Genomic DNA, 50,177 nt, shown 5'->3' with positions numbered 1-50,177 from the left:
TATAGTTATGAGCTACAAGCTACGAGCTACAAGTGTCGTAGTGTTGTTGCTCAGGTTTATTTATAGTTACGAGCTACAAGCTACGAGCTACGAGTATGTAGCGTGCGGCTTTGCAGCTCTTGGTTATTGTTGGAGTTTTACACATGATGACGGAACTCGTAGCTTGTAGCTCGTAGCTCGTCACTCGTAGCTCGTTACTCGTAGCCCGTAGCTCATCACTCGTAGCTGCCTTACAGCTCGCTTTCCTTCAACCGTTCCGCATTTTCGGCCACGATGAGGTGGTCGATGCAGTCCTGGATGTCGCCGTCCATAAAGGCGGCCAGGTTGTAAATGGTATAATTGATGCGGTGATCGGTGATGCGTCCCTGCGGGTAGTTGTAGGTACGTATCTTGGCCGAGCGGTCGCCTGTGGAGACCATTGTCTTACGCTTGGAGGCGATGTCGTCGATGTACTTCTGGTGCTCCTTGTCGTAGATGAAGGTACGCAGACGCGAGAGGGCACGTTCCTTGTTCTTGGGCTGGTCGCGCGTTTCGGTACACTCGATAAGGATTTCCTCTACTACGCCCGTGTTGGGGTTCTTCCAGTTGTAGCGCAGGCGTACGCCCGATTCTACCTTGTTCACGTTCTGACCGCCGGCACCGCCGCTTCGGAAGGTGTCCCACTTGATTTCGCCTTCGTTGATGACTACGTCGAACTCTTCGGCTTCGGGCAGTACGGCTACCGAGGCGGCCGAGGTATGCACACGTCCCTGTGTCTCCGTGGCAGGCACGCGCTGTACGCGGTGCACGCCCGATTCGTACTTCAGTGTGCCATATACATTATCGCCCGTGACGGAACAGATGATTTCCTTGAATCCTCCCGCGGCTCCTTCGTTGGCGCTGGACACTTCGAGTTTCCAGCCTTTGATGTCGCAATACTTGGAGTACATGCGGAAGAGGTCGCCGGCAAAGATAGCTGCTTCGTCTCCGCCCGTACCGCCACGTATTTCGAGGATGGCGTTGCGGCTGTCCTGCGGGTCGGCCGGGACGAGCAACAGCTTGATATGTTCCTCCAGTTCGGGCAGGCGCGTCTGGCAAGCATCGAGTTCCTCGCGTGCCATTTCGCGCATCTCGGCATCGCTTTCGTTGGCGATGATGTCCTTGGCCTCGTCGATGCCGTTCAATACCTGCATGTATTCCTTGCGGGCATCCATCAGGTCGCCCAGTTCCTTGTATTCTTTCGTCAGCTTGACGTACCGCTTCTGGTCGGCAATGACTGCCGGGTCGGTAATCAGTGTCGACACTTCCTCGAAGCGGGCCACGAGGCCGTCGAGCTTTTCCAGTATGGTGTTGTTTTCTGCCATTTATTTTTTAATATAAATCTTTATAATATGTCCATTCTCTAAAAAGTTCAGAGACCTCCTCTCCACTTCCTGCAAATCCAAACGCTCTACATTCAAATTCTATAGGTTTTGATGCATAATCATTGTCATATAAGATTTTTCCTTTAACGACTATAAGATCTTCATAATCAATTTTATCACCGGACCATAGATCTGGTTTGTAATAGAAAAAGCCATAAGGGATTCCATCTTCTTTTATAATTGTATTATGAATAATGCCACAGCATGGATTGAAAAAAACAGTATTAAAGATGTTAGCAGTTTCTGAGAACTTCCAAAATCCTTCCCATATTCTCCAATCATCTTTTTTCTTAAGAAACCATTCTTCAACATCAGTTCGTTCATGCGTTAAATCATATTTTCTCAGCGCAAAGAAATCACCTCCTACGTGAAATATTTCTTTACAATTATCGATTAGGGGACTTCCAAAACAATGATACTTTAAATCTATTATACTTATCCCATAACCATTGTTGGGTCTATAATAAATTATATATTGATTGTCTGTTATTTCTTTAATTTCTCCCCAACCTGAAGGTATATCCCATTCGTCGTTTTTTACATCAATGATATTAATATTGTAACTAATTTCATCAGGATCTATATCGTATTCATCTTGTATATTATATTCTTCCATGTATTGTTGTATAGACATGAAAGTTGCAATCAAGCCAAGTTTTTCGTTGTAAACGCATTTTAGATTATCATATACAGTTGCACTAAATACATTCGAATAATCAGAAGTATCGCAAATTTTTAATAAATGAAGTTCTTCATTTGAAGATTCGGTTTCTTTTACAATACCATATATAATTGAATTATCTTTTGTTTGAAAAAGTAATTTAATATCTTTATATTTACATGGCAATATTAAATTTCCAGCTTTGTCAATTATTCCACAGTTACTATTAGAGTCTTGAACGATAGCAAATCCATATTTGAAATCTTCTTTAAAATAATAAGGTAGATTAATTTTGAATCCATAGTCATGGTATATGATATAGGAAAGTATCTCTTCTTCACCTAGATCTATATCTTCATCTAAAATTTCATTTGGGAAATCAGAGATTACAGTTTTTTCTATAAAGGAACAATTTAGTTTTAAAATGTCTTTGTAATTCATTCTTAAAACTTTTTCCTTAATATTAGTCTTGTAATCTTCTATAAACATTATTGTTTTTATTATAGATGTCTCTAAAGATTCTAATTCTTTTTCTTTCTCTTTATCGTTAGCTTTAGGGATATTTTTTGATAGTGTACTTACAATTTTTTTTATATTAGATAAGAGTCCTAATTTTTCAGCTATAGATTGGGTTGATTGGTAAATTGAAGTGGCTTTTATTTTTACAAAATCTAAATGAGAGGCTACAAGTTCAAATAAAAAATCATATACTAATAAATACTCATAAGTACTATTAGATATTTCTATTATGTTAGTTTTATGATAAATAGGAATGTTTAATCCTGAATCTTGATACAAGGATATAATAGATTTATTTAAAATCAGTTGGGAATCAACGTGGTATCTTCCTAAGTTAGGGATGTTTATTTTGGTGATTTTATCTTTGGTTGCTTGTGCCGTAAATTCATCATCAATATAGATATTACAATCAAAGTTGGTACGGATTTTTAATGTAGCCATAACTTTTTATTCTGTTTAGTAAGATAGCTTTATTATTTGTTTTACCACAACCTCCCCTCAACCAGCCCCGCCAGCAGTGCCGCAGCTACGACCACGCCTGCGATGTTCAGTACCCATTTTCTGGGAGTCATCCGATACTTCGCCTTATCGGCTTCGGGAGCAAGACGGGGACCGGAGTAAATTCCAGTAGCTGCACAGATGATGGTGTAGTTCAGGAATCGGAGAACAGGCGCATCCCACCGGTCGCTGAGGACGTAAAGGCCGAAGCAGAAGGCAAGGATGACAACGGCCACGAGAATGACTTTGAGTAAATGTTTCATATCTTTGTCTGTTTATTGTTTTACCACAATCTTCCCTCAAACAGCCACGCCAGTAATGCAGCCAGCAGGAAAAAGCCGACAACAAGCCAACTCCATGTCCGGCGCGAGAAGCGGTTCTTCACCCGCTGCTCCTCGTTGCTGAAATACTGACTGCCTATGTAGGATCCGATGAGAGCCGGCAACAGGTAGCAGACGCACTTCAGGAATGGAATATTCCACTTGTAAGCCACAAAAAGGATAACTCCACAGACGGCTACCATGCCAATACCTATCAGGCAACCTTGGTGTTCTCGTTCCATAATTCTTATCTTAAAGAGTTGTTCTTGTTACTATATATCTGTCTGTTTATTGTTTTACCACAATCTTCCATCCAGCAGCCAGGCCAATAGGGCTGCTAATGCCAGGCATCCGATAATGAGCAATATCCATGTCCGGCGCGAGAAGCTGTTCTTTTCCCTTTGCTCTGCAGTGCTGAGATACCGGCTGCCTATGTAGGGACCTATCAGAGCCGGTAGCAGGAAACTGGTGCACCTCAGGTATGGAATGTCCAACTTATAAGCCACAAAGAGGATAACTCCACAGACAGCCAGCATGCCGATACCTACCAGGCAACCTTGATGTTCTCTTTCCATAAATGACTTCTGGTTGCTTTCTTTATCCCTTCTTCTTGCGGGTGGTATTGCTCCGGTAATATTGCCCCCAAGCCAATGCACACACCACAATCAGAATGATGACTACATAGCCCATAACGTGCAATATCTTAATACCTGAACTCTCCGAACTCCGAGCGGATAATCAGCTCCTTCTTGTCGCTTTCCTCGATGCGGCCGATGACCTGTGCATCAATGTTGAACGACTTGGAGATGGCGATGACTTCCTCGGCATGTTCGGGCGAGAGGTAGACTTCCAGGCGGTGTCCCATGTTGAATACCTTGTACATTTCGGCCCAGTCCGTATCGCTCTGCTCCTTGATGGTGCGGAACAGGGGAGGTACGGGGAAGAGGTTGTCCTTGATGACGCGGCAGTTGTCGCCTACGAAGTGCAGCACTTTGGTCTGCGCACCGCCCGAGCAGTGTACCATACCGTGGATTTCGGGGCGTAGGGCATCGAGCAATTTCTTTACTACCGGCGCATAAGTACGGGTGGGCGAGAGGACGAGCTTGCCTGCATCCAGCGGACTGCCTTCTACGGCATCGGTCAGCTTCAGCTTGCCGCTGTACACCAGTTCGTCGGGCACAGCCTTGTCGTAGCTCTCGGGATATTTCTCGGCCAGATATTTGGCAAACACATCGTGACGGGCCGAAGTCAGGCCGTTGCTGCCCATGCCGCCGTTGTATTCCTTCTCGTAAGTAGCCTGTCCGTAGCTGGCAAGGCCCACGATGACGTCGCCCGGACGGATGTTGGCATTGTTGATGACATCGCTACGCTTCATGCGGCAGGTTACGGTAGAATCTACGATGATGGTACGTACCAGGTCGCCTACGTCGGCCGTTTCGCCGCCTGTGGCATAGACGCCTACGCCCATTTCACGCAGTTCGGCCAGCAGTTCGTCCGTACCGTTGATGATGGCCGAGATGACTTCGCCCGGCACCAGCAGTTTGTTTCGTCCGATGGTCGAAGAGACCAGTATGTTGTCCACTGCTCCTACGCAGAGCAGGTCGTCGATGTTCATGATGAGTGCGTCCTGTGCAATGCCTTTCCACACGGACAGATCGCCCGTTTCCTTCCAGTACATGTAGGCCAGCGACGACTTGGTACCTGCGCCGTCGGCGTGCATAATGTTGCAATACTCCGGGTCGCCGCCCAGTATGTCGGGGATAATCTTGCAGAAGGCCTGCGGGAAGATGCCCTTGTCGATGTTCTTGATGGCGTTGTGAACGTCTTCTTTCGATGCGCTTACGCCGCGCATCATGTATCGTTGGTTACTCATGAGATAATTAATAAGTTTTTTTGTTCAATTGAATATGCAAAAGTAGCAATTATTTAGCAGATAGCCTACTGTGTGGCTGGCATTTTCCGATTTCTTCTTTGGAACAGCAAGAATCAGAGGGCTGCGGGCAGGTTGGTCAGGATATGCAGCAGGATGCACAGTAGAAAACCATGCCTTATACGCGCATAGCCCAGTATCAGTCCGCCTGATATCTGATAGATGGAGTAGAGGAGGAAGAATGCAGTTGTGCCTGCCGTAGTACCGTTACCGGTAAATGAATTGCTCAGGTGGGCAAAGCCGAAAGCGATGGCAAGTAGGTAGAAGTACCAGCTGAATTTAATGCTTCTCAGCCACTTCCAACCCTGAAACCAAATGCCGACCGTGACGGCAGCACAACCAATCAGCCTTTCTGGCAGATAAGATGTTTCGTATACTTTGGTGTTTAAAGCCATGCTTAGCAGGATGTAGGACACAATTCCTGCCCAGACAGTCAGTATCCAGCGTTTGCGGCGCAGGGGGAAACGGAAAGCCAATTCTTCTGCTATCGGCAGAAAAAGAACTATTCCCCATACGGGGATGTGGCGGTCGGAATCGGTAGACGGTGATAAATCCAATGTAATCAGTATGGCCATTCCTACTACAAGGATAAGGCTGGTGCTGAAATACCAAAGGACGGTACGCAGCAGACTTAAAGGAGAGTTGTCGCGTGTCACGTCTTCCGAGGGATGGCGAAGAAAGGCGAACAGTCCTTTGTTGCTGCTTATAGCGGAGGAATGATTGTCGGATGCTTTCATAAGAAATGGGATGGTATGAAGTGAAATGCAGGGGCGGTTTTCCCGTCTCCCTTGTGAGTTATTTACTGCAACGAGGTTACAGCGTCACTGCATCCTTGTTTGCAGCAGTACTGCAAGCCCGTTTGCAGTAACGCTGCAACCTGCGTGCAGCAGCTCTGCAGCCTGTTTGCAGTGACAGTGCAACCAGTGTGCAGTAGCTCTGCAGCCTGCATACAATAAAACCGGCCCTTGCAGCTGTGTGCAAGGAGGCCGGTAATTTGTGTGGCAGAGGGCAGTAAAACTTAGAACTGCACCTGCGGAGCCTGTTCGGCACCCTCGGCTGCCTCGAAGTAGGCACGCTTGTCAAAACCGAACATGCCGGCGAGGATGTTCTTGGGGAAACGGCGGATGGCGGTGTTGTAGGCCTTGGCCGAGTCGTTGAAGTTCTTGCGGGCCACGTTGATGCGGTTTTCTGTCCCTTCGAGCTGGGCTTGCAGTTCCAGGAAATTCTGGTTGGCTTTCAGATCGGGATAGTTTTCGGTGATGGCCAGCAGTTTGCCCAGTGCGGTGGCCAGCTGTCCCTGTGCTTTTTGGTATTCGGCCAGTTTCTCGGGTGTCAGGTCCGTCGGGTCTACCTTGATTTGGGTAGCCTGGCTGCGGGCGGCGATGACGCCTTCCAGTGTCTCCTTTTCGTGGGCGGCATATCCCTTGACGGTGTTCACCAGATTGGGGATGAGGTCGGCCCGGCGCTGATATTGCGTCTCTACGTTGGCCCACTGGTTGCTGACGTTTTCGTCCATGCTGACGAGGCTGTTGTAACCGCTGATAGCCCAGAAGGCGATGATGGCCACAATGGCCACGATAATGATGGTAATTGTTCCTTTTTTCATTTTCGTTTCTCTTTTTTCTGTTTTTGGTTAGTAAATATGTCTATTTGCTTTTCTTGTATGTTTACCTCTTCCTCCGCCACCGCTCAGCGTATTGAAGCGGTAGGTGAAGTTGACGATGCAGTAGCTTGTCAGCATGTTGCTCCTCGTGTCGGTAATGCCGTTGGCGCTGATGCTGCGACTTTGGTTGCTCTGCTGTTGCAGGATGTCGAACACGCGCAGGCGGATCATGGCCTGTTTCCGTTTCAGGAAGCGCTTGGATATCTGTGCGTTCCACAACAGTTCGTCGCGATTGGCATTGCCGCTGTAGCCTTCGCGTATGTGCCACCTCAGGTCGGTCGATAGTTCGATGTCCCACGGCAGGCGTATGTGCGTGTTTCCACCCAGCGTGTAGTCGAAGGTTTCGCGGTTGCTGTTCTGCTGCTTGGCATTTTCGGCTTTGTTGTAACGGAAGTTGCCATCCAGGGCGATGTCCAGCTTGTCGCTGCGGTACGAGGCTCTGAAGCGTTCGGTGCTGGTAAAGTTGCGTGTGGTGCTCAGTTCGGCATCGGCTCCTTTGTTATTAACAGAAATGTAGCCCACTTGGTTGTTGTAGGATGTATTGATTCCTGCGCTGAGGTTGAATTTCTTGTTTTTCAGCGGGGTGTCGAACGAGCTGTTCAGGCTGGTTCGCCAGTTGCCGTTGATGTTGACTTTGTGGTAGGTACGTGCACCGTTCGTCTTGTCATACGTCATGCGGTCGGCAATGGAGTTCAGCGTGTTGTTGAAAGTCATGCGGATGCGGAAACTGCGCATGGTAGTGGTAGAATAGCGCTCGTAACTGGCGTTCAGGTTGTTGGTGAACGAGGGTTTCAGGTTCGGATTTCCGTAACGCAGACTCAGGGGATTGGTGACGTCGATTACTTCCTGCAGGTCTTCAATGTCGGGTGCATTGCTCCGGCCGTTGTAGCGCAGATTGATGCGTTCGCGGCGCGAGAAGTAGTAGTCGGCCGACAGCGTAGGCGACCAGTTCAGTACGTTCTGCCGTGGCAGGTCCTTGCCGGTGTTCGGTCCTATGCTTGTCCGGCTCGTGCTCGATTGCGGATTCAGTGAGATGCCGACGTTGTAGATCAGACCTTTCTGCAGGGTATCGTTTTGTGTGTGGTCGCCCTGAATGGAAAGGTTGATGTTGTGGTTGGCATATTTGTTGTTTACTTTCGAGCTGAGTTCTTCGTTGTAGTCGTAGTTGAATCGGTCGGCATAGTTGATGCTGTCGTAGACAAGCGACTGGGAAAGACTGCGCGAATTGGAGAACGAATAGTTCATGCTGAGCCGGTAGTGCTTGGACAGTGGTTCGATGTAGCCGACGGAGATGTTCCAGTTGGTGGAATTGCTTTTCCCCCGGGTGTTCCGGTCGATATCGGAGATACTGTCCTGCACGAAGAACTGCGAGAAACTCCGGTTGTAGTTGTCACGGTCGTTGTTGTTGTGGCTGAAGCTGAACGACATGTGCAGGTTTCGTCCGGCTTTTCGGAAACGGTGGTAGAAGGCGCCTCCTCCGTTCAGGTTGTAGCTTTGGTTGTTGCCAGTGCTCGACGAGGTTGTCTCGCTGACGTCGTCGTGGTTGTTGTCCGAAGTCTTGTTCCAGTTTTCTCTCCACGAATCCGATTGGCTGTAATTCATGTTGAGGTAAGCATTGATGGTATTCAGACTGTCGGCTCTCCATTCCATCCAGGTGTTTCCGTTCAGGCTGTGGTTGCCGTTCTCGCTGTCCGACCGTCGGTTGGCATAAGTCGATTCATCGCCCAGGAAAGTTTCCGAGGATGTTTCGGTACTGGTCTCGTTGACGTTGTGGCGGTAGTTCACGTTACCGCGGATGTCGAGCTCTTTGCTTTTCTTCGCATAGGTGACGCCGGCGTTCTGCTGTGTACGCTGTCCGTTGCCTTGTCGGCGGGTGTTGTTGGCCGCTCCTACGAAAGACAGGTTCATGTCGTCGGTGAAGTGGTTGATGTTGGCATTGCCTTCGTATCGGTCTTTGGTTCCGTACCCTCCGATCAGATTGCCCATCCATCCGCTGTTCTTTTTCAGAGTCAGGTCCAGGACGGGTGTTTCGTTTCCGTCCTTGATGCCGGTCATTCTCTCTTTATCACTCTTTTCCTTGTAAGCCTTCAGTTTTTTGATGGCATCGGCCGGCAGGTTCTTCATCGACATTTCCGTATCGTTGCCGAAGAACTCTTTTCCGTTGACCATGATTTTCTTGATTTCCTCACCGTTGAGGGTGATTTTCCCGTCCTCGTCTACCTCTACGCCAGGCAGCTGTTTGACCAGTTCTTCGAGCATATCGCCTGCTGCCACCCGGTAGGCCGAGGCGTTGTATTCCGTAGTGTCGGCATTGACGACAACGGGCGGCGCTTCGGCCGTAATGACTGTTTCGGACAGCAGGACAGCATCTGTCTGCAATGTCAGGTTGCCCAAATCCTTGTGAGTTCCCGATTTGTCAGTCAGCGAGACAGGTTTGTACAGTGTCGTGTAGCCGATGAAAGATACTTTTAGCAGATAATTGCCCGCCTTGACTCGCGGCAGGCTGAAGTGTCCGTCCTTGTTGGTGGTGTTTCCGGCCGCTTGCGAACTGTCGGGCAGGGCCAGAAGCTGCACGGTTGCAGCCTCTACCGGTATTTCTCCGTTCTGCTCGGTCACCCTTCCGGTGACGGTGATGGTTCGTTTCTGTGCCATGACATTTCCAAACATTAGCATTAGTAGCAAAGATGTAATAATAGCGCTTTTCATGTGTGTTTATTGTTGAAGTGTTTTTATAGGACAGTCGTAGAGTCAGAAGGTTTAATGCTGTCCTGAGGATAGCGTCAGAATCTTGATCCGGCACCTCCTCCGCCTCCCATGCCTCCTCCGAAGCTGCCTCCACTAAAACCTCCGCCACCACTGAAGCCTCCTCCGCCTCCGAAGATGACCGGACCGCTGCCTCCACGTCCGCGATAGTTTTCGTCGTACGATTGCTGTTGGCGCACAACTTTATGTCCGCAGTTCTGGCAGATGTAAGTGACGTTTTCCGTCCGTACACCGTTGCGGCGCGAGATGAGCTGGCTGGAGCTGCGCTGTAGCTTGTGCTGCCCGCATTTGGGGCATTTGCTGGCATGACGTACGGCAATGTAAGCCACCAGAAAACTTACAGCGATAATGCCGAAAAGAAGTAATACATAAGTCATTCCATTGTTACCTCTTTCATCTGCCGACGGATCGTTTTCCATCGAGCCGTCCAGCCGGCCGCAAGTGGCACGTACACCGGCTACCATTCCTTCGCTCCATCGGTTATCCTTCAGATAAGGAATCATTTCGCGTGTCTGGATGCGTTTGCAGATGGCATCGGGCAGAGGCCCTTCCAGACCATAGCCGGTATAGAACTGGATACAACGCTGGTCGGTGACAAGCAGGATGACCAGTCCGTTGTCTTTGCCTTTCTGTCCCACGCCCCACGAGTTGAGCAGACGGTGGCAGAAGTCGAAACAGTCTTCATCGCCAATGCTGGGAACAACGGCTACGACGCTTTGTATGCCTGTCTGTTGCTCCAGCCGGTAAAGCATACGGTCGATGCTGTCGCGGGCAGATATGTCGAGGATGTTCTCGGGGTCGGTGACGTAACGGGTCTTGTCCTGTAAGTGTACTTTGGGTAAGTTGTCGGGAGTATACACTGTTTGTGCCCAAGCCATCAGTCCTAACAGATGGCAGAGCAGAATAGACGTGAATATTCGCTTCATGAGTGGATATACTTGTTTTTAGTGAATGTATTTTCTTACAAAATCGCAGACCTTGCGGGTATAGGCTTCGGGGTTCTCCTTATAGGCTACGGCATGTTCGGCACCGGGCACTATCCAGAGTTCCTTGGGTTGAGGCTTGGCCTCGTAAAGGGGATGTACCATCCAGGTGGGCACAAACGTGTCGGCATCGCCATGGATAAAGAGCATGGGGAGGGTACACTTCTTGACCTGTTCCAGCGGAGAGGCTTCCTGGAAACTCCAGCCGTACTCCATCTTGCATAAGGCACTGGCCACATTCAGCAGTGGAAAGGCTGGCAGACTGAACTGATTCTTCAGCTCTCCTTTGAACTCGTCCCAGGCGCTGGTGTAGCCGCAATCTTCGACAAAGCATTTCACGAAAGGCTGCTGGTGCATGCCGTGCTGCACTTCGCCCGATACGCACATGGTCGTAGCAGCTCCCATCGAAATGCCATGTACGACCATCTGTGTGTTTCCTCCAAACAGATGGTTGGCTTCGTCGGTCCACAGCAATACGTCGAGCCGGTCTTTCCAGCCCATCTGTACTTCGGTACCTTCGCTCAGCCCATGTCCGTAGAGGTCGGGCAACAGGATGTTGTAGCCCAGCTGGCGGTTGTAAAGGTAACCTATCATCATCATGCGAATGGAGTTGTCTGTATAACCATGGACGATGACGGCCGTGTGGCGGGTGCTGTCGGCGGCAGGAACGTAGAGGGCATGGAGTCGCCGGCCTTCGTCGTTTTCGATGTAGAGATCGTGCAGGGCACCGACGTTCTGCAGACTGTCTATCCAGCGGCTTACGTCGGGATAGTTTTCGGCCATGTACTTCAGCGAACCTTCTATGTCGCGGCTGCGGGTGACAAGTTCAGCGGGCTTTAGCGCATAGCCCAGCATGTAATAGCCTGCGCATAGCAGCAGTGCGGCCAATGCGATGATGGCCGTCAAACTGTATTTGATGGTTTTCTTCATTTTCCTTGTTTTTGTCTGTTGGTGGACAAATGTACGATTTTGTTTTGATATACAATCAATAACGACGGGGAGAATTGTAGCCTATCCTCCAGATACGGTCGAAGTAGGGTTGCCATTCGTTTTCGGCAATGCCTGTTTGCAGTCCGTAGAAGCGTGTACCGTTCTGCCGAGCTTCCTGCAACTGATGCAAAAGGGCAGGAGACGAAAACGGTATGCGGAAATCGCTGATCCAGAGTACATCAGCGTTCTGGTAGCTCTTGCCGGACTGTAGTAATTCGAAGGTTTTCTTCATCATGCGGCTGGCATCTGTATCGCCGCATGCCGTACGGCTGAAAAAACTGAGCAGATTGGCCCTTTCTTTGCGGACGTCAATAGGCTGGATGGACACAGAGAAGGCAATGAGGAAACAATCGCGTTTCTGGCGGTCGGCAATTTCCAGCAGTCTGATTAAAGTAGAGTGTGCTACTCTTTCGGGTACCCCCGTCATGCTGCCCGAAGTGTCCAGGCAGACAATCATCGGTCCCTTTCGCTGGGCAGGGCGTGTTTGCAGGCGGCGTGCGGGTTGGGTGATTTCCGATTGGTAGCGGAATGTCTGCAATTTTTGTGTCAGAAATCTGTTGAGGAAGATTTTCTCCAGTTCCTTGTCGGAACAATAGGCTATCTCGATGGGGAGAAGGCTGTTCAGGTCGTTGCTGATGGTGATGCCTGCTATGTCGCACTGTGAGGCATGTTCCAGTTTGCTCTCATTGCCTTCGGTTATATGGATACGCTCCTTACCGTCGTCGTGGGCGGTTCGTCCCATGGCATCGGCCACTTCGGCAATCTGCGGGAAATCTTTCTGGATGCGTACGATTTTACGTATCCGTTCGAAGTCGCTGGTGTTCCACAGTCCGTTCATCATGCCCCATGCCTGCATGAATTCGTCCTTCTCTATCCGGTTCCTTTGCAGATAAGAAGGGGTGTTCTGCAGATTGGAGGAGATGCGTCGTTCGAGGCTATCCCGATAGTTCTCTATTTCAGCTTCTTTCTTTTCGTTCAGTTGACGTTGTATGGCTTCCTTCCAGTCTTCGGCCAGCTTTTCCCATAGAATGTCGTCGTCCGTCTGCCCTTCTTTACCGAATGCCTGCCGGTAGAAAGGGGCGTTGAAGCCGTATCGTCCGTACTGGCAGTCCAGTTCTTCTACCAGGGCTTGCCAACCGTCACGTTTGCGGTCGTGTGTCCATTGGGTAATGAGCTGCCTGCTTTTTTCTTCCGACTGTTTACGTTGGTAATTGTATTTCTCGCGTTCCAGATTTTGCAGAATGAACTGGCTCAGTGTGTCGTACAGCACGCGTGCGCAAACCTCGTCGGACAGGACTTGTACCTTGATGATAGGATTTTCCAGAATCGAACGCAGGTATGTGTAGAGCGGTTCGCTGCTGCCGGTCTCCAGAAATTCGCCTGTGGCAAAATAGTGGTCCAGCACTTCGGTATAGAACGACTGTTCATGCCTCATCGCCGTATAGCAGTTTGCGGGCATCTACTCGGGCGAATGCAATCAGTTTGCGCAGATTGGCCACGTGTTGTTCTATCTCCTTCTTGTCTTCCTCGCAAAGGAAAATGTTGGTATACAGCTTGTAGGCCAGGCTGTTGATGGCATTGTTTGACTGTTCCAGCTCCGTTTCGTAGTCGCGGTTGACTGTCGGTCTGGTCGACTGACTGACAGCCAGTTTCTCTCCCGGACGCAAACGGCGCATGCTGTATCGCACTCCGTCGATGTATAGGTAATGATTGTCGCGGTAGAGGCGGACCTGTCTGGCATTTTTTGCCTTCATCTGACTGCTGTCTGCAAAGGTACGGATTAGGGTTCGTTCCGGATGAAGCGGGTCGGTGTACATCACGCCGGTTTGTGGAGCATCCTGTGGCTGGTGATTCTTCATTCCCATAAAGTCTGCCAGAAAGATGAATGTGTTGCCTGTGCCGTGGTTTTCCAGCTGGAAATAGAAGTGGTCGACTATCAGCAAATCGTCGTCCCGATGGTTTTGGCTATGTCTGGCTTTTTCCAATGCCTGATGGGCGGAGTATGCTTTCAGGTCAGCTTTCAGGGTCTGTGCAACGGACTTAATCTGTTTCTCCTGTAAGGCAAAAAGCGAGTGAATGACGAGTTGGCGTACGGCTGGCAATTCGTCGGGTTCATTCCAAAGGCTGTGGTAAGTCACAATAAGGTCGTCGGGACAGACTTCAGTACGTCCGTGCATGAAAGCAGATGCCTTCAGCAATCTGGCGATGTGCTTCCAGCGGCGGTCGCTGACGTAAATGCTTCTTCTCAAGTCACTTTCCGGAATCTCTACACTGGACAAGCGTTGCCGTATCTCAGTGATGCGGTCTAATATATCAGTTGGTATGCTGATGGCTTTGATTTGCTGTTGCCATTCAGCGTATTCGTTTTCTGTGATTTGCAAGTGAGGAAACACTGGTACTGTGTCCATATCCGTCTCGTCGAGCAACATGCGGTGGAACGTGGCTTCTTTCTGGATATTGCGGCAGATGACACGTATCAGGAAACGGTCCCATAAGGCTTCCAATCCTTCGCCGTGAGCCGGAAGCTCGTTGCTTGCCGCAACCAGCAGTTTCAGGGGGAGTTTCAGTTCGTTCTCTCCGTTGCGGAATATCTTTTCATTGATAGCCGTCAGCAGTGTATTCTGTATGGCAGGACCGGCTTTCCATATTTCGTCCAGAAAAACGATGTCGGCCGAAGGCAAATACCCTTGTGTGATACGTTCGTATTTGTCTTCTTCCTTCAGACGGCTGATGCTGACCGGACCGAATATTTCGTCGGGGGTGGAGAAACGCGACATAAGGTATTCGAACGCCCGTGCGCCGGCAAATACCAGCTTCAAGCGTCTTGCCACCATCGACTTGGCTACTCCCGGAGGGCCGAGCAACAAGATGCTTTCGCCTGCCAGCGAAGCCAACAGGGAAAGCGCTATTTCGTTCTCTTTTTCATAAACCCCTTTGCTGATTTCAGCCAGTAACTGGCGTATACGTTCTACCATATCCGGATGCAGCTTTATCTGTTCCAGATCTCCCATGCGGCAAAGGCTTGCAACAGCAGCATTTCCAGACCGTTTTTGACAGAAGCTCCGTGTTCTGCTCCCTTTTTCATGAACAGGGTTTCGTTGGGGTTGTATAATAGGTCGTAGAGCAGGTGGTCAGGTGTCAGCAAATCATAGGGAATATCCGGACAGAAATCCACTTTCGGATACATTCCTAATGGGGTAGTGTTGACAATGACGGTGTGTTCTGCCATCACTTCCGGTGTAAGTTCGGAGTATGTCAGTATATCGTTATTTTTTTTGGTGCGCGATACATAGGTGCTCTGCACACCCAGATTGGCCAGGCCATGATATACGGCTTTCGATGCACCGCCCGTTCCCAGTATAAGGGCTTTGGTGTGATGGGGTTGCAATAAGGGTTCAATGGAACGTGTAAATCCGATGATGTCCGAATTGTATCCGACAAGTTTTACTTTCCCTTTGGGTTGGCGAAGGATTTTGATCACATTGACCGCTCCAATTTTGGCAGTATCCTTATCCAGTTCGTCCAGATAGGGGATCACTTTTTCTTTATAGGGGATGGTGACGTTCAGTCCGCACAGGTCGGGGTTTTCTTCGATAACTTCCATAAAGTCTTCGATACGTGGAATTTCGAAATTCACGTATTCGGCATCAATATTCTCGGATTGGAATTTTTCGTTGAAATATCCTATAGAAAAAGAATGTTTCAACGGATAGCCTATTAAACCATACTTTTGCATAATTGTCAGTTTTTTATTTGGTTGCAACATAAAGGGTACAGATGCCAAACGTCAGTCGTTTGAAATAAACATGGCTGAAGCCGGCATTTTGGATAGCCTGCTGCATCACTTCGCCCTGAGGGAAGGCACGGATACTTTCGGGCAGATAGGTGTAGGCACTGTTGTCCTTTGATATGAGTTTGCCGATGAGGGGCATTACGATCTTGGAATAGATAGCAAACAGCTGCTTCATAGGGAAGCGGTCGGGAGTGGAAAGTTCAAGAATAACCAGATGTCCGCCAGGGCGGAGCACACGGCACATTTCGCCGAGGGCTTTATCCAGATGTTCGAAATTGCGGATGCCAAAGGCGACGGTCAGTGCATCGAAAGTTGAATCGGCAAAAGTGAGAGCTGTACAGTCCTCACGGGCGAAAGAAATACGGTCTGCAAGTCCTGCCTGGCGTACTTTTTCACGTCCGACGTTCATCATACCTTCCGAAATGTCAGCACCTATCAACGATTGAGGTTGCAGTTCGCGGCAAGCCAGAATGGCAAAGTCGCCGGTACCGGTAGCTATATCCAGCATCTGTTGCGGGTGGTAAGGACGGAGTGTGTGGATGGCTTTCTTGCGCCAGCTGCGGTCGATACCCAGTGAAAGGGTGTGATTCAACTGGTCGTAGGTAGGAGCGATGTGGTCGAACATCTGTTCTACCTGTTCGCTTTTCTTTCCTTCCTTGCCGTAGGGCATGACTTTTTCTTGTGGGTACTCCATAATAATTGCTATGTTCTTTTGCGCAAAGTTAAAAAAATAACTATTTCAGTGTGCTAATTGGTGTATAAATTCCTTTTGTGGCATACGCTTCTTTTCAGTTAGTTTCAAGAAATTGTGAAATTCTTGTTTTTTTGCTATACCCGTTTGGGTATAAATTTAATTAAATACAGATAAAATATACCCTATAAGGTATAATAGATGGAAACTAATGTTATATTTGTACCCGAAAGGGTATAAAATATGGAACATACAGTAATTGCAGACTTTGTGAAAGAGATGCGCCGACAGTTCGGACTGACTCAGGTAGACTTGGCTGACAAGTCGGGTGTGGGTTTGCGCTTTGTGCGCGACCTGGAGCAGGGCAAGCAGACCTTGCGGATGGATAAGGTAAATCAGGTGCTCAGTTTGTTCGGACGTCAGGTGGGACCAGTAGAAATAGACGTAAAAACAAGGGAGGATAAATCATGAAGAAGGCAAAGGTGTATCTGCACGACCGGTTGGCGGGCAGGTTGGTAGAAGATGAGAACGGTTTTACTTTTACGTACGATGCCGCTTATCTGGCTTTGCCTGATGCGACAGCTATTAGTCTGACACTACCACTGACTGAGAAACCTTATCATGATACGGTACTCTTTCCCTTCTTTGACGGACTGATACCCGAAGGTTGGCTGCTGGACATTGCCGAACGAAGCTGGAAAATCAACCAGCGCGACCGCATGTCACTTTTGTTGGCCTGTTGTAAGGACTGTATTGGAGCTGTCAGTGTAGTACCCGATGACGAAACAGAGGAGGATAAATTATGAGCCGGTGTCTGTATTGCTATAAAGAATTGGGTGAGGGGATGAAGGATTTTCATCCGGCCTGTGCCCGCAAGTTTTTCGGTACCCGTACAGTGCCTGAGTTGCCATACGTGCGTGGGCAGTTGGGCGACCTGGCCCGGGAAGTAGTGCGTAGCCAGACTACCCTTACCGGTGTGCAGGCCAAACTCTCGCTCGACATTAATCGGGGCGGACGCAACGAGCCTGACCGTTTTACCATTGTGGGCCTGTGGGGACGCTTTATTCTGAAGCCACAGACACAATCCTATCGTGCCTTGCCCGAACTGGAGGACGTCACCATGCACCTGGCCGAAGCCGCTAAAATCAGTGTGGTACCCCACAGTCTGATACGTTTCAGTGACGGTGAACTGTGCTATATTACCCGTCGTATCGACCGCTTGCCCGATGGACATAAAGTGGCAATGGAAGACATGTGCCAACTGTCCGAGCGGTTGACAGAGTACAAATACAAAGGTTCTTATGAACAGATAGCCAAACTTATCCGTCGCTATTCTTCTACGCCCCAGCTGGATGTAATCAACTTCTGGGAGGTAGTAGTATTTTGTTGGATAACAGGCAATGCAGACATGCATCTCAAGAACTTTTCACTTTATAATCTGATGGGCGGATATACGCTTACTCCGGCTTATGACATGTTGTCTACTGCGCTGGTGATGCCCGAAGATACCGAAGAACTGGCTCTTACCCTTAACGGGAAGAAGAATCGGTTGCGCAAGACGGATTTCTACAAGGCCATTACAGCTTCGGGAGTAGAAGAGAAGGTGATTGAGAATCTGGCTCGCCGTTTCAGTCGAGCCTTGCCTAAGTGGTTTGAACTGATAGACCACTCTTTCCTACCTGACGACATGAAGAGGCAATACAAACAACTTATCTTGCGCCGCGTGGTGATGCTGCGCTGACAGTCCTGCAGGCTGAACAAAAACAGACGCGGATTACATGGAACAGGGATGGTGATATCCGCAGAATTCCGCGTAATCCGCGTCAGATGTATTTCAAAAGCAAGTGTGCTCTCTGTATTTCTGCATTACTTGCTCAGGTATTCTGTTACATTCTTTTCGATACGGGCAGCAATGTCTTCGGTTGCCTCACGGACGAACTTCTCGCCGGTGATGTGTTCGTACAGTTCGATGTAGCGTTCGCTGATTGAAGTGACAATTTCGTCGGTCATTTCTGGTACCTGCTGGCCTTCCTTACCCTGGAAACCATTGTCCATCAGCCATTCGCGTACAAACTCTTTAGAGAGCTGCTTTTGAGGTTCGCCTTTCTCGAAGCGTTCTTCGTAGCCTTCACTGTAGAAGTAACGGCTGGAGTCGGGTGTATGGATTTCGTCCATCAGGTAGATCTTACCGTCGTGCTTACCGAATTCGTATTTTGTATCTACCAGGATGAGGCCGCGTTCGGCAGCAATCTCTGTACCGCGTTTGAAGAGGGCCAGTGTATATTTCTCCAACAGGGCATATTCTTCAGGAGTGGCCAGACCACGTGCCAGAATTTCTTCCTTGGAGATATCTGCATCGTGTTCACCGATTTCGGCTTTGGTAGTCGGGGTGATGATGGGTTCGGGGAACTTCTGATTTTCCTTCATGCCTTCGGGCAGACGTACACCGCAGATTTCGCGTACACCGCTCTTGTAGGCACGCCAAGCTGATCCGCAGAGGTAGCCGCGTACAATCATTTCTACCGGGAAACCTTCGCACATAACACCAACGGTCACCATAGGATCGGGTGTAGCCAGTTTCCAGTTAGGGCAAATGTCGGTAGTAGCATCAAGGAACTTAGCTGCAATCTGGTTCAGCATCTGTCCTTTGAAGGGGATACCTTTGGGCAGGATAACGTCGAAGGCCGAGATACGGTCGGTTGCTACCATGACGAGTTTTTCACCGTTGATGTTATACACGTCGCGTACTTTTCCGTGATAGACGCTCTTCTGTCCCGGAAAGTTGTAATCAGTTTTAGTTAACGCTTTCATATCTTTTAGTATTTAGTTGTTAGTTTATTCGTTTTTAGTGAGTTACGAGCTACAAGCTACGAGTTACGAGCTACGAGTGGGGTTTAGGGAATTTAAGGAGTTTATGAGTCCGCAAATCATTTTTATGATTTCGTTCAGGGCATTCATTATTTCATCGTACGAGTTGCTGGATAGGAATCCAAGTCTCTGTGAAATAATTAAATGAGTTTCAAGTTCGCTTGCCGAGCCGAGTGCGATGTGCAGAAACTGTATAAATTCAGCCTTATTCTTTCGCCCAGACCCTTCTGCAATATTGGCAGGGATAGAAACAGCACAGCGTCTCATCTGATTGGTGATGCCATAAAGTTCTTCTTTGGGAAATTGTTTGGTAAACTTATAGATTTGTTCTACCAAGTCTATACTTTTTTTCCAAACGAGCAAGTCTTTATGTGTCTTTATCTCTGCCATGACTTTTATTTAGTTATGAACGGGGGACGGTTGTGGTTGCCTCTCCACTTGTTCCTTCTTTTTCATTCATTATATCTTTTTTGTTTGTAGCTCGTAGCTTGTTGTAGCTTGTAGCTGCTTCAAACTTTTCGTACGCTTCTACAATTTGAGTAACTAATTTGTGTCGCACAATGTCTTTTTTGTTCAGTTCGATGAAGCTGATGCCTTTCACTCCTTTCAGAATCTTCAGGGCTTGTACGAGGCCGGAGGTTTGTGAAGAGGGGAGGTCAATCTGTGTCATGTCGCCTGTTACAATCATCTTGGTGTTCATGCCCATACGGGTAAGGAACATCTTGATTTGGGCGGTGGTGGTGTTCTGTGCTTCGTCGAGGATGACGACTGCATCGTTCAGCGTACGTCCACGCATGAAGGCCAATGGGGCTATCTGTATGATGTTCAGCTCCATGTATTCCTTCAGTTTGGCAGCGGGTATCATGTCCTGCAGGGCATCGTAGAGCGGTTGCAGGTACGGATCTATCTTGTCTTTCATGTCGCCGGGCAGGAAGCCGAGTTTTTCGCCAGCTTCAACGGCGGGGCGACTGAGGATGATTTTCTTGATTTCCTTGTTCTTCAGGGCACGCACAGCCAGGGCGATGGCGGTATAAGTCTTACCCGATCCGGCAGGACCGATGGCAAACACCATATCGTTCTTATGGAAGGCATCTACCAGTTTCTGCTGGTTTTCGCTTCGGGGAATGATAGGCTTGCCCGTGACGCTGAACACGATGACGTTGCCGCTCTTTTCGGCTTGTGGGGCATTGCCTTTGATGATGTCGATGATGACTTCTTCTTTCAGCGAATTATATTCGGAGCAGTATTTTTCCAGTTTGGTAATGTTTTCCTCAAAGGCGCACATTTCTTCTTCGTCGCCCAGCACTTTGATGACGTTGCCGCGCGCTACGATGCGCAGTTTGGGATAAAGGGCTTTTATCAGTTGCATGTTGGCGTTGTTCACGCCGTAAAAGATGACCGGGTCGATATCTTCAAGGACAATCAGTTTTTCTATCATTGATATGTTTTAATGTTCATGAAATGCAATGCAAAGTTAGTGAAACGTTTGGAAAACCCTATCACTTTGCAGTGTTATTTTTTAATACAGGCTTGACGACGATGCCGTTCGCATTCTTGGTGCAACGGATGCATTCGTGCCGTAAGGCTTCGGTCTTCATATTGAAGAGGATATTGGGATTGAAATGCTGTCCGTTGATGCGTGTCTCGAAGTGCAGGTGTTCGGTCGTTGCACGTCCCGTACGTCCGGTCAGGGCAATGGGCTGGCCAGCCTTTACCGTGTCGCCACTTTGTACCAGATTCTTGGAGTTGTGGCTGTAGACGGTTTCCAGTCCCGAGGGGTGGCGCACCACGATGACGTTGCCATAGGCACTGTAGGGTTTCGACATACGCACAATGCCATTGAAAGCGCAACGGATGGTGTCGTTGGCACGGGTCTTGATATCGACACCCGTGTGTCGCCCGCCGCCCCGTCCGTAGGGCGAAATGACTTTGCCGCCGGGCAGAGGAAAGCTGTAGTCGGTTGCTGCCAGACTGTCCAGATGAATATGGATGCTTTTACTTTTGTCGAACAGCCCCGGAGTGGCCACCCGGATGTGGTTCTTCTCCATGTTCGAGAACGCCGGACGTTTTTCCTGTGCGTGGACGTTCAGCGTCAGCAGGCCAATAAGGATAATGAATAGTGATGTTTTCATTCGAAGTAGTAGATGCTTCCCCCGTCGGAAGAGGCGTATTTCTTTAAGAGTTCTTGTGTCATTTCGGCAGCTTGTTGCAGACGGGTCGTGTCGCCGTCGTAGCCGTTGATAATGGCCAGTATGTGGCGGGTGCCGACATCCATCTTGGTGCGTTCGTTGTCGCTGGTTGGGGTGCCGATGCCTCCTACGGCGTCGCGGAAGACGGGCAGGCCTTCGATGTTGAGCACACCGCGTCCGATGCCTTCGAACGGTTCACCGGCACGTCCGATGCCCAGACAAAGGTCCGTTCCTTGTATCTTGTCGGCGTCGAAGCCGCCGATGCTGTAACCCGTACGCAGCGAGACGAGGTTGATGAGGTCGACCAACGTATCGATACGGTACAGTTCGAGTCCGCGGAGCAGACGGCGGCGCAGGGCCTCGGCCGAGGGACGGTAGCGGCTGGGATCTTTGCCGCATCGGCGGTAGGCCTCGCGGGTGGCGGCAATGGCAGGTTGCTGTTTGATGCCGTCGGTTGTTTCGTTAGCCCTCAGTTCTTGGGTGAATATATCGATTTCCTGCCAAAGTCCTTCGCTAAAGGGTGTATTGATGACTTCGGCATAGACGGCTGCTCCACGGTATTCGGGGCAGTGTGATTTCAGTTCTTCAGATAATGTAAGTTGATACATGATGTATGCTGATGTTTATGCACTATTTGTTTTTCCTGTTGCAAAAGTACGTTTTTATCGGCTAAGTTCTTTCGACGGTACTTGCTTTTCTTGTCATTTACCTGAATCGCCATCCTAAGCCCAGCATCAGGTTGTTGGGGTCTTTGAACTTACTGAGCTGATAGCCCGTATGAAGGAAGAGGTTGCGGGTAAGGAATGTCTTCAGTGCCAATATCTGATAGAAGCCTTTGGTGTCCTTTCCTTTGTAGAGCATGTTGTGCCCGATACCGATGTTGACCGAGAAAATGGGCATGACCAGTTCGGCACGTGCCGACAGGCCTACGGCAAACTGTTCGCGGAAGGGTGGCCGGTAGAATTTCGGATCGTCGTCAGTCCCTCCGGCATAATGCCCCTGCAGGTTGGCGCTTTCGTCAAACTGGGCATCGAGCGAGATGCCTGCCCGGAAATACTTGTTGAAGTCGTACATCGGGTTGAAGTTGAGGCCGACAATGCCGAACGAGCCGGGTATCAGATGTCCCATGTTGTAGTCGTCGATGTATCCTCGTTTGCGTGTAGCACCGTATACGACAAGGTCGTAACTGAAGTGGGGGCGGAAGTCGTTCGGATTAAGTTGTCCGGCATTGGCCGACGGGCTGCTGTTTTCTGCCCCGAAGGTCCGTACCAGTCCGATTCGACCGCCTACGGGGTTCACACCGCTGTTCGGGTAATGGGTGTTTCCGTTGGAGTAGTGGGTCAGGTCGATTCCTGCTGTCAGGTTCCATTGGGGATTGATTTGCCAGTTCAGGAAGAAGCCTAGATTGATGTAGGCATTGATCTTCGAGCCTACCACGTCGTTGTAGCCCAGCACTTGTGATCCGTCCTCGGGTACGTGATACTTCTCCCACCCGAAGGAAGCGCCGAAGTTCCATTCGTAATCCAGCGAGAGGGTGGGCGACAGTCGGGCGATGCGTGAGCCTTGAAAGGCGTAGACAGCGACGGGATGTCCGATGGGCGGACGGTTGTCGAAGTGGTTGTACGATACGCCGATGCCTTGATAGGCGTGCGGATAAAGCCGTCCCAGTCTTGAGTCCTTGTTAAAGCGGAAAGCGTACTTCAGGTGCATCGACCACACGTTGCGTATGGGTTGCCCCGTGGAGTTGTCTCCGTCGAAAAAGTCGTTGGTTGGTACTACGTAGGCAGGGCGGAAGTCGATGCCGAGCTGATGGGTGAGCTTTCTGGATACGCTCGGTTGGCTACAGGCGGACGTATCCGTCGGGAGGGTATGGTTACCGGTATGTTGCGCGGCGAGCGGCATTCCTGTCACGAGGCATGCGATAAGGCCTATGCAAGTGCAGAGTACTCTCGTCCGGTTTGTTTGTCTTTTCATCTTTTCTGGTTCAATGATGTTCCGATTCTATTGTTTGCAGCTCTGTAGCAGTGCGATAGGACCTTGAGGAACTGATGCCCGCCGGTTGCCAAAGGCATACTGCTTCAGCCTTGTTCGATAAAGGAATTCAAAAGTACGTAAAAAACTCCAAACCGGACTACTATTAGTATTTATTATGATTGTGGCTTGCCGCACGGGCGGTTGGGCAAAGCTGTTCTTACGCTTTCAGCATGATGCCCGACAGCATACGCCCCGACTTGATTCCCAGCCGGCGGGCGGAGAAGAAATCTTCGTGACGGGTGTAGGTGCAAATGCCGGCAGTCTCTATCTGGGTGGCGGGCAGACCGAAGTCCAGCAGTTGCAGCTGGTTGGCAGCCCACAGGTCGATGTGATGCTTGTGGGTGTCGTTCCTCCATTCGGCGATGTAAGGCATGGGGAAGCCGGCGGCGCGGAAGGCTTCGTACACCTCTTCACCCACCTCGAAGGCGACGAGCGAGATACCGGGGCCGATGATGGCATGCACGTCTTTGCCCTCGGTGCCGTAGAGGGTCTGCATCCGCTCCAATGTGCGCAAGGCGATGCGGTTCACTGTGCCCCGCCAGCCGGCGTGGATGGCAGCGACGACGCGGTGCCTGTGGTCGTATAATAAGATAGGTATGCAGTCGGCTGTGGAGATGCAAAGGCAGATGCCCGGCTCGCGGGTGATGAGGGCGTCGATGCCTTGCAGGCGGTCGTGCCGTGTCTGCGGGTCGGCCTGCAGATAGTCAGTGTCGATGACGAGGGAGGCCGTGCCGTGTGTCTGCCAGGGGATGATGAGTTCCTGCGGGCGTTGCGGCAAGGTTTGCAGAAGCAGTTCCTGGTTGTGGCAGACGTTTTCGGCAGTGTCGCCTGTGTAGGGCGTGCAGTTCAGCGAGGCGTATGTGCCTGTGCTGATGCCGCCGTGGCGCGTGGTGCTGAAAGCAAAAATGTCGGGGCATGCACCGTTTAGTGCATACTCCAACATTCGTTTATCGGGGTTGAGACGGCTCATTGCTTGTCGTCCTCCCAGTCTTCTTCTTCGTATTCGAAGTCTTCGAGGTCTTCCACGTCGTCCTCGTCCACGTATTCGATGCTGAGGTCTTCGTCTTCGCCTTCGTCGGCAAGTTCTTCCTGCAGGTGGCTCATGTCTTTGGGACGGTGGGCGATGCTTTCTATCTTGCCCTCAATCTTGTTGCTTTCCTTGTTCAGTTCCTCCCACAGGATGTCCTTCAGCACGTTGATGCCGAGGCCAGAGATGGCGGAGATGAACACGTGAGGCACGTCTTTGGGCAGGGTCGGCTCTATCTCGTCCATCAGTTCCTGGTCCAGCATGTCGCACTTGGTGATGGCCAGTACGCGCTGCTTGTCCAGCATTTCGGGGTTGAAGTTCTTTAGCTCGTTCAGCAGAATGTTGTATTCCTTGGTGATGTCGTCGCTGTCGGCAGGCACCATGAACAGCAGCAGCGAGTTGCGTTCGATGTGGCGCAGGAAGCGCAGACCCAGTCCGCGTCCTTCGCTGGCTCCTTCGATGATGCCGGGAATGTCGGCCATGACGAACGACTTACCGTCGCGGTAGGACACGATGCCCAGGTTGGGCTCCATCGTGGTGAACGGATAGTTGGCTATCTTCGGTTTGGCCGATGATACGGCCGAGAGCAGGGTCGACTTGCCAGCGTTGGGGAAGCCCACCAGTCCGACGTCGGCCAGTAGCTTCAGCTCCATGATGACGGTCATTTCCTGCATCGGTTCGCCGGGTTGCGCAAAGCGCGGTGCCTGGCGGGTGGCTGTCTTGAAGTGCCAGTTGCCCAGTCCGCCGCGTCCGCCCTTCAGCAGGATGACTTCCTGTCCGTGCTCGGTGACGTCGCAGATGTACTCGCCCGTTTCGGCGTTGTAGACCACGGTGCCACAGGGCACTTCGATGACCTTGTCTTCGCCGTCCTTGCCGAAGCTGCGGTTCTTCGATCCGCTTTCGCCGTGTCCGGCCATGATGTGTCGGTCGTAGCGCAGGTGTAGCAATGTCCAGTAGTTGCGGTTTCCGCGCAGGATGACGTGTCCGCCGCGTCCGCCATCGCCACCGTCGGGACCTCCGTTGGGCACGTATTTGGCACGACGCATGTGTGTGGAACCTCGGCCGCCCTTACCTGAGCGGCAATATATCTTTACGTAGTCTACAAAGTTCGATTCTGCCATAATGTTTCGATATTAATGATTATTATCTATTTAACGGGAATAGGCTTCCACTTGTTTCTGTATGTCGGCCTTCATTTCTTCCCAGGTGGTTTGTATGAACATCTTGGGCATCAGTTGCGCGTCGGCATCCTCGAAATAGGATAGACTCATCAGTGCCCGGAAGATGGAATGTTCGGGATATTTCTGCTGGTAGAATTTCAGGATTTCTTCTAATGTATAATGCTGTAACAGGCTATACATGTCAATGAAATCTTTTTTTGTTCCACGCCCTTCGATGGCATTGATTTTCATCGCGGCGATGTCCTTGGGAGATGCCAGGCGGATGCCATCTTCTTCGATGCAAGGTGCAATCCATGGATAGGCATAATGGATGATATCCAACTTGATGCGGTCTATGACATAGATTTTGATGTCTTTAGATTCCTTCAGGATGGTCAGTTGCCCCGCTTGGCGCAGAACGTCCTTAATGGCTTCATCGTTGTCTTCCATTTCCCCGAACAGATCAATATCTACCGACATGCGATGTCCGTACTGGAGGGCAAGACCGGTTCCGCCCACCAACCTTGTACCCGATAGGCATTTGGCTGCCATCAGCTTCTTCAGCAATTCCAGGGTGTGGGGTTCGACTGTGCGGTATGATAACATCTGTATTCCTCCTTCCTTGTGTGCGATATGCAGCAGATGAACGACAATGCTACGGGGTCGAGCGAACGTGCCTGCTTGCAGCATTCAACGATTTTGTCCAGCCCATAATAGGAACGGATGAGGCGCCAGTCCTCCAGCGTGCCGTATTCCAGTACGCGTACGATAATCTGTTGCGGACAAGTGTCCATGTCCGCTTTTTCGGGATCAATATCCCATAGAAGTACGGGCGAGAGTCGTTCGATGAAGTTCTTTCCGTTCATATCGCATTCTTGTTTTCCTCTGCAAAGATACAAATAATTTCCTATAATGCTATGATACTGACTCATCCGTCTTGCATATCTGCCTTTCGTATATTATCTTTGCAAGTGAGGGAGGAATCATCCGGGATGATTCCTATAATCATTGCGGATGATTCTACCAATCATCCCGGATGATTCCTGTCAAAGGTATAAGGAAAGCCCTGCACGGTCGGCAGGCGGGGATGGCCAAGCCGGCGGTGGAGGGGGAGTGGACAATAACATTTAAATGATAAAGATATGGCTTTTTACAAGAAACAGAAGATGAACGGCAAGTGGTATCCGCGTTCGTTTACGGTAGGAACCATGGATACGGATCAGGTGGCCGAACGGCTTTCGCGCATTTCGACCGTCAGCAAGGGCGATACGTATGCCGTGCTGGTGGGGCTGGGCGAGGTGCTTGGCAGTATGCTGGAGGCAGGCTATTCGGTGAAACTGAAAGGGGTAGGCACGTTCTACCTGACCGGTCGTGCCGAAGGGCAAGGGGTGGATACGCCCGAAGAAGTATCGGGTCAGCAGTTCTCGAAACTACAGGTGCGCTTCATCCCCGAATATCAGCGCGAGCAGAACGGCAAGGTGACGGGGCGCACGCTGGTGCCTGACAGGGTGGAGTGGACGGAACTGAACATTGAAAAGAAAATAAGATGATGAAACTGAGGATACTTTTTTGTTTGTTGTTGAGTTGTTGTCTGTACATGGCACAGGCTCAGAAGAAGACGGAACTTTGCATTGTGGGTACTGTTCACAGTCCCCGTTCGTATTTTGATAGCGACACCGTCTATCGGATTCTTTGCCAAGCGGATGCTGATGTGGTACTGATAGAATTGGACACTGCATTTTTTGACAGTGACTTCCGTTTCGACTTGGAGCGTTTTCCCGATCTGCTTTCCACGAATGAAAACATTGGTGCGCATCGTTATCAGACGGAGCAGGGAGCGTTGTTGCGTCCGTTTGATGTGTCGGGGCGTAATGCGTGGTATCGTGAGCATCGCTATTTTGAAAGGCAGGATAGTATGTGGCTTAATGTGCTGACGTGTTACCGAGAAGGCAAGTTAGACAAGCGGGCGCAAGAGGACGTAGAATTGGTGCTTCAAGTGATGGATTATAATGGTATGAAGTTTGCTTCGGCAAGGGATATGAATTCCAGCATGACGATGGGTTATCTTTCTTTGCGCGAACAGATTCTTTATCCCAAACTGGTTTCCGTGGTGGAGCATACACCAAGTCTTTCTCATTGGTTGGAGTTTGCCAAGCTATGGGCGGCGCGTTGGTGGAAACGGAACGAGATAATGGCCGCTAATATACGGCGGACGGTTGCTGCTTTCCCAGGCGGACGGTTGGTGGTGCTCGTGGGCATAGAACATAAACCTGCCCTGATGCGGCTACTTAAAAGTGAGTCGGATGAATGGGTGTTGAAGGAATATTGGGAGTATTGACGGTGAAGTTATGAATAGGGGCTGAATGCCAAGCATTCAGCCCCGTATTTTGTTTCTTTTTATTTCACAGCATCGATAGCCTTGCAGATATCGGCCGTGATAGTCTCCAGTTCGCCCAGTCCGTTGATGTGGGTGTAGAGTCCTTCCTGCTTGTACCAGTCGATCAGCGGAGCGGTTTGGCTGTGATAAACGGTGAGGCGCTTCTTGATGGTCTCTTCGTTATCGTCGGCACGGCCCGATTGCTGTCCGCGCAGGATGAGGCGTTTCATCAGTTCGTCTTCGGGCACGTCGAGGTCGAGCATTATGCTCACCTGTTGTCCGCGCTCGGCTAGCATCTTCTTCAATGCTTCGGCTTGTGCGATGGTACGTGGGAAGCCGTCGAAAATGACGCCTTTCGAATCCTTGAAGCTATCGAGCGTGGAAGCCAGGATGTCGATAATCAGGTTGTCGGGGAGGAGTTGTCCCTGGTCGATGTATCCCTTGGCTGTCTTTCCCAGCTCGGTACCGTTCTTTATTTCGGCACGCAGCACGTCCCCCGTGGAGATGTGGTTAATGCCATACTTAGCTACAATTCTCTCGCTTTGTGTGCCCTTACCGGAACCGGGGGCACCGAAAATTACAATGTTCAGCATTGTTTTTGATTAGTGATTAAATGTTTATAATGTAATTGTAAATATTAACTGATTGTATCCAGAGGATTCCGTTTCATAATGAGCGGATAGCGTTCGGGATGTTTCAGGCTTTCTATTTCCAGATCAATTCCCAAGGCTTCCCATTCGATGGCAGATTGTCCGCACATCTTGACATTCAGTACGTCTGATATACGTGCATCTTTCAGCCAGGGTACACGGTTGTACGAAATGAAGTAGTCGTTACCCAAGACCGAGAGCATGATGCCTTGCGCATTAATCATTAATACGCTTGCCGATGTGTTCTGCAAATTGAAGCAGAAACCTTCTTCTCTTTTGAAGATAGGACTCATACGTTTATTCGTTTACTACCGTATAAATGTCCTTATAGTTTCGTCCGAATCCGTCGTAATCCAATCCGTATCCCACAATGAAGTCGTTGGGGATGCTCATGGCGGCATACTCGATGTTGAGGTTCACCTTCAGCTTTTCGGGTTTTACCAGCAGGGTAGCGATATGTATCTCTTTGGGTCCGCGGGTGCCCAACGTCTCAAGCAGGCGTTGCATGGTGAGGCCTGTGTCCACAATGTCTTCCACGATGACCACCGTGCGGTCGCTCAGGTCTTCGTTGATGCCGATGACTTCCTTGACGGCGCCTGTCGATGCGACTCCCTGATACGAAGCCAACTTGACGAACGATATCTCGCAGGGGATGGTGATGCGTTTCATCAGGTCGGCGGTGAACATGAACGAACCGTTCAGTACGCTCAGAAAGAGCGGATTCTTACCGGCCAGGTCACGGTTGATTTCGTCGGCCACGCGGCTCACTTCTTTCAATATGTCCTCCTCCTTGATGGAGACGGTGAACTTCTTGTCTTTAATCAGTATGCTATCCATGGGACTTGTGATTATTAAATTGGTGCAAAGGTAGCGAAATTATTCCACTCCATGCATCATCTTCTGCAATTTCTTCGACAACAGGAAGAGGACAAGCGATGCGGCGGCCGACATGACTACAAACACCAGGAAGAAGTCGAACATCGTCTCAATGCGATAGCCCAACAGTGTTTTCACCTTTCCAGCTTCGGGATAGAGGCCCGACAGCGTACCGGCAAACTTGTTGGCCGTGGCCGTAGACAAGTACCAGATGCCCATCATCAGCGAAGCAAAGCGGACGGGAGTCAGCTTGTTCACCATCGACAGTCCGATGGGCGAAAGAGCAATCTCGCCCATCGTGTGGATGAAGTACAGGCCCGTCAGCCAGATGAGGCTTACCTTGACACCGGGTTGCACGTCTTTCACTCCGAAGCAGATGACCAGATAGCCCAACGACAGAAGCAATAGACCGATGGCCTGTTTGGTGGGCGATGCTGGCTCCATGCCCCGACGTGCCAGTGCTCCCCATACGCCCGGCATGATGGCAGCCAGAATAACGACGAAGAAGGGATTGAATGACTGAATCCACGAAGCAGGCATCTCCCAGCCCAGAATGATGCGGTCGGTCTGTTCCGAAGCAAACAGGGTGAGCGATGCGCCTGCCTGTTCATAGGCTGCCCAGAAGAAGATGACGAAGAAGGCGATGATGTAGATGACCAGAATGCGGTCGCGTTCGATCTTGGTGAGCGATCCGTCCATTAGGATGCTGGCCGGAAAAACAATACAAGCTGTAAAGATGCCGATGCTGATCCAGTCGTTGCCGAAGCACCAGTAGAAGAACAAGGCAAGCACAACGGCCATCGCGCAGCATATCCACAGGTTGCGGCGTTTGCGTCGGGCCTCTTCCGGCGTCGGTGTTTGGGCCTTTTTGCCTTCCGTCTCCTTGCGTGCATCGGGCACGATGCCCAATGGCTGTCCGTCGGGACCGTTGAGGTATCGGTTCTTCTGCGACTCGAACAGCACCACGGTAAATACCGTGACGATGGCAGCAATCAGGAAGCCCCATTTGAAGTCCTGAGGATTGCCCGTTTCGCCGAAGTAACCACAGACAAGCGGAGCGAGGAACGAGCCTACGTTGACACCCATATAGAATATGGTATAGGCCGAGTCAAGTCGCCGGTCACCAGGCTCGTACAACTGTCCGACGAGCGACGATACCGTAGGCTTGAAGAATCCGTTTCCTAATATAAGAAATGTAAGTCCGCCGTACATCAGTCCGTGCGATAACTCTTGCGCATCGAGCATCGAAGCGCTGAAGAACATCAGGAACTGTCCGATAGCCATCAGCATGGCTCCCCAGAAGACGGAGCGCCGGATACCCCAGTACTTGTCGGCTACATAGCCGCCGATAAGCGGTGTCAGGTAAACCAGCCCCGTATAGCTGCCATAGATGGAGGCAGCCCTTTCGGTATCGAAAAGCAATGCTTGGGTAAGAAACAGAATGAAGATGGCACGCATGCCATAGTAGCTGAAGCGCTCTGCCGTGCTGGTAGCAAAAATCAGGTAGAGCCCTTTGGGATGTTTGGATGTACTCATTGTTATTATATTATTATGCCTTTTTAAAATTTGGCTGCAAAAGTAGTGATTCTTCGTGACAGCACGCACAGTTTCTTTTATTTCCTTTGGATAAATGATGCTAATTTCGTCTTTTCTCTTGCCAAGTGGAATGAAATGGCGGCAGCTCTCCCGGCCGTAGGGTTGCTGCCGCTCAATGCCCGTAACAGCTTTTTCGTCAGTCTGATAGTCTCTCTTTCTGCCAAAATGACCGTAAAACGTGACACAAAAGGAAGTCTGGTATCTGTTTCCCCCTTTGGCACAACGTTTGTCCTTTAATAGGCGTCTGCCGATGAGGCGGACAGAAATCAACTGAATAATAACAAATAAAAAAATAACGATCATGGGAAAAATTATTGGTATTGACTTAGGAACTACAAACTCTTGTGTTGCTGTATTCGAAGGCAACGAACCTGTAGTAATCGCCAACAGCGAAGGTAAGCGTACAACTCCTTCCGTAGTGGCATTTGTAGATGGTGGTGAACGTAAGGTAGGTGATCCTGCCAAACGTCAGGCTATCACAAACCCGAAACGTACGGTGTACTCCATCAAGCGTTTCATGGGTGAAAATTGGGCACAGGTACAGAAAGAAATCGCTCGTGTACCTTATCCGGTAGTGAACGACAACAACATGCCGCGTGTTGACATCGACGGACGTCACTACACTCCGCAGGAAATTTCAGCAATGATTCTTCAGAAGATGAAGAAGACAGCCGAAGATTACCTGGGACAGGAAGTAACAGAAGCCGTTATCACTGTTCCTGCATACTTCTCCGACTCACAGCGTCAGGCTACGAAGGAAGCCGGTCAGATTGCTGGTCTGGACGTTAAACGTATTGTAAACGAACCGACTGCAGCTGCCTTGGCTTACGGCGTAGATAAGGCTAACAAGGATATGAAGGTTGCCGTATTCGACCTCGGTGGTGGTACGTTCGATATCTCTATCCTGGAATTCGGTGGTGGTGTATTCGAAGTGCTTTCTACCAATGGTGATACTCACCTGGGTGGTGATGACTTCGATCAGGCTATCATCAACTGGTTGGTACAGGAATTCAAGAACGACGAAGGTGCCGATCTGACAACCGATCCGATGGCAATGCAACGTCTGAAGGAAGCTGCCGAAAAGGCGAAGATCGAATTGTCTTCTTCTACTTCTACCGAAATCAACTTGCCGTACATCATGCCGGTAGGTGGTGTGCCTAAGCACTTGGTTAAGACTTTGACTCGTGCTAAGTTCGAGCAACTGACTCACGATTTGATTCAGACTTGCTTGGAGCCGTGTAAGAAGGCAGTCAGCGATGCCGGTTTGAGCACTTCCGATATCGATGAAGTAATCCTGGTAGGTGGTTCTTCTCGTATCCCGGCCGTTCAGAAACTGGTTCAGGACTACTTCGGCAAAGTTCCTTCGAAGGGTGTTAACCCCGATGAAGTTGTAGCCGTAGGTGCTGCTATTCAGGGTGCCGTATTGAATAAGGAAGCCGGTGTGGGCAACATCGTCTTGCTGGATGTTACTCCGTTGACATTGGGTATTGAGACCATGGGTGGTGTAATGACCAAACTGATTGATGCCAACACAACTATTCCTTGCAAGAAGAGTGAAGTCTTCTCGACGGCTGCCGATAACCAGACCGAGGTAACCATCCACGTACTGCAGGGTGAGCGTCCTATGGCTGCTCAGAACAAGTCAATCGGTCAGTTCAACCTGACAGGTATTGCTCCGGCTCGTCGTGGTGTTCCTCAGATTGAGGTTACATTCGATATCGACGCCAACGGTATCTTGAAGGTATCTGCCAAGGATAAGGCTACCGGTAAGGAACAGGCCATCCGTATCGAAGCTTCCAGCGGTTTGAGCAAAGAAGAAATCGAACGTATGAAAGCCGAAGCCGAAGCCAACGCCGAAGCAGATAAGAAGGAAAAGGAACGTATCGATAAGCTGAACCAGGCTGACTCAATGATTTTCACTACCGAGAATCAGTTGAAGGAACTGGGCGATAAGCTTCCTGCCGACAAGAAAGCTCCTATTGAAGCTGCCTTGCAAAAACTGAAAGACGCTCACAAAGCTCAGGATTTGGCTGCTATCGACAGTGCAATGGCCGAACTGAACACTGCTTTCCAAGCTGCCAGCGCTGAGATGTATGCACAGACTGGTGCTCAAGGTGGTGCACAGCAAGGTGCAGGTTTCCAAGGTGGTGCCAACGCCGGCCAAGGAAATGCTCAAAACAATGGCAAACAGGATGATAATGTTCAGGATGCTGATTTTGAGGAAGTCAAATGATTCCGATAAGTAAACAAATAATAAACAATAAGCAAAAGCGTGCAGCTCAACGAGTTGCACGCTTTTTGCGTTTATAGGGTTCATGGTTTCTATGTGTTTTCTATGGGCATTTTTATCTCTTATTTGCGACATATTTGCGACAAGACAAAAAAGTAGATAATGTGGAACTAAATTCTACTTATCTATACTAATACATACTTAAAAGTAGATAATATGCCAACAATCGGATTTGAGATCAAAAGGAAGTGCAAAGTCTGCGGCAAGGTTTTCGTCGCAAAGACACTTGACAGCTATTATTGTTCCCCAAGATGTGGTAAAGTAGCTTGGAAGCGCAAAAAGGATGTAAAAGATAGAAATGCAAAATTAGAAGCCATTGCCCAACAAGTACCAGACATCAGAGAATATATTTCTGTAAAGGAGGCAGTAGCAATGTTTGGGGTAGAACGTAGTACTCTCTATCGCTTAATCAAATTGGGACGTATTCCAGTCATCAATTTGGGTACAAGGCTCACGCGTATCAAACGCTCCGAAATTGAACAGCTTTTCCTAAAGAGACCGGAAAGTATTGCCGAAAAAGAAAAACCTGTTCCTAAAACATATAGCTTAGAGCCAGAGGACTGTTATACCATTACAGAGATTTGTGAGAAGTACCATATTAATGATAGTTCAGTATGGGCGCATGTTAGAAAATACTCTATTCCTTCAAGACAAATAGGAAACTATGTATATGTACCCAAACAAGAAATAGACAATCTATATAAATCAGAAGTAGAATGAAGAAAGCATTACCAAACACCAAAGTGACCGTCAAACTCAGGAAATCAAATTATAAAGATGAGTGGTATCTTATTATAGAGTCATACCCGGTTTACAAGCGAGGCTCTAAACGGGCAAGTCGTGTGGTTGAATCAATTAACCGGACTATATCCACACCAATTTGGGACAAATCGTCCATTGCACGAATCTTGCCGGATGGAACATTCAATTATAAACCTAAACGTGATTTGAATGGAATCATCCAATGCCGTTCAACGATAGATCAAGAGGCTTGTATCTATGCCGACAATGTGCGTAAGTTAAGGCAACATGAATACGATAGCGCAATTCTATATACGGATAAAGAGAATGAAATCGCTGCACAAAATGAACGGAGCGAACAGGACTTTATCAAGTATTTCAATAGTATTATCAGCAAACGACATCCTAATAGTTCCAATTCAATTATAGTTAACTGGAGGCGAGTGGGTGAATTGTTGAAGATTTATTCTCAAGGACAACCAATCCCATTTAAGGACATATCCGTTAAGTTGCTTGAAGATATTAAGATGTTCTTTCTCCGTGCTCCAATGGGTGGCACTAAGAAAGGAACTATTTCACAAAACACGGCGTCCACCTATTTCTCTATACTCAAGGCTGGATTAAAACAAGCGTTCGTTGATGAATACCTGACAGTTGACATCAGTGCAAAAGTCAAAGGAATAACAAGCATTGAGAAACCTCGTGTTGCCCTTACTATGAATGAGGTACAAATGTTGGTTAATACACCTTGTAAGAATGAGGTTTTGAAACGTGCGTTCTTGTTTTCAATTCTTACAGGATTACGGCATGGTGATATCCAAACTTTGAAATGGAAACAAATCCAGCAAACAAGTAAGGGTACTTGGCAAGCGGTCGTTGTACAACAAAAAACGAAAGTACCCGATTATAAGCCTATCACCCAACAAGCCCTTCAGCTATGTGGTGAACGCCCAAGCGATGAAGAATCTCTCGTTTTTGAAGGATTGACAGATGCTTCTTGGATTTCACGTCCTCTGAAAGTGTGGATAGAAGCATCCGACATCAAGAAACATGTTACTTTCCATTGCGGAAGACATATCGATTCTTCTTATTCATTGAAAATAAGAAACTTACAAACAAATTCAGCTTAACAGGTAACGATATAGAAACCAGCGGTCTTCTATATTCTGCAATGTTCTGCACTAATCAAAAGAACACTTCTCTCATTTGCAAAAGTAGTGTTTTTATCCCTTATTACCAAAGTTATTCCTCTGAAAAATAGAGAAAAATCGGACTTCCTAATAAAATTCTAATAAAATTTGAGCTATCCGTTTATTTCGAGGTGGATATTCCGGCTTATCCCTATCATTTGGATAATGGAATTACAGAATGTTTTTTCCAGCCTATGAACAACCGATGCAGAAATGATTGTACAATTCTCCAAACATATGAATATACCAATCACCATAAGTTTATTGTTCCATTTCTTTGTTGCTACATTACTATGTTGATAGGCGAATGTATTGTGCCACCGATTTACATCATCCAAGTTCTACCCCTTAAAATCTGCACCCCATTGCTGATACTTTTATTTGAAGTTTTGCTGTTGTAAACCAGTACGACAGTACAACAGCAAATCAGCGCATCATTGGAACTATGTTGTTGCCTATCTGTACAGAATTGCTTTCTTGATTGTCCGATTCTGTTTATCATCGTTTTTGCGAACCTTTGATTCGACGCGTTTACAAACAGGCGAAGATGTATTTGTCTAAAATCGCATTTCTCATTGATCTAAGGAGAATTTTGGCTATAATTGGCACATATAGGCATCGAATTGACACTATTGTCTGTATAGCAGAAGAAGGAAAACACAACTTTCATCTTCCGTATCCTCAAACTAAGGTCAGACTTGTACACCGACTTATTCCCGTTCTTCTTTTGGGCAGTTTGGGCATCGGGAAACGATGCTTTGGGAGCCATAATAACAGCACAATTTCCAATCCGTTTGCTTACGGATTTTTGATTTCACGAGAAATCAGCAAGGTGTCCTTCGAGTTACCCGAAGGCTTTTCGGTTACTGCCGAAAAGTGGCAGCAGCAAGGTATGTTTTGAGTTACTCAAAACCTTGCGAGTTACTCTCGCAAGCCTTGCCGCCGAGTTGCCTCTCCGAAGTCGGGCAACCTGTTTCTGACCTGCGGCAATCGTGCCTTATTCCTTGTACTTGATGCCGTATTGTTTCATCTTGCCGTATAGTGTGGTGCGCCCGATGCCGAGCAGTTCAGCAGCCAGCGAGCGGTTGCCGTCCGCCTGTTTCAGAGCACGGATTATCTGCCTCTTTTCCATTTCCACGTTCTTCAAGGACAAGGATGCTTCTCCCGACAGCAGAGGTTCTTCAAAATTCAGTTTGTCAGCCGTTATCACATCCCCGTCGGTGAACAGCACCGCCGAACGTACAGTTCCTTTCAGTTCTCTCACATTGCCGCTCCACGGATGGGCGAGCATCCTCTTCCTTGCCTCCGCGTCAAAGCCTTTCACCTGTTTGCCGAACTCCTTGTTGGCAAGTTCACGGAAGAACTCCGCAAGCGGCATGATGTCCTCACAGCACTCACGCAACGGCGGTATGTTCAACGTGTATTCCTTTATCCTGTGGAACAAGTCCTGACGGAAACGCTTTTCGGCGATTGCAGACTGCATATCCTCGTTGGTGGCGGCTATGATGCGCACGTCTGCTGCCTTTTCCTTGTTGCCGCCTATGGGTCTATACCGTTTGGTTTCCAATGCCCGGAGCATCATCTGTTGTACTTCGGCTGGCAGGTTGCCTATCTCGTCAAGGAACAGCGTACCGCCGTCGGCTTCCTCCCAATAACCTTTCTGTTTGGCATCCGCACCTGTAAACGCTCCTTTCTCATGTCCGAACAGTGCGGACGCAGCAAGCTCTTTCGACAGTAAGCCGCAGTCTACAGCGACAAAAGGCTTGCCTGCCCGTTTGCTCATTGTATGTATTTTCTCGGCAATGTGCTCCTTTCCCGTTCCGTTCTCGCCCAGCACCAACACGCTCATGTTGGTTGGTGCGACCAATTTTATCTTGTGGTCTATTTCACGGAAAGCCGCACTCTGCCGCTCGTGAATGGGCGTTTCGTGCCGTTCTGTCCTTTTCTGTAAGGTTTTCAGGAGAGGAAAGAGATTGTCTTCAATTAGCTTCTTCGGGATATAATCCTCCGCACCCGACTTCATCGACCGGACGGCGGTTGGCACTTCGTCATAGTCCGTCATGATGATGTAGGGATTGCGTTTCCCTTGTTTGCGAAGTTCATCCAACAGCAAGATGCCGTCACCGTCGTTCAGGCGCAGGTCGGCGAGCACAATATCGTCCTCGCACATCTTGGCGAACAGTTTGTGTGCCCCGTTGCAAGTGGACGCACTGACGGCTTGGAAACCTTTGCTTTTCAACAGCCTGCATACATAGCCGGAGAAAGTGAGGTTGTCTTCCACAACAATTATTCTTCCCATCGTTTCGCTTCCTTTCTTGCCAAGTCCACAATCATTTTACCTTGTGCCAATACAGCATTAACTGCATGTGTTATCTCTCCGTCCGTTGGACTATCGCTGTGAATTACGGCATATAATTCCTGCAACGGCTGTTCCGCTTTCATCAGCATCCATGAACTTCTGAGGTGGTGTACCCAGCCATCCAATGCCTCCATGTTTTTCTCTTTCGCCGCGTTCTGCACTTCATCCATTTCTTTCTCCGTTTCCGTTACCAACCGTTCCAATGTATGTCGCCTGTCGCCAAAGGTGAGTAAAGCCGAGAAGTCGAGCAGTTGTCTATACTCTTTATTGGCATATTGACTTACTACATTCAGTAGTTCGGCAATGGAGAACGGTTTACCGAGCATGGCGGTGAACCCTGCCGATTTCAGTTCTTCCTCCGTGATGAACCCTGCCGCCGTTACAACCACAATTGGAATCGTGCGTGAGTTGCCGATGTCGGATGTGCGTAAGAGTTCCAGCACTTCGTAACCATTCATGTCAGGCATCTTCAAATCGGTTATTAGGATGTCATAATCCTTTCCGCGCATTTTATCCGTCAATTCTTCTACCGTCAGGCAAGTATCACAACTTATGCCGTTCTGTACAAGCATATCCCGTATCATGCTGAGCGTCACAAGGTCATTGTCTATCACCATTACGCTGTAATTTGAAATAATGTCTTGCACCTGTTCTTTCTTCCCGTCAGATTCTGTTTCTTCGGTTTTCGGCAATGGAAGAACAACGGTGAACTTGCTGCCTTTATCCTTTACGCTTTCCACCGATATACGTCCGTTCATCAGTTCCACAAGCTGTTTCACGATGGGAAGTCCCAACCCGAAGCCGTCCTGCGTGGCGGCATTGCCCAGCCGCTCGAAAGGCTTGAATATCCGTTCCTTTTGTTCTTCGCTGATGCCCGTACCCGTATCCTCCACCGTCAGCGTAAAAACACCGCCCTTGTATCTGGTTGCCAGAGCAATAGTGCCGTTGTCCGTGAATTTGATGGCATTGGAAAGCAGGTTGCCGCCTATGCTCAAAATACGGTTCTTGTCGCCGTCCACTACTTCATTCGCATAGTTACAAACGGTCAAGGTCAAATGCTTTGACTTTGCTTGCATGGTAAACTCCGTTTCAAGAGTATCCGCTATCAGGTTTAGCCTGAATGGTTTGGATAGGATTGTCACTTTCCTGCTGTCCAACCTGAAATAGTCCATGAGGCTGTTCAGCATGGATGCCATGCGTCCTGCCGAAGTCTTTATTGTTTCCGCATGGCGCACTCGGCTATCCTTGTTGTCATCGTTCAGCAAAAGTTCGGCGTTGCCGCTGATGGCGGTCAAAGGTGTACGCAGTTCATGGCTTACGTTCTGTATGAGGTTGCGCCGCAAGCGTAGAAGTTCCTCGTTCTTGGCGTTGCTCTCCTGCAATTTGCCGATAAGCTTTTCACGCTTTTTCTTTTCGTCCGCGTTGCGTTTCAGTTCCCTATGGATGGTGAGATAGGACAGGAACAGCAGGATGATGGCTGCCGATATGGTAGCGGTGAACAGCCTGACGGATAGGCTTTGCGCCTCCGCCATCTTCCGCTCTTTCTGTATGAACGCCCCCAATGCCTGCCTGTCAAGGTCGCTGACAAGACGGTTCAGTTGGGTGTTCAATGTCCGGTTACGTATGCGAAGGCTGTCGGTGTAGGCATCCATCTCCGTCGCCTGTTTCCGTTGCAGGGCAATCAAGCTGTCGCCAAACTCGTGCAACTCTTGGGCTGAGGGAAGTACTTGTACGGTCTTTTTGCCGCCGAAGAAACCTGCGATGCCCTTTTTCTTCTGCTGTACGGTGCGCAGACTGGTCGCACGTTTCGCCACTTCGGGCAGGTGGTTCACCAAAATACTGTCGGCTTCTTCCTGCCGTTCAAATACCGACATGATATGCCGCAGATGTTCCTCCTTGCTTGCCAGTAGAGAGCGAAGAGTGTCTATCTGCGCTGGATACACATATGCTGCACAATGGAACTTCAATGCTTGTAACAGACTATCTGTACACAGACGTTGGATACGGTAATGACTACAGTCTGTTCTGTTCCAATCAATGACACTCTCTCCCAACATGGTAAGCCGAGTGATATATCGATGGACATTGTGAATATCACGTATAGCTTGCTGTACTTCGCTGTTTTGTAAATCAATTTCTGATATTCGATGTCGTTCACGTACCAGAATTGATGCCATAAAGCCGATAAGTACAATTAAGATAAAATATCCTACTAACACTTTATACCGTAAATTCATTTAAGAATCTATCATTTTAAAGATGCCTGCTCTATAAAAACAGGCATCCTATTGATTTTTATACCGTTTTTACAGTTTCCAACCTGAAATTTGTTCCTGAATATTCCATAGTTGGGCATACAACCCTTCGGCCTGCATCAATGTTTCATGCGTACCTTTTTCCTTTATCTGTCCGTTATCCAACACGATAATTTGGTCTGCCCCCTTAATGGTTTTAAGTCTATGCGCAATGGCAATGACAGTATGCCCTTTGATGAGTGCATCTATGGCTTTCTGTACTTCCACTTCATTTTCGGGGTCAAGTGAGGCGGTCGCTTCATCAAGCAGGATGATTTGTGCGTCTTTCAGCATGGCACGGGCTATGGATATGCGTTGCTTTTCTCCGCCCGAAAGGGTACACCCTCCTTCGCCTACCAAGGTGTCATATCCTTTGGGCAACCGCATGATGAAATCATGGCAACAGGCTTTTTTAGCTGCGGCTATAATTTCTTCTTCCGTCGCGTCAGTTTTACCAAAGCGGATATTATTGCGTATGGTGTCCTGAAACAGATAGACATCCTGAAATACCATAGAGATGTGGCTCATCAGACTTTCTGGATTTATCTCATTCATCGGAACACCATTGAAAAAGATACATCCTTTCTGTGGGTCGTAGAAACGGGCGCAAAGCTTCATCACCGTACTTTTCCCGCTTCCCGAAGGTCCGACAAGAGCCGTCAAGGAGTTTTTCGGGAGCGTAATGTTTATATCATGCAACACTTCCTTGTCTTGATAGGCAAACGATACGTGTTCAAACCGGATATCGCCTGCTGCCGGGGATTGCCGTTCTCCTTTCATCTCCGGCTCGTTCATCAAGGAAAGGATGCGTCCACCGGCAATGGAAAAATAGCGGAACTCGGTAAAGTTTGTTAGTGCGGAAGTCAGCGGGTCGAACACACGAGAACCGACTACAAGGAATAGCACGAATACAAGGATTGAAAGTTGCCCTCCCAACAGAAGGTAAGTTCCACATAGCACCATCATTGTCAGCCCGGCACGTACTAAAGTGATGCTCAACAAGACGAATGGGCCTAACAAGGCCTCCTGACGGATGCAAGCACGGCGAAGTTCCGCAAAAGCATCGCGCAACCTAACAAAGCGGTCACCTATCAGATTGTACGCTTTCATTACACGAATACCCTGTAAGTATTCTTCCAACCGATTTCCAGCATTTATTTTTGCTTGAATTTGCCTGCCGCTTAACTTCCGCTGTGCCTTTGTGCTTGCCCACAGGACGAGCAAGGCAAGCGGCAAGGCGGCAAACATACTGACCGCCATCCTCCAATCTATCCATACAAGCGAAGCAAAAGCCAGTACGGGCATGACTATGGCACCCATAAGTTGGGGCAGGTGGTGCGAAATTCCGGTTTCTGCCATCATGAAGTCCGTAACAAGCATAGACGACAAATCACCCGGATCACGTTTCGACAAAAAGCCCAACGATAGTTTCCGCAAGTGCTCCGCCAGCGACAAACGCCCGGAAGCACTCATTTCGTATGCTCCTCTAAAATTGGCTCGGTAGGATGCCCGTTCTGCCAAAGCCATGACCAGCATATAAACAGCCATAATGCCGAATATCCACCACAGGCGGGTCGTGTCAAGCGGCTGTCCGCTCCCGTCAAATGCACTGAAAATGATACGTATCGCTTCTATAGAAAGACAAAACGGTACTATATTCACTAAGTTGGCAAGCATGGTGTAACCCACCGGCTTGTAAAGTCTTTCCGTGTGACCTATTGTAATATTCTTTATTGCATTCATATCTTATTTTATTTATATGCTATAATATGTATTTCTTCCTTTTTACGGATTGTTCTGATGGATGAAAATCCGACTTCATGCAACCGTTCTTCCAATTCTGCCGGAGTATAGACAACCATACCATCTATCCGTTCCGTCCACATTTTTCCAAGTTCGGGGTCGCTCGCTTCCAGACTAATAAGGAAACAACCTCCTTCTCGGAGAACACGCGCCACTTCAGACAACGCTATGTTTACAGGCGACCAGAAATAGATCGTTTCAAAAGCCGTGATAGCATTAAAGAATCCATTCTCATAAGGTAATGAACAAACATTCCCTTGTTGTATGAAACATCTTTTATTCAAGTCTTTTTCGTTGTACTTTTGGGCGAATGAAACACTTTCTTCTGACAGGTCTATGCCGTAGATATTTCCTTTCGGACATAAATTCAATAAACGTTTCAAATTCGCACCACCGCCACAGCCTATATCAAGAACATTCCAATTCGGCTGCCATTCCACTTGCTTCATGCCACGATTAGCTAAAGATGCATGAAAACAATTCATTCCTCGCAAAATCATCCGTCCCCAAAATCCTTGCGGACAACTTGTGTTTTGCAAGACCTTGTTTAAGAAATTCTTCTTTCTCATATTGCTTTTAGTTTTTGTTCAATGTCCAATGGTATGCGCTCGTATAGGCATCCCACATATTTTTATATACACCCTCCGTCACGGACAGCTGTTCATGCTTTCCGCATTGCACAATGCGTCCTTCTTTCATGACGACAATCTGATGTGCGGAGATGATGGAAGAAAGGCGATGGGCAATCACAATGACCGTTTTATCCTTTATCAGTGACTGCAAAGCCATCTGCATTTTATGCTCGTTTTCAGGGTCAGCGAAGGCAGTGGCTTCGTCCAACACCAGTATCGGAGCATTCTTCAATATGGCACGAGCTACACATATCCGTTGGGCTTCACCGCCGGACAGGAATACACCTTTATCGCCTATCCTTGTTTCGTAGCCTTGCGGCAAACGCTCTATGAAATCGTGGCATTGGGCAGCTTTCGCAGCGGCTATTACCTTTTCTTTTGTAGCATCTGGAGAACCTACGGCAATGTTCTCATATAATGTGTCGTAAAAAAGGAAATTGTCTTGAAATACAAATGAAACCATGTCCATCAGTTTTGCCGTATCTATCTGACGAATGTCAATACCTCCTATACAAATTTCCCCTTGCTCCACATCCCAGAACCGGGGTATTAGGTTGGCAACCGTTGATTTTCCGCTTCCTGAAGGACCGACAAGGGCGGTTATCTTTCCTTGTGGAGCTTTGAAGCTGACATCACGCAAGGCTTCCGTTCGTGTTCCCTGTTCCGTGTTTTCGTAGAAGAATGATACATGACGGAACTCTACATCGTAAGCAGCAGGCACTTGCGGATGTCCCGGCTCCGGCACAGGTTTCTTTTCCAGTATGCGGTCAATGCGGTTTACTCCTTCGTTGATGTCGCGCGTATTCCCTCCTAAAAAAGTCAGTTTGTAAACGGGCGAAGCCATACCCGGTCCCATGATGATAAAAAACAGCCACACCACAGCCAATGAGAGTGATTGCGGACTGGCTTGCAACAGCAGAATACCCATAGGAAGAATAAACGTAACCATCGAATTAAGCAAGACGGTAAATGCTATCATACCGTTCTGATATGTGTCACAACATTTCAAGGCGAATGTCTTGTATGCCTGAATTTCGGTATTGAACTGGCGGAATGAGCGGACGCTCTGCCCGAAAATCTTGACTACGGGCATTCCCCGTACATACTGCACGGCGGACGCGCTCATCTTTTCCTGCGCATCGTAATAGATGGCCATGAACTCCCTTGCCCTTTTTCCCATGAAATTGGAAAATTGCAGGAATAAGCTAAGCACCACAACGGCCAGGCACACGACTGTCAGCCACACATCCAGCGAGAAAAAGATGACCAGCATTACCACTACCGTTGCCATTACATTGACCAAATCCGGAATGGTATGGGCGATGAAGCCCTCTATTTTCTCGATATTCTGGTCCATTGTTTTCTTGATGGCTCCCGTAGAGGTATTGTTCAAATATCCCAAAGGCAGTTTGCCGATATGTTCAGACAGACGGACACGCAACCCATACAAGATACGGAATGCAGCCACATGTGAGGACATCAGGGCGGCATAGAGCAATATCAATCCGCCAACAAGCCCTCCAAATGCAATCCATCCCCAACGCATCATGTCCGTTCCGTCCAAAGCGGAAAGATTGGAGCCATTCGACAGCAACTCTTTCAAAATTTCATAAACTGCCCAATAAGGCACAAGCATACACACCGCGCTGCCAGCCGACAGCAGACCTGCTAATATAAGCAGACCTTTCCTTTGTCCCGCTATCTCGAACAGACGGGACAAACCTTTTTTCTTTTTTGACTTTTCCATTGTTATTACGCTATTTTGATGTGATTTTATATCCGAGCAATGAACTGAATTTGTAGCAGAGCCAAGGGATGCGCCCCAATATCTGCCCGAAGAAGAATCCCCAGCGTGAACGGAAGAACTTCATATAGTTAGCCTGTTCAATGAGCTTTAAAGACGGTTCCCATTGTTCCACCACATACCCGTTGCTTATGCCGGAACGGATTTGAGCCTCGTGTTTGCGGAGCGAATCGGGCTTCACACCATGTCGGCTCATTATCGTGCCGCACACGTCAAACCACAATTCACCTCCCCCGAAACGGTTTGCCACGTGATGCAGGAAGGATTTTACTTGCTTCTCGTAGAAGTACATCAGTACCCCCTCCACGATGAAGATAAATTCTGCTTCGGGGTGCTTCCGGCGCAGGTCATCCATCCAGTCGTTCTCCAACAAAGACGCTTCAATATAGACATTGTCCGGCTGTTCGGGTATCAATTCCCGGCGTAGAGCAATGACCTCAGGCAAATCCAAATCATAAAAGACTGCTTTCTGACTTCCGATACGCTGGAAACGGGTATCCAGTCCACATCCCACATTGACCACGACCGGATGCGAATGTGCTTTAATAAATCGGCGCACAGCGCAGTCAAAATACCATCCACGCACCACGCATCCCACTTCGCTCAACTTTGCCCCGTCGAACTGGGAATAATCGTATTCCAAACTGTCCGCCAGCCATTCCGCAGCCTTGTCATATAGAATGGGATTATTCCGGCGACTTTCTTTGGCTCTCATGTATAGCGGAATAAGCAATGTTTCCGCTACAATACTCTTAAACTCGTATTTCTGTCTCATATTTTTGGAGTGTTTAATAGTGAACGATATTCAGAATTGTTCATAAAAAAAGGAGGAAACCTCCGTGAAGATTTCCTCCTTACCAACCGTTCTGATGCGGTTGAATGTTCGTATGTACGTTGTCTGTATCTCATATCTTGATAATAGCCCTCCAACCTTGGATTTCAAACAGAATATAATCGTGCAAAATAGCCTCCATCTCTTGCCGGGGTACGGAATGCATCAATAGCTCCTCGAACATCGTGAACATCCATACCGTATGCAAATGAATGATAAAATCGGACACAGCCGTATTGATTTCGGGATGTTTCCGCTGCATGGACGCGAACCACGCCTTAACCAATTCCGTGGAACGGTCGGTATAATTCTCACGGAAGCGTTCCAATGAAGAACCTTGCGCACGGAACAACAGTATTTCCATTAGCGAACGGTGTTTGTCTATAAGCGAAACATATTCGTCAATGCAGGATTTCAGGTATTTTTCCGACCGCATCATCATAATATCTTCGCCCCGTATGCCGTGGTGTTCTTGCAGCATGGCTTCCAAAGCGCACAAAACAGGACGGACCACTTCACGGAATAATTCATCTTTGCTTGTGAAGTAGTTATAGATATTCCCAACACCAACACTCGACAATTCCGCTATTTCGCGCATGGAAGTCTTGGAATAGCCTTTCTTCTCGAATTGCTGTCTGGCAATCGTCAATATCCGACCCCTTATGTCCTCTTTCAGCACTTGCATTTATAACGAACAATGTCTGTTTTTAATTTTTTGCAAAGGTATAAGGCTTGAAATTGTCGTGCAATACCTATTTTTAGGGATTTTGCGTCTTCCAAAACATGGGGAGCGAACCGTTTCGGTATGCCCGAAACACAAACCTGCTCCCCATCAAAACTTCTCCTTGATGGGTTGGCTTTTATGTTTCTTCAAATCAATCCTATTCCATAAAATAAAGTCTTACTTCATTCTACATCAAGCTCAGGTTTATTAGCAGGCTTATTTGAACCTGATGAACGCCACAGGCTACCACACCGATGCCAAATGCTGCCACGCAGGTGCGAAGCGGTTGGATTGTGCCGGACTTCGCTTTCCTTTGCATCACGGACGCTTGGAACAGCCGTCACGGGGTCGGCGGATAACGCCACTCCCTGCCACAAGCTGCCACGATTGTGCCAACCCATCGTTTGATGCGTAATGCCCATTTACTTTGCGTCCAAAACCGAGTATCAACATTAAAAACAGTATCGACAATGGAAGTATTGATTTTTCAGAAAGAGGCGTTTGAGGAAATGGCGGCGAAGTTCAGCCGCTTCTCCGACCGTGTGAACGAACTCCTTGCCAAACAAGGCGGCAAGTCATTAAACCGCTGGATGGACAACCAAGAGGTCTGCCGACAGTTGAACATCAGTCCGCGCACCTTACAGACGCTGCGTGATAACGGCACGCTGGCCTATTCGCAGATAAACCACAAGGTGTTTTACCGACCGGAGGATGTGTCGCGCATTGTCAAGCCCGTTGAACGTAAGCTGGCAGACAAAGCCGTTTGATTATTATTGTACCACTAAATCCAATGTAACAATGAGTGAAATGATTACCAAGAACCATGCGCTTATCGCTGAGTTCGGCGACAGCCTTGACCGTCTGTTGGACGGCATCGAGAACTTCATGGCAAACAGCCGTCCGACATTAGGCGGTGAACGCTTCCTGACGGACAGGGAGGTGTCTGCACGGCTGAAAGTGAGCCGACGCACCTTGCAGGACTACCGCAACAACGGCATAATCGCCTATTACCAGTTGGGCGGCAAGATTCTATACAAGGAATCGGACATCGAAAGTATGCTTGCCGCCAATTATAGGGAAGCGTTCAGACGGCATCCATAATTTGAACAAAGGGAATACGACCAGACGGCATCAGGTCGTATTCCTTACCTTGTCTGGTCGTATATCCTTCGTATCAACAACTTGGGGCTTTTCGTATATATGCCGCTGGCGAAAAGAACAAATATAACGGTTCTTTCCGATTGGCGGCATATAGTTTCCCCATGATGAACCGCCGGAAAGCCACGCTCTCCCTACTTCTCAACTTGAAGGAAACGGCTATCACCATTTCAAGACTGTAAACATCGTAGTTTATCCCGTTGTCCTGTTTGATGTACCGCTTCGTTTCGCTTTCCAACAATTCCATGTTTTTGTAGATAGAGTGTATAGCCTTGCGGATGTCGCAGCCGAACACGTTGAACGCATCGGACATCTCCTGCTGCGTCATCCAGACGGGAGCGGTCGGTATGGCGACCAACCCGTTTTCTGTGATTGTGATTATTCCCCGTTCCATAGTCATTATTCATTATCAATGTTTGTTTCTTTTGGCAGTTCTTGTCTTTTGTACCATTTGCCCGTTCCGTACATCATTCTGACCGCCATCAGGTTGTCTATGTCCTTTGAAATCTTCTTGTCAGTCACCTCCGCGTACCGCTGGGTGGTCTTTATACCTGAGTGCCCCATCATCTTGGCGATGCTCTCAATGGGTATGCCCTCCGAAATCAAGAAAGTTCCGAACGAATGGCGGCTTTGATGGTAGGACAAGTTTTCTTTCCGTCCTATCGCCACGCCCAACTCGTGTATCTCGAACCACATCTCGTCACGGCTCGGAAGCGGAAACACGGGCTTCGTGTCGTCTGTCGTGTTGTAGAGGTCGAGTATCTGCTCCGCTATCGGATGCAGGGGAATGAACGCCTCCACGTTGGTTTTCTTGCGGTTGATGCGGATGTAACGCCTGCCGTCCGCCGTCGTGCCGATATGGTGCGGATGGAGCAGCATGATGTCCACATATGCCAACCCCGTGAACGTTGAAAACAAAAATGCCCTGCGCCCAAGTTCCTGCAACGGGTCGAGCATGGGCGTTTCAAGGATGGCTTTCAGCTCCGCACGGCTGATGTGCCTGTGCTTCGGCGCGGGCTTCTTCTCGTATTCCATGTCCTCCAACGGGTTGGCACGGAGTATCTCGTAGTCCACGGCGAGGTACACCAGCTTGCTCAGCCAGCACAGGCACTTGTTGATTTGCTGTGCGCTGAAATTCTTGTTGCGCTTCATGAAAGCCTTGTAGGAACTGCCGAAATCTTCCGTGATATCGCTGAACTCGATGTCCTCCTTGCCCAACGATGTGAGATAGTCTTTCAGGTATTTCTGGTAATATCCCGAATGGCGGTAGGTGGACGTGGAGTTTATCTCCTTTGAACGGGCAAGCAGCCGTTCACGCTCCCTTTCGCCCATCTGCAACAGCTTGGTGGGGATGACGGCTTTCCTTGCCAACGTGTTCTTCAGTATCTCTGCGCTCACCACGTTCTGTTTCTTCAACGAATCCTCATAAGCAAGTTCAACGGACTTCTTGAACTCCTGCAAGCGGTTGTTCTCGCGGACGGTGCGGATGGTTCCCTTGCTGCTGTTCCAGTCCTCCGGTCTGCAATAGATGCCCGTCGCCATCGTGGAACTCTTGCCGTCTATGGTGATGCGGCAGAGGACGGCGGTCGTGCCGTCAGCCTTCACCTTGTTACGGTTGATGTACGGTAATATGGAAAATGTACTGCGCATAGATGTAATGTTTTAGGATTAAAGGATAAGTTTCAAGTCTTTGGTCGCCTCGATGTATCTGTCCATGTCTTCAAACAGCTTTTTCGGAGTGACACGGGCATAGACCTGGGTCGTGGTTATATCGGAGTGACCAAGCATCCGGCTGATGGTTTCAATCGGCACTCCGGCTTCCAGAGTAATCAGCGAGGCGAAGGAGTGGCGTGCCTGATGGTAGCACAAGGTGCTGCTCACCCCTGCAAGGACGGCAAGTGATTTCATGTGCCGACGGAGGTTCGGATGGTATATCATCGGGAACAGCGTCGGGCGGTTTTCGTCATGGTACTTCTCAATCAGGGCGAGTGCTTCCGGCAGCAGTTTCACGCTCGCCCGAAGCTCGTTCTTCTGGCGGCGGTATTTCAGCCAAAGGCATCCCTCGTCATCGGTGTACAGATTGTCCCTTGTGACGCTCACCGCATCCGCATAGGCGGTTCCCGTATAACAGGCAAACAGGAAGAGGTCACGCACAAGGATGTGCGTGGTGCGCCATGCGGGTATCTCCACATCGCGTATCTTCTCGAAGTCCTCACGGTTCAACGCCCTCGGTGTACGCTCTGTCTTTTGCGGTAAGGTGAAATTGGCGAAATGACATCTTTCGGCATACCCCTCCTTGTAGGCGATGCGGCATACCTTTTTCAAGATAGCGAGATAGTGGCGCACGGTGTCCACCGCCAAGCCTTTCACATCCATGACATAATTCTGGTAATCGTGTATGAACTGTTCGGAAAGCTGCCCGAAAGCGATGTCCTTCGTCTTGAACTGCCACTCGATGAACTCGCCCAATGTCCTTCTCATGTAGTAATAGCCGGGATAGGTTCCTTTGGCACGGTCGATGCCGATACGCGACTTCAAGTCCTCGCAGATACGGTCGGTCATTCTCAGCAACGTCATCTGCGTGTCCATGCTTCCCTGAAACAAGTTCTTGACCGCCGTTGCGTCAAAGTCCTGCCCACGCTCCACCAACGTATCAAATGCCGCATTGACTGCAAGCAGCAGCTTGTCCAGTTTCGCATTGGTTTCCACCGCCTCGCGACTCTTGCCGTCCAGACGGCTTTCCCTCGCGTTCCACAACTCCGGCTTGCACGACAACTTGCATCCGAACTGCGCCATCGTACGGTTCACCGTTATCCTTCCCATTATCGGGGCTTTGCCCGACTTGTCCGTTCCGCTCTTTTTCAGGTAGAGCAGCACCTTGAATTTTTCAACTTTCATACGCTTACTGATTTTGTCACAAAATTAACTTACGAGTAAGCGTCCATTGATTTGCAGAACGGTGCGTATCAGCGCAATCGGCACGGACTTGCAACAATTTCATTTTCCGTGCGTTACCTGTCCCTGCTTCGGTAACTGACGGCTAACGGCTTGGTAACTGAAATAGCTCAATATTCCGCACTCCGTTGCGTCTCCGACATTTGGCAGAATAATGAAAAACCGCTCATTTCAAACGTGTTACGTTTTATCGTCACTTGTTTGCCGACGGCTGCTTTGTGGGTTCTGTTCCATGTGGCCCGCCACAGCTTCGCTTCACTATTGTTGGAAAATGGTGTTGACATATATACCATTAAAGATTTAATGGGTCATACAAATGTCAGAACCACGCAGATTTATACGCATAGTGCGCCCAGACTGGTCGCTTGATAAATGCTTCTTTAGCAAGAAGTTAGGATTGGGTA

General features: G+C 48.9%; 51 protein-coding genes and 1 pseudogene. 13 read left to right on the top strand and 39 right to left on the bottom strand.

The features are described 5' to 3' along the window. Window positions 1-230: 230 nt before the first annotated feature. From prfA to ubiE, 15 genes are all read right to left on the bottom strand, one after another. Window positions 231-1,343, bottom strand: a complete 1,113-nt coding sequence (prfA, locus tag Q3C19_RS13865) for a peptide chain release factor 1 (RefSeq protein WP_302730046.1) — start codon at window positions 1,341-1,343, stop codon at window positions 231-233. Window positions 1,344-1,350: 7 nt separating this feature from the next. Next, entirely contained in the window at window positions 1,351-3,024 is a 1,674-nt protein-coding gene (locus Q3C19_RS13860; RefSeq protein ID WP_302730044.1) for a hypothetical protein, read from the bottom strand. Between the two features lie 41 nt (window positions 3,025-3,065). Beyond that, the gene (locus tag Q3C19_RS13855) at window positions 3,066-3,344 is read right to left on the bottom strand and encodes a hypothetical protein (RefSeq protein ID WP_302730042.1); all 279 of its coding nucleotides are present in this window, start codon (window positions 3,342-3,344) and stop codon (window positions 3,066-3,068) included. 20 nt (window positions 3,345-3,364) lie between these two features. Beyond that, on the bottom strand, window positions 3,365-3,643 hold the full coding sequence (locus Q3C19_RS13850) for a hypothetical protein (RefSeq protein WP_302730040.1): 279 nt from the start codon (window positions 3,641-3,643) through the stop codon (window positions 3,365-3,367). Window positions 3,644-3,697: 54 nt separating this feature from the next. Then, on the bottom strand, window positions 3,698-3,976 hold the full coding sequence (locus Q3C19_RS13845) for a hypothetical protein (protein WP_302730038.1): 279 nt from the start codon (window positions 3,974-3,976) through the stop codon (window positions 3,698-3,700). 128 nt (window positions 3,977-4,104) lie between these two features. Further along, window positions 4,105-5,274 (bottom strand): AIR synthase-related protein, encoded by a 1,170-nt coding sequence (locus tag Q3C19_RS13840; protein ID WP_302730036.1) that lies wholly within the window; start codon window positions 5,272-5,274, stop codon window positions 4,105-4,107. 113 nt (window positions 5,275-5,387) lie between these two features. Continuing rightward, window positions 5,388-6,068: a CPBP family glutamic-type intramembrane protease gene (locus tag Q3C19_RS13835; protein ID WP_302730034.1), complete on the bottom strand. Its 681-nt coding sequence runs from the start codon at window positions 6,066-6,068 to the stop codon at window positions 5,388-5,390. Window positions 6,069-6,349: 281 nt separating this feature from the next. After that, entirely contained in the window at window positions 6,350-6,937 is a 588-nt protein-coding gene (locus Q3C19_RS13830) for a LemA family protein (protein WP_022161532.1), read from the bottom strand. Window positions 6,938-6,964: 27 nt separating this feature from the next. Continuing rightward, window positions 6,965-9,646 (bottom strand): TonB-dependent receptor, encoded by a 2,682-nt coding sequence (locus tag Q3C19_RS13825; protein ID WP_302730032.1) that lies wholly within the window; start codon window positions 9,644-9,646, stop codon window positions 6,965-6,967. Between the two features lie 128 nt (window positions 9,647-9,774). Further along, on the bottom strand, window positions 9,775-10,683 hold the full coding sequence (locus tag Q3C19_RS13820) for a YgcG family protein (protein WP_071150307.1): 909 nt from the start codon (window positions 10,681-10,683) through the stop codon (window positions 9,775-9,777). Window positions 10,684-10,701: 18 nt separating this feature from the next. Continuing rightward, complete coding sequence (locus Q3C19_RS13815; RefSeq protein ID WP_071150306.1) at window positions 10,702-11,670, bottom strand: alpha/beta hydrolase; 969 nt, start codon at window positions 11,668-11,670, stop codon at window positions 10,702-10,704. Window positions 11,671-11,725: 55 nt separating this feature from the next. Then, a complete protein-coding gene (locus tag Q3C19_RS13810) occupies window positions 11,726-13,165 on the bottom strand; it encodes a hypothetical protein (RefSeq protein WP_302730029.1) in 1,440 nt (479 codons plus the stop codon). Continuing rightward, the gene (locus Q3C19_RS13805; protein ID WP_302730027.1) at window positions 13,155-14,741 is read right to left on the bottom strand and encodes an AAA family ATPase; all 1,587 of its coding nucleotides are present in this window, start codon (window positions 14,739-14,741) and stop codon (window positions 13,155-13,157) included. Before Q3C19_RS13805 ends, Q3C19_RS13810 begins: the two co-directional genes overlap by 11 nt. Further along, complete coding sequence (locus tag Q3C19_RS13800) at window positions 14,720-15,466, bottom strand: shikimate dehydrogenase (protein WP_071150304.1); 747 nt, start codon at window positions 15,464-15,466, stop codon at window positions 14,720-14,722. Before Q3C19_RS13800 ends, Q3C19_RS13805 begins: the two co-directional genes overlap by 22 nt. 13 nt (window positions 15,467-15,479) lie before the next feature. Continuing rightward, a complete protein-coding gene (ubiE, locus tag Q3C19_RS13795) occupies window positions 15,480-16,217 on the bottom strand; it encodes a bifunctional demethylmenaquinone methyltransferase/2-methoxy-6-polyprenyl-1,4-benzoquinol methylase UbiE (RefSeq protein ID WP_277120999.1) in 738 nt (245 codons plus the stop codon). 240 nt (window positions 16,218-16,457) lie between these two features. Here ubiE and Q3C19_RS13790 point away from each other — a divergent pair, with 240 nt between their 5' ends. From Q3C19_RS13790 to Q3C19_RS13780, 3 genes are read left to right on the top strand one after another with little or no spacing between them, the layout of a single operon-like run. Then, complete coding sequence (locus tag Q3C19_RS13790; RefSeq protein ID WP_022161524.1) at window positions 16,458-16,685, top strand: helix-turn-helix transcriptional regulator; 228 nt, start codon at window positions 16,458-16,460, stop codon at window positions 16,683-16,685. Next, window positions 16,682-17,020, top strand: coding sequence for a HipA N-terminal domain-containing protein (locus Q3C19_RS13785; protein WP_302730021.1), 339 nt, complete (start codon window positions 16,682-16,684; stop codon window positions 17,018-17,020). Before Q3C19_RS13790 ends, Q3C19_RS13785 begins: the two co-directional genes overlap by 4 nt. Next, window positions 17,017-17,955: a HipA domain-containing protein gene (locus tag Q3C19_RS13780; protein WP_302730019.1), complete on the top strand. Its 939-nt coding sequence runs from the start codon at window positions 17,017-17,019 to the stop codon at window positions 17,953-17,955. The genes Q3C19_RS13785 and Q3C19_RS13780 overlap by 4 nt, the downstream gene beginning before the upstream one ends. A gap of 125 nt (window positions 17,956-18,080) precedes the next feature. On the opposite strand, the gene Q3C19_RS13775 is transcribed toward Q3C19_RS13780, so the two are convergent. The 10 genes from Q3C19_RS13775 to Q3C19_RS13730 form a co-directional block, all read right to left on the bottom strand. Then, on the bottom strand, window positions 18,081-19,025 hold the full coding sequence (locus Q3C19_RS13775; protein WP_287641978.1) for a phosphoribosylaminoimidazolesuccinocarboxamide synthase: 945 nt from the start codon (window positions 19,023-19,025) through the stop codon (window positions 18,081-18,083). Between the two features lie 63 nt (window positions 19,026-19,088). Beyond that, window positions 19,089-19,472: a four helix bundle protein gene (locus Q3C19_RS13770; protein ID WP_317042587.1), complete on the bottom strand. Its 384-nt coding sequence runs from the start codon at window positions 19,470-19,472 to the stop codon at window positions 19,089-19,091. Window positions 19,473-19,485: 13 nt separating this feature from the next. Then, window positions 19,486-20,520: a PhoH family protein gene (locus tag Q3C19_RS13765; RefSeq protein ID WP_302730017.1), complete on the bottom strand. Its 1,035-nt coding sequence runs from the start codon at window positions 20,518-20,520 to the stop codon at window positions 19,486-19,488. Window positions 20,521-20,581: 61 nt separating this feature from the next. Next, on the bottom strand, window positions 20,582-21,214 hold the full coding sequence (locus tag Q3C19_RS13760; protein ID WP_302730015.1) for a M23 family metallopeptidase: 633 nt from the start codon (window positions 21,212-21,214) through the stop codon (window positions 20,582-20,584). Then, window positions 21,211-21,879: a B3/4 domain-containing protein gene (locus Q3C19_RS13755; protein ID WP_302730013.1), complete on the bottom strand. Its 669-nt coding sequence runs from the start codon at window positions 21,877-21,879 to the stop codon at window positions 21,211-21,213. Before Q3C19_RS13755 ends, Q3C19_RS13760 begins: the two co-directional genes overlap by 4 nt. Window positions 21,880-21,976: 97 nt before the next feature. Further along, window positions 21,977-23,245 (bottom strand): acyloxyacyl hydrolase, encoded by a 1,269-nt coding sequence (locus Q3C19_RS13750; protein ID WP_302730011.1) that lies wholly within the window; start codon window positions 23,243-23,245, stop codon window positions 21,977-21,979. A 217-nt stretch (window positions 23,246-23,462) separates the two neighbouring features. Then, window positions 23,463-24,275: a peptidoglycan editing factor PgeF gene (gene pgeF / locus Q3C19_RS13745; RefSeq protein WP_302730009.1), complete on the bottom strand. Its 813-nt coding sequence runs from the start codon at window positions 24,273-24,275 to the stop codon at window positions 23,463-23,465. Next, complete coding sequence (gene obgE, locus Q3C19_RS13740) at window positions 24,272-25,453, bottom strand: GTPase ObgE (protein ID WP_287641972.1); 1,182 nt, start codon at window positions 25,451-25,453, stop codon at window positions 24,272-24,274. Before obgE ends, pgeF begins: the two co-directional genes overlap by 4 nt. A gap of 30 nt (window positions 25,454-25,483) precedes the next feature. After that, the gene (locus tag Q3C19_RS13735) at window positions 25,484-26,098 is read right to left on the bottom strand and encodes a nucleotidyl transferase AbiEii/AbiGii toxin family protein (RefSeq protein ID WP_302730006.1); all 615 of its coding nucleotides are present in this window, start codon (window positions 26,096-26,098) and stop codon (window positions 25,484-25,486) included. Further along, window positions 26,053-26,358, bottom strand: a complete 306-nt coding sequence (locus tag Q3C19_RS13730; RefSeq protein ID WP_277120989.1) for a hypothetical protein — start codon at window positions 26,356-26,358, stop codon at window positions 26,053-26,055. The genes Q3C19_RS13735 and Q3C19_RS13730 overlap by 46 nt, the downstream gene beginning before the upstream one ends. A gap of 276 nt (window positions 26,359-26,634) precedes the next feature. Between Q3C19_RS13730 and Q3C19_RS13725 the strand changes: the two genes are divergently transcribed. Beyond that, window positions 26,635-27,042, top strand: coding sequence for an HU family DNA-binding protein (locus Q3C19_RS13725; protein WP_071150293.1), 408 nt, complete (start codon window positions 26,635-26,637; stop codon window positions 27,040-27,042). Further along, window positions 27,039-27,830, top strand: coding sequence for a hypothetical protein (locus tag Q3C19_RS13720; RefSeq protein WP_277120988.1), 792 nt, complete (start codon window positions 27,039-27,041; stop codon window positions 27,828-27,830). The genes Q3C19_RS13725 and Q3C19_RS13720 overlap by 4 nt, the downstream gene beginning before the upstream one ends. Window positions 27,831-27,889: 59 nt before the next feature. Here the strand turns inward: Q3C19_RS13720 and Q3C19_RS13715 are convergent, their stop codons facing one another. Genes Q3C19_RS13715 through Q3C19_RS13700 form a run of 4 tightly spaced genes read right to left on the bottom strand, consistent with a single transcriptional unit; the run spans window position 27,890 to window position 30,931 of the window. Beyond that, on the bottom strand, window positions 27,890-28,462 hold the full coding sequence (locus Q3C19_RS13715; protein WP_277120987.1) for an adenylate kinase: 573 nt from the start codon (window positions 28,460-28,462) through the stop codon (window positions 27,890-27,892). 44 nt (window positions 28,463-28,506) lie between these two features. Continuing rightward, window positions 28,507-28,812, bottom strand: a complete 306-nt coding sequence (locus Q3C19_RS13710) for a DUF2442 domain-containing protein (RefSeq protein ID WP_235817109.1) — start codon at window positions 28,810-28,812, stop codon at window positions 28,507-28,509. 4 nt (window positions 28,813-28,816) lie between these two features. Then, entirely contained in the window at window positions 28,817-29,356 is a 540-nt protein-coding gene (hpt, locus tag Q3C19_RS13705) for a hypoxanthine phosphoribosyltransferase (RefSeq protein WP_277120986.1), read from the bottom strand. Window positions 29,357-29,395: 39 nt separating this feature from the next. Continuing rightward, window positions 29,396-30,931, bottom strand: a complete 1,536-nt coding sequence (locus tag Q3C19_RS13700; protein WP_277120985.1) for a peptide MFS transporter — start codon at window positions 30,929-30,931, stop codon at window positions 29,396-29,398. A 30-nt stretch (window positions 30,932-30,961) separates the two neighbouring features. On the opposite strand from Q3C19_RS13700, the gene Q3C19_RS13695 reads away from it, so the two are divergent. The 4 genes from Q3C19_RS13695 to Q3C19_RS13680 all read left to right on the top strand — a co-directional run bounded on the left by Q3C19_RS13695 (window position 30,962) and on the right by Q3C19_RS13680 (window position 35,152). After that, entirely contained in the window at window positions 30,962-31,228 is a 267-nt protein-coding gene (locus tag Q3C19_RS13695) for a hypothetical protein (RefSeq protein ID WP_277120984.1), read from the top strand. A gap of 64 nt (window positions 31,229-31,292) precedes the next feature. Continuing rightward, window positions 31,293-33,224 (top strand): molecular chaperone DnaK, encoded by a 1,932-nt coding sequence (gene dnaK / locus Q3C19_RS13690; protein ID WP_277120983.1) that lies wholly within the window; start codon window positions 31,293-31,295, stop codon window positions 33,222-33,224. A 213-nt stretch (window positions 33,225-33,437) separates the two neighbouring features. Then, window positions 33,438-34,001 carry a helix-turn-helix domain-containing protein gene (locus Q3C19_RS13685; RefSeq protein ID WP_302729998.1) on the top strand — a complete coding sequence of 188 codons (564 nt, stop codon included), beginning with the start codon at window positions 33,438-33,440 and terminating at the stop codon, window positions 33,999-34,001. After that, the gene (locus Q3C19_RS13680) at window positions 33,998-35,152 is read left to right on the top strand and encodes a site-specific integrase (protein WP_302729996.1); all 1,155 of its coding nucleotides are present in this window, start codon (window positions 33,998-34,000) and stop codon (window positions 35,150-35,152) included. The genes Q3C19_RS13685 and Q3C19_RS13680 overlap by 4 nt, the downstream gene beginning before the upstream one ends. A gap of 1,057 nt (window positions 35,153-36,209) precedes the next feature. Here the strand turns inward: Q3C19_RS13680 and Q3C19_RS13675 are convergent. The 7 genes from Q3C19_RS13675 to Q3C19_RS13645 all read right to left on the bottom strand — a co-directional run bounded on the left by Q3C19_RS13675 (window position 36,210) and on the right by Q3C19_RS13645 (window position 45,621). Continuing rightward, window positions 36,210-37,511: a sigma-54 dependent transcriptional regulator gene (locus Q3C19_RS13675; protein ID WP_122120987.1), complete on the bottom strand. Its 1,302-nt coding sequence runs from the start codon at window positions 37,509-37,511 to the stop codon at window positions 36,210-36,212. After that, the gene (locus Q3C19_RS13670; protein ID WP_302729994.1) at window positions 37,499-39,628 is read right to left on the bottom strand and encodes a hybrid sensor histidine kinase/response regulator; all 2,130 of its coding nucleotides are present in this window, start codon (window positions 39,626-39,628) and stop codon (window positions 37,499-37,501) included. The genes Q3C19_RS13675 and Q3C19_RS13670 overlap by 13 nt, the downstream gene beginning before the upstream one ends. Window positions 39,629-39,877: 249 nt before the next feature. Then, window positions 39,878-41,608 (bottom strand): ABC transporter ATP-binding protein, encoded by a 1,731-nt coding sequence (locus Q3C19_RS13665; RefSeq protein ID WP_148331086.1) that lies wholly within the window; start codon window positions 41,606-41,608, stop codon window positions 39,878-39,880. An 8-nt stretch (window positions 41,609-41,616) separates the two neighbouring features. Beyond that, the gene (locus Q3C19_RS13660; protein ID WP_302729991.1) at window positions 41,617-42,237 is read right to left on the bottom strand and encodes a class I SAM-dependent methyltransferase; all 621 of its coding nucleotides are present in this window, start codon (window positions 42,235-42,237) and stop codon (window positions 41,617-41,619) included. A gap of 7 nt (window positions 42,238-42,244) precedes the next feature. Further along, window positions 42,245-44,047, bottom strand: coding sequence for an ABC transporter ATP-binding protein (locus tag Q3C19_RS13655; protein WP_302729989.1), 1,803 nt, complete (start codon window positions 44,045-44,047; stop codon window positions 42,245-42,247). Window positions 44,048-44,057: 10 nt separating this feature from the next. Continuing rightward, entirely contained in the window at window positions 44,058-44,879 is an 822-nt protein-coding gene (locus Q3C19_RS13650; protein WP_302729987.1) for a class I SAM-dependent methyltransferase, read from the bottom strand. A gap of 130 nt (window positions 44,880-45,009) precedes the next feature. Next, window positions 45,010-45,621: a TetR/AcrR family transcriptional regulator gene (locus Q3C19_RS13645; RefSeq protein ID WP_141427651.1), complete on the bottom strand. Its 612-nt coding sequence runs from the start codon at window positions 45,619-45,621 to the stop codon at window positions 45,010-45,012. A gap of 259 nt (window positions 45,622-45,880) precedes the next feature. Here Q3C19_RS13645 and Q3C19_RS13640 point away from each other — a divergent pair, with 259 nt between their 5' ends. Genes Q3C19_RS13640 through Q3C19_RS13630 form a run of 3 tightly spaced genes read left to right on the top strand, consistent with a single transcriptional unit; the run spans window position 45,881 to window position 46,761 of the window. Then, complete coding sequence (locus Q3C19_RS13640; RefSeq protein WP_204480897.1) at window positions 45,881-46,075, top strand: hypothetical protein; 195 nt, start codon at window positions 45,881-45,883, stop codon at window positions 46,073-46,075. Between the two features lie 55 nt (window positions 46,076-46,130). Continuing rightward, window positions 46,131-46,427, top strand: a complete 297-nt coding sequence (locus Q3C19_RS13635) for a helix-turn-helix domain-containing protein (RefSeq protein WP_148331082.1) — start codon at window positions 46,131-46,133, stop codon at window positions 46,425-46,427. Window positions 46,428-46,458: 31 nt separating this feature from the next. Then, complete coding sequence (locus Q3C19_RS13630; protein ID WP_302729980.1) at window positions 46,459-46,761, top strand: helix-turn-helix domain-containing protein; 303 nt, start codon at window positions 46,459-46,461, stop codon at window positions 46,759-46,761. A 73-nt stretch (window positions 46,762-46,834) separates the two neighbouring features. Here the strand turns inward: Q3C19_RS13630 and Q3C19_RS13625 are convergent, their stop codons facing one another. From Q3C19_RS13625 to Q3C19_RS13615, 3 genes are read right to left on the bottom strand one after another with little or no spacing between them, the layout of a single operon-like run. Next, a complete protein-coding gene (locus tag Q3C19_RS13625; protein ID WP_270711253.1) occupies window positions 46,835-47,218 on the bottom strand; it encodes a transporter in 384 nt (127 codons plus the stop codon). Next, the gene (locus Q3C19_RS13620; RefSeq protein WP_302729970.1) at window positions 47,218-48,468 is read right to left on the bottom strand and encodes a site-specific integrase; all 1,251 of its coding nucleotides are present in this window, start codon (window positions 48,466-48,468) and stop codon (window positions 47,218-47,220) included. The genes Q3C19_RS13625 and Q3C19_RS13620 overlap by 1 nt, the downstream gene beginning before the upstream one ends. Window positions 48,469-48,486: 18 nt before the next feature. Further along, window positions 48,487-49,716 carry a site-specific integrase gene (locus Q3C19_RS13615; RefSeq protein WP_302729968.1) on the bottom strand — a complete coding sequence of 410 codons (1,230 nt, stop codon included), beginning with the start codon at window positions 49,714-49,716 and terminating at the stop codon, window positions 48,487-48,489. A 279-nt stretch (window positions 49,717-49,995) separates the two neighbouring features. On the opposite strand from Q3C19_RS13615, the pseudogene Q3C19_RS13610 reads away from it, so the two are divergent. After that, window positions 49,996-50,142 (top strand): annotated as a pseudogene (locus Q3C19_RS13610) (tyrosine-type recombinase/integrase); the annotation flags it as partial. Window positions 50,143-50,177 lie beyond the last annotated feature (35 nt).

This window comes from Bacteroides sp. ET489, assembly GCF_030518095.1.
Lineage (GTDB): Bacteria > Bacteroidota > Bacteroidia > Bacteroidales > Bacteroidaceae > Bacteroides > Bacteroides ndongoniae.
Note: the sequence above shows the minus strand (reverse complement) of the source record. Positions and strands in the feature narration are given on the sequence as shown.

Bases quoted from the DNA above. Each gene is read 5' to 3' on its own strand.
- prfA (WP_302730046.1), bottom strand. From the start codon at position 1,343: ATGGCAGAAAACAACACCATACTGGAAAAGCTCGACGGCCTCGTGGCC.
- Q3C19_RS13860 (WP_302730044.1), bottom strand. From the start codon at position 3,024: ATGGCTACATTAAAAATCCGTACCAACTTTGATTGTAATATCTATATT.
- Q3C19_RS13855 (WP_302730042.1), bottom strand. From the start codon at position 3,344: ATGAAACATTTACTCAAAGTCATTCTCGTGGCCGTTGTCATCCTTGCC.
- Q3C19_RS13850 (WP_302730040.1), bottom strand. From the start codon at position 3,643: ATGGAACGAGAACACCAAGGTTGCCTGATAGGTATTGGCATGGTAGCC.
- Q3C19_RS13845 (WP_302730038.1), bottom strand. From the start codon at position 3,976: ATGGAAAGAGAACATCAAGGTTGCCTGGTAGGTATCGGCATGCTGGCT.
- Q3C19_RS13840 (WP_302730036.1), bottom strand. From the start codon at position 5,274: ATGAGTAACCAACGATACATGATGCGCGGCGTAAGCGCATCGAAAGAA.
- Q3C19_RS13835 (WP_302730034.1), bottom strand. From the start codon at position 6,068: ATGAAAGCATCCGACAATCATTCCTCCGCTATAAGCAGCAACAAAGGA.
- Q3C19_RS13830 (WP_022161532.1), bottom strand. From the start codon at position 6,937: ATGAAAAAAGGAACAATTACCATCATTATCGTGGCCATTGTGGCCATC.
- Q3C19_RS13825 (WP_302730032.1), bottom strand. From the start codon at position 9,646: ATGGCACAGAAACGAACCATCACCGTCACCGGAAGGGTGACCGAGCAG.
- Q3C19_RS13820 (WP_071150307.1), bottom strand. From the start codon at position 10,683: ATGAAGCGAATATTCACGTCTATTCTGCTCTGCCATCTGTTAGGACTG.
- Q3C19_RS13815 (WP_071150306.1), bottom strand. From the start codon at position 11,670: ATGAAGAAAACCATCAAATACAGTTTGACGGCCATCATCGCATTGGCC.
- Q3C19_RS13810 (WP_302730029.1), bottom strand. From the start codon at position 13,165: ATGAGGCATGAACAGTCGTTCTATACCGAAGTGCTGGACCACTATTTT.
- Q3C19_RS13805 (WP_302730027.1), bottom strand. From the start codon at position 14,741: ATGGGAGATCTGGAACAGATAAAGCTGCATCCGGATATGGTAGAACGT.
- Q3C19_RS13800 (WP_071150304.1), bottom strand. From the start codon at position 15,466: ATGCAAAAGTATGGTTTAATAGGCTATCCGTTGAAACATTCTTTTTCT.
- ubiE (WP_277120999.1), bottom strand. From the start codon at position 16,217: ATGGAGTACCCACAAGAAAAAGTCATGCCCTACGGCAAGGAAGGAAAG.
- Q3C19_RS13790 (WP_022161524.1), top strand. From the start codon at position 16,458: ATGGAACATACAGTAATTGCAGACTTTGTGAAAGAGATGCGCCGACAG.
- Q3C19_RS13785 (WP_302730021.1), top strand. From the start codon at position 16,682: ATGAAGAAGGCAAAGGTGTATCTGCACGACCGGTTGGCGGGCAGGTTG.
- Q3C19_RS13780 (WP_302730019.1), top strand. From the start codon at position 17,017: ATGAGCCGGTGTCTGTATTGCTATAAAGAATTGGGTGAGGGGATGAAG.
- Q3C19_RS13775 (WP_287641978.1), bottom strand. From the start codon at position 19,025: ATGAAAGCGTTAACTAAAACTGATTACAACTTTCCGGGACAGAAGAGC.
- Q3C19_RS13770 (WP_317042587.1), bottom strand. From the start codon at position 19,472: ATGGCAGAGATAAAGACACATAAAGACTTGCTCGTTTGGAAAAAAAGT.
- Q3C19_RS13765 (WP_302730017.1), bottom strand. From the start codon at position 20,520: ATGATAGAAAAACTGATTGTCCTTGAAGATATCGACCCGGTCATCTTT.
- Q3C19_RS13760 (WP_302730015.1), bottom strand. From the start codon at position 21,214: ATGAAAACATCACTATTCATTATCCTTATTGGCCTGCTGACGCTGAAC.
- Q3C19_RS13755 (WP_302730013.1), bottom strand. From the start codon at position 21,879: ATGTATCAACTTACATTATCTGAAGAACTGAAATCACACTGCCCCGAA.
- Q3C19_RS13750 (WP_302730011.1), bottom strand. From the start codon at position 23,245: ATGAAAAGACAAACAAACCGGACGAGAGTACTCTGCACTTGCATAGGC.
- pgeF (WP_302730009.1), bottom strand. From the start codon at position 24,275: ATGAGCCGTCTCAACCCCGATAAACGAATGTTGGAGTATGCACTAAAC.
- obgE (WP_287641972.1), bottom strand. From the start codon at position 25,453: ATGGCAGAATCGAACTTTGTAGACTACGTAAAGATATATTGCCGCTCA.
- Q3C19_RS13735 (WP_302730006.1), bottom strand. From the start codon at position 26,098: ATGTTATCATACCGCACAGTCGAACCCCACACCCTGGAATTGCTGAAG.
- Q3C19_RS13730 (WP_277120989.1), bottom strand. From the start codon at position 26,358: ATGAACGGAAAGAACTTCATCGAACGACTCTCGCCCGTACTTCTATGG.
- Q3C19_RS13725 (WP_071150293.1), top strand. From the start codon at position 26,635: ATGGCTTTTTACAAGAAACAGAAGATGAACGGCAAGTGGTATCCGCGT.
- Q3C19_RS13720 (WP_277120988.1), top strand. From the start codon at position 27,039: ATGATGAAACTGAGGATACTTTTTTGTTTGTTGTTGAGTTGTTGTCTG.
- Q3C19_RS13715 (WP_277120987.1), bottom strand. From the start codon at position 28,462: ATGCTGAACATTGTAATTTTCGGTGCCCCCGGTTCCGGTAAGGGCACA.
- Q3C19_RS13710 (WP_235817109.1), bottom strand. From the start codon at position 28,812: ATGAGTCCTATCTTCAAAAGAGAAGAAGGTTTCTGCTTCAATTTGCAG.
- hpt (WP_277120986.1), bottom strand. From the start codon at position 29,356: ATGGATAGCATACTGATTAAAGACAAGAAGTTCACCGTCTCCATCAAG.
- Q3C19_RS13700 (WP_277120985.1), bottom strand. From the start codon at position 30,931: ATGAGTACATCCAAACATCCCAAAGGGCTCTACCTGATTTTTGCTACC.
- dnaK (WP_277120983.1), top strand. From the start codon at position 31,293: ATGGGAAAAATTATTGGTATTGACTTAGGAACTACAAACTCTTGTGTT.
- Q3C19_RS13685 (WP_302729998.1), top strand. From the start codon at position 33,438: ATGCCAACAATCGGATTTGAGATCAAAAGGAAGTGCAAAGTCTGCGGC.
- Q3C19_RS13680 (WP_302729996.1), top strand. From the start codon at position 33,998: ATGAAGAAAGCATTACCAAACACCAAAGTGACCGTCAAACTCAGGAAA.
- Q3C19_RS13675 (WP_122120987.1), bottom strand. From the start codon at position 37,511: ATGGGAAGAATAATTGTTGTGGAAGACAACCTCACTTTCTCCGGCTAT.
- Q3C19_RS13670 (WP_302729994.1), bottom strand. From the start codon at position 39,628: ATGTTGGGAGAGAGTGTCATTGATTGGAACAGAACAGACTGTAGTCAT.
- Q3C19_RS13665 (WP_148331086.1), bottom strand. From the start codon at position 41,608: ATGAATGCAATAAAGAATATTACAATAGGTCACACGGAAAGACTTTAC.
- Q3C19_RS13660 (WP_302729991.1), bottom strand. From the start codon at position 42,237: ATGAGAAAGAAGAATTTCTTAAACAAGGTCTTGCAAAACACAAGTTGT.
- Q3C19_RS13655 (WP_302729989.1), bottom strand. From the start codon at position 44,047: ATGGAAAAGTCAAAAAAGAAAAAAGGTTTGTCCCGTCTGTTCGAGATA.
- Q3C19_RS13650 (WP_302729987.1), bottom strand. From the start codon at position 44,879: ATGAGACAGAAATACGAGTTTAAGAGTATTGTAGCGGAAACATTGCTT.
- Q3C19_RS13645 (WP_141427651.1), bottom strand. From the start codon at position 45,621: ATGCAAGTGCTGAAAGAGGACATAAGGGGTCGGATATTGACGATTGCC.
- Q3C19_RS13635 (WP_148331082.1), top strand. From the start codon at position 46,131: ATGGAAGTATTGATTTTTCAGAAAGAGGCGTTTGAGGAAATGGCGGCG.
- Q3C19_RS13630 (WP_302729980.1), top strand. From the start codon at position 46,459: ATGAGTGAAATGATTACCAAGAACCATGCGCTTATCGCTGAGTTCGGC.
- Q3C19_RS13625 (WP_270711253.1), bottom strand. From the start codon at position 47,218: ATGACTATGGAACGGGGAATAATCACAATCACAGAAAACGGGTTGGTC.
- Q3C19_RS13620 (WP_302729970.1), bottom strand. From the start codon at position 48,468: ATGCGCAGTACATTTTCCATATTACCGTACATCAACCGTAACAAGGTG.
- Q3C19_RS13615 (WP_302729968.1), bottom strand. From the start codon at position 49,716: ATGAAAGTTGAAAAATTCAAGGTGCTGCTCTACCTGAAAAAGAGCGGA.